51 protein-coding genes, 2 tRNA genes and 2 pseudogenes (1 of these 55 running past the window's edge) are annotated in these 57,671 nt (G+C 52.0%); 16 read left to right on the forward strand and 39 right to left on the reverse strand.

Annotated elements, in window-relative coordinates; genetic code table 11:
- Positions 1-694: 694 nt before the first annotated feature.
- From lepB to AKG43_RS03695, 3 genes are all read right to left on the reverse strand, one after another.
- On the reverse strand, positions 695-1,708 hold the full coding sequence (lepB, locus tag AKG43_RS03685) for a signal peptidase I (RefSeq protein ID WP_054599231.1): 1,014 nt from the start codon (positions 1,706-1,708) through the stop codon (positions 695-697).
- Positions 1,708-3,501 (reverse strand): translation elongation factor 4, encoded by a 1,794-nt coding sequence (lepA, locus tag AKG43_RS03690; protein WP_054599232.1) that lies wholly within the window; start codon positions 3,499-3,501, stop codon positions 1,708-1,710. The genes lepB and lepA overlap by 1 nt, the downstream gene beginning before the upstream one ends.
- Before the next feature lie 270 nt (positions 3,502-3,771).
- Positions 3,772-4,731, reverse strand: a complete 960-nt coding sequence (locus AKG43_RS03695) for an acetyl-CoA carboxylase carboxyltransferase subunit alpha (protein WP_054599233.1) — start codon at positions 4,729-4,731, stop codon at positions 3,772-3,774.
- Between the two features lie 228 nt (positions 4,732-4,959).
- Here AKG43_RS03695 and AKG43_RS03700 point away from each other — a divergent pair, with 228 nt between their 5' ends.
- Together AKG43_RS03700 and AKG43_RS03705 are read left to right on the forward strand one after the other, a co-directional pair.
- Positions 4,960-5,361 (forward strand): RNA-binding S4 domain-containing protein, encoded by a 402-nt coding sequence (locus tag AKG43_RS03700; protein WP_054599234.1) that lies wholly within the window; start codon positions 4,960-4,962, stop codon positions 5,359-5,361.
- A 164-nt stretch (positions 5,362-5,525) separates the two neighbouring features.
- Positions 5,526-6,788, forward strand: coding sequence for an RsmB/NOP family class I SAM-dependent RNA methyltransferase (locus AKG43_RS03705; RefSeq protein WP_054599293.1), 1,263 nt, complete (start codon positions 5,526-5,528; stop codon positions 6,786-6,788).
- A gap of 137 nt (positions 6,789-6,925) precedes the next feature.
- Here AKG43_RS03705 and AKG43_RS03710 read toward each other — a convergent pair whose 3' ends face one another.
- The 6 genes from AKG43_RS03710 to AKG43_RS03735 all read right to left on the reverse strand — a co-directional run bounded on the left by AKG43_RS03710 (position 6,926) and on the right by AKG43_RS03735 (position 13,409).
- Complete coding sequence (locus AKG43_RS03710; protein WP_054599235.1) at positions 6,926-7,270, reverse strand: cupin domain-containing protein; 345 nt, start codon at positions 7,268-7,270, stop codon at positions 6,926-6,928.
- Between the two features lie 84 nt (positions 7,271-7,354).
- The gene (locus AKG43_RS03715) at positions 7,355-11,032 is read right to left on the reverse strand and encodes a nitrate reductase subunit alpha (RefSeq protein WP_054599236.1); all 3,678 of its coding nucleotides are present in this window, start codon (positions 11,030-11,032) and stop codon (positions 7,355-7,357) included.
- Positions 11,033-11,280: 248 nt separating this feature from the next.
- Positions 11,281-11,466, reverse strand: a complete 186-nt coding sequence (locus AKG43_RS03720; protein WP_054599237.1) for a hypothetical protein — start codon at positions 11,464-11,466, stop codon at positions 11,281-11,283.
- 219 nt (positions 11,467-11,685) lie between these two features.
- Positions 11,686-11,760 (reverse strand) — tRNA-Glu (locus AKG43_RS03725).
- 17 nt (positions 11,761-11,777) lie between these two features.
- Positions 11,778-11,854 (reverse strand) — tRNA-Arg (locus AKG43_RS03730).
- A gap of 364 nt (positions 11,855-12,218) precedes the next feature.
- Complete coding sequence (locus AKG43_RS03735) at positions 12,219-13,409, reverse strand: D-alanyl-D-alanine carboxypeptidase family protein (RefSeq protein WP_054599238.1); 1,191 nt, start codon at positions 13,407-13,409, stop codon at positions 12,219-12,221.
- A 390-nt stretch (positions 13,410-13,799) separates the two neighbouring features.
- Here AKG43_RS03735 and ilvA point away from each other — a divergent pair, with 390 nt between their 5' ends.
- Together ilvA and azu are read left to right on the forward strand one after the other, a co-directional pair.
- The gene (gene ilvA, locus AKG43_RS03740) at positions 13,800-15,323 is read left to right on the forward strand and encodes a threonine ammonia-lyase, biosynthetic (protein WP_054599239.1); all 1,524 of its coding nucleotides are present in this window, start codon (positions 13,800-13,802) and stop codon (positions 15,321-15,323) included.
- Between the two features lie 183 nt (positions 15,324-15,506).
- Positions 15,507-16,076, forward strand: coding sequence for an azurin (azu, locus tag AKG43_RS03745; RefSeq protein WP_054599240.1), 570 nt, complete (start codon positions 15,507-15,509; stop codon positions 16,074-16,076).
- A gap of 166 nt (positions 16,077-16,242) precedes the next feature.
- On the opposite strand, the gene AKG43_RS03750 is transcribed toward azu, so the two are convergent.
- From AKG43_RS03750 to hisH, 19 genes are all read right to left on the reverse strand, one after another.
- On the reverse strand, positions 16,243-17,460 hold the full coding sequence (locus AKG43_RS03750) for an aspartate kinase (RefSeq protein WP_054599241.1): 1,218 nt from the start codon (positions 17,458-17,460) through the stop codon (positions 16,243-16,245).
- Positions 17,461-17,903: 443 nt separating this feature from the next.
- Positions 17,904-19,703 (reverse strand): assimilatory sulfite reductase (NADPH) flavoprotein subunit, encoded by a 1,800-nt coding sequence (locus tag AKG43_RS03755; RefSeq protein ID WP_054599242.1) that lies wholly within the window; start codon positions 19,701-19,703, stop codon positions 17,904-17,906.
- A 322-nt stretch (positions 19,704-20,025) separates the two neighbouring features.
- Positions 20,026-20,994, reverse strand: a complete 969-nt coding sequence (gene speB, locus AKG43_RS03760) for an agmatinase (protein WP_054599243.1) — start codon at positions 20,992-20,994, stop codon at positions 20,026-20,028.
- 97 nt (positions 20,995-21,091) lie between these two features.
- Positions 21,092-21,775 (reverse strand): DedA family protein, encoded by a 684-nt coding sequence (locus AKG43_RS03765; protein WP_054599244.1) that lies wholly within the window; start codon positions 21,773-21,775, stop codon positions 21,092-21,094.
- A 174-nt stretch (positions 21,776-21,949) separates the two neighbouring features.
- Positions 21,950-23,308: a phosphoglucosamine mutase gene (gene glmM, locus AKG43_RS03770; protein ID WP_054599245.1), complete on the reverse strand. Its 1,359-nt coding sequence runs from the start codon at positions 23,306-23,308 to the stop codon at positions 21,950-21,952.
- Positions 23,309-23,453: 145 nt separating this feature from the next.
- Positions 23,454-24,308: a dihydropteroate synthase gene (gene folP, locus AKG43_RS03775; RefSeq protein WP_054599246.1), complete on the reverse strand. Its 855-nt coding sequence runs from the start codon at positions 24,306-24,308 to the stop codon at positions 23,454-23,456.
- 84 nt (positions 24,309-24,392) lie between these two features.
- The gene (locus tag AKG43_RS03780) at positions 24,393-24,599 is read right to left on the reverse strand and encodes a DUF2788 domain-containing protein (protein ID WP_054599247.1); all 207 of its coding nucleotides are present in this window, start codon (positions 24,597-24,599) and stop codon (positions 24,393-24,395) included.
- A 67-nt stretch (positions 24,600-24,666) separates the two neighbouring features.
- A complete protein-coding gene (gene metZ, locus AKG43_RS03785; protein ID WP_054599248.1) occupies positions 24,667-25,836 on the reverse strand; it encodes an O-succinylhomoserine sulfhydrylase in 1,170 nt (389 codons plus the stop codon).
- Between the two features lie 193 nt (positions 25,837-26,029).
- Positions 26,030-26,461, reverse strand: coding sequence for an energy transducer TonB (locus AKG43_RS03790; protein WP_197273111.1), 432 nt, complete (start codon positions 26,459-26,461; stop codon positions 26,030-26,032).
- Positions 26,462-26,798: 337 nt separating this feature from the next.
- Positions 26,799-27,206 carry an energy transducer TonB gene (locus tag AKG43_RS03795; RefSeq protein WP_054599250.1) on the reverse strand — a complete coding sequence of 136 codons (408 nt, stop codon included), beginning with the start codon at positions 27,204-27,206 and terminating at the stop codon, positions 26,799-26,801.
- Positions 27,207-27,320: 114 nt separating this feature from the next.
- The gene (gene hisI / locus AKG43_RS03800; protein ID WP_004283878.1) at positions 27,321-27,719 is read right to left on the reverse strand and encodes a phosphoribosyl-AMP cyclohydrolase; all 399 of its coding nucleotides are present in this window, start codon (positions 27,717-27,719) and stop codon (positions 27,321-27,323) included.
- Positions 27,720-27,790: 71 nt separating this feature from the next.
- Positions 27,791-29,326, reverse strand: coding sequence for an amidase (locus AKG43_RS03805; RefSeq protein ID WP_369799562.1), 1,536 nt, complete (start codon positions 29,324-29,326; stop codon positions 27,791-27,793).
- 26 nt (positions 29,327-29,352) lie between these two features.
- A complete protein-coding gene (locus tag AKG43_RS03810) occupies positions 29,353-29,817 on the reverse strand; it encodes a copper resistance protein NlpE N-terminal domain-containing protein (RefSeq protein ID WP_054599251.1) in 465 nt (154 codons plus the stop codon).
- 40 nt (positions 29,818-29,857) lie between these two features.
- On the reverse strand, positions 29,858-30,616 hold the full coding sequence (locus AKG43_RS03815; protein ID WP_054599252.1) for a sulfite exporter TauE/SafE family protein: 759 nt from the start codon (positions 30,614-30,616) through the stop codon (positions 29,858-29,860).
- 201 nt (positions 30,617-30,817) lie between these two features.
- A complete protein-coding gene (locus AKG43_RS03820) occupies positions 30,818-31,366 on the reverse strand; it encodes a CreA family protein (protein WP_054599253.1) in 549 nt (182 codons plus the stop codon).
- A gap of 58 nt (positions 31,367-31,424) precedes the next feature.
- A complete protein-coding gene (gene hisF, locus AKG43_RS03825) occupies positions 31,425-32,192 on the reverse strand; it encodes an imidazole glycerol phosphate synthase subunit HisF (RefSeq protein ID WP_054599254.1) in 768 nt (255 codons plus the stop codon).
- Positions 32,193-32,253: 61 nt separating this feature from the next.
- Positions 32,254-32,571, reverse strand: coding sequence for a hypothetical protein (locus AKG43_RS03830; RefSeq protein WP_054599255.1), 318 nt, complete (start codon positions 32,569-32,571; stop codon positions 32,254-32,256).
- Between the two features lie 122 nt (positions 32,572-32,693).
- Positions 32,694-33,431: a 1-(5-phosphoribosyl)-5-[(5-phosphoribosylamino)methylideneamino]imidazole-4-carboxamide isomerase gene (hisA, locus tag AKG43_RS03835; protein WP_054599256.1), complete on the reverse strand. Its 738-nt coding sequence runs from the start codon at positions 33,429-33,431 to the stop codon at positions 32,694-32,696.
- Positions 33,432-33,630: 199 nt separating this feature from the next.
- Positions 33,631-34,275, reverse strand: a complete 645-nt coding sequence (hisH, locus tag AKG43_RS03840) for an imidazole glycerol phosphate synthase subunit HisH (RefSeq protein ID WP_054599257.1) — start codon at positions 34,273-34,275, stop codon at positions 33,631-33,633.
- Positions 34,276-34,466: 191 nt separating this feature from the next.
- Between hisH and dapC the strand changes: the two genes are divergently transcribed.
- Positions 34,467-35,654: a succinyldiaminopimelate transaminase gene (dapC, locus tag AKG43_RS03845; RefSeq protein ID WP_054599258.1), complete on the forward strand. Its 1,188-nt coding sequence runs from the start codon at positions 34,467-34,469 to the stop codon at positions 35,652-35,654.
- Positions 35,655-35,676: 22 nt separating this feature from the next.
- Here the strand turns inward: dapC and AKG43_RS13160 are convergent.
- The 3 genes and pseudogenes from AKG43_RS13160 to AKG43_RS03855 all read right to left on the reverse strand — a co-directional run.
- Positions 35,677-35,814: pseudogene (locus AKG43_RS13160) on the reverse strand (lipoprotein signal peptidase); the annotation flags it as partial.
- A gap of 138 nt (positions 35,815-35,952) precedes the next feature.
- A complete protein-coding gene (locus tag AKG43_RS03850) occupies positions 35,953-37,299 on the reverse strand; it encodes a DEAD/DEAH box helicase (protein WP_054599259.1) in 1,347 nt (448 codons plus the stop codon).
- A gap of 421 nt (positions 37,300-37,720) precedes the next feature.
- Positions 37,721-38,500: an FKBP-type peptidyl-prolyl cis-trans isomerase gene (locus AKG43_RS03855; protein ID WP_054599260.1), complete on the reverse strand. Its 780-nt coding sequence runs from the start codon at positions 38,498-38,500 to the stop codon at positions 37,721-37,723.
- Between the two features lie 383 nt (positions 38,501-38,883).
- Here AKG43_RS03855 and AKG43_RS03865 point away from each other — a divergent pair, with 383 nt between their 5' ends.
- The 4 genes from AKG43_RS03865 (at position 38,884) to nusB (ending at position 41,260) form a co-directional block, all read left to right on the forward strand.
- On the forward strand, positions 38,884-39,792 hold the full coding sequence (locus AKG43_RS03865) for a DMT family transporter (RefSeq protein WP_369799563.1): 909 nt from the start codon (positions 38,884-38,886) through the stop codon (positions 39,790-39,792).
- A gap of 38 nt (positions 39,793-39,830) precedes the next feature.
- On the forward strand, positions 39,831-40,154 hold the full coding sequence (locus AKG43_RS03870; RefSeq protein WP_054599263.1) for a DUF2185 domain-containing protein: 324 nt from the start codon (positions 39,831-39,833) through the stop codon (positions 40,152-40,154).
- A 113-nt stretch (positions 40,155-40,267) separates the two neighbouring features.
- Positions 40,268-40,765: a 6,7-dimethyl-8-ribityllumazine synthase gene (ribH, locus tag AKG43_RS03875; RefSeq protein ID WP_054599264.1), complete on the forward strand. Its 498-nt coding sequence runs from the start codon at positions 40,268-40,270 to the stop codon at positions 40,763-40,765.
- Positions 40,766-40,834: 69 nt separating this feature from the next.
- Positions 40,835-41,260 carry a transcription antitermination factor NusB gene (nusB, locus tag AKG43_RS03880; RefSeq protein ID WP_054599265.1) on the forward strand — a complete coding sequence of 142 codons (426 nt, stop codon included), beginning with the start codon at positions 40,835-40,837 and terminating at the stop codon, positions 41,258-41,260.
- Positions 41,261-41,364: 104 nt separating this feature from the next.
- On the opposite strand, the gene hemA is transcribed toward nusB, so the two are convergent.
- A complete protein-coding gene (gene hemA, locus AKG43_RS03885; RefSeq protein WP_054599266.1) occupies positions 41,365-42,624 on the reverse strand; it encodes a glutamyl-tRNA reductase in 1,260 nt (419 codons plus the stop codon).
- Between the two features lie 239 nt (positions 42,625-42,863).
- Positions 42,864-43,901 (reverse strand): sensor histidine kinase, encoded by a 1,038-nt coding sequence (locus AKG43_RS03890; protein WP_054599267.1) that lies wholly within the window; start codon positions 43,899-43,901, stop codon positions 42,864-42,866.
- Positions 43,902-43,947: 46 nt separating this feature from the next.
- On the opposite strand from AKG43_RS03890, the gene argH reads away from it, so the two are divergent.
- A complete protein-coding gene (argH, locus tag AKG43_RS03895; protein ID WP_096777442.1) occupies positions 43,948-45,330 on the forward strand; it encodes an argininosuccinate lyase in 1,383 nt (460 codons plus the stop codon).
- Positions 45,331-45,361: 31 nt separating this feature from the next.
- On the opposite strand, the pseudogene AKG43_RS13165 reads toward argH, so the two are convergent.
- The 4 genes and pseudogenes from AKG43_RS13165 to lptF form a co-directional block, all read right to left on the reverse strand.
- Positions 45,362-45,504: pseudogene (locus AKG43_RS13165) on the reverse strand (lipoprotein signal peptidase); the annotation flags it as partial.
- Positions 45,505-45,688: 184 nt separating this feature from the next.
- Positions 45,689-46,528, reverse strand: coding sequence for a sugar nucleotide-binding protein (locus AKG43_RS03905; RefSeq protein ID WP_054599270.1), 840 nt, complete (start codon positions 46,526-46,528; stop codon positions 45,689-45,691).
- Between the two features lie 104 nt (positions 46,529-46,632).
- Positions 46,633-47,700: an LPS export ABC transporter permease LptG gene (gene lptG / locus AKG43_RS03910; protein WP_054599271.1), complete on the reverse strand. Its 1,068-nt coding sequence runs from the start codon at positions 47,698-47,700 to the stop codon at positions 46,633-46,635.
- A complete protein-coding gene (gene lptF, locus AKG43_RS03915) occupies positions 47,697-48,809 on the reverse strand; it encodes an LPS export ABC transporter permease LptF (RefSeq protein ID WP_054599295.1) in 1,113 nt (370 codons plus the stop codon). Before lptF ends, lptG begins: the two co-directional genes overlap by 4 nt.
- Before the next feature lie 173 nt (positions 48,810-48,982).
- On the opposite strand from lptF, the gene AKG43_RS03920 reads away from it, so the two are divergent.
- A complete protein-coding gene (locus tag AKG43_RS03920) occupies positions 48,983-50,407 on the forward strand; it encodes a leucyl aminopeptidase (RefSeq protein ID WP_054599272.1) in 1,425 nt (474 codons plus the stop codon).
- Here the strand turns inward: AKG43_RS03920 and AKG43_RS12705 are convergent.
- Positions 50,386-50,544, reverse strand: a complete 159-nt coding sequence (locus tag AKG43_RS12705; protein WP_156300613.1) for a hypothetical protein — start codon at positions 50,542-50,544, stop codon at positions 50,386-50,388. The two genes, AKG43_RS03920 and AKG43_RS12705, sit on opposite strands and share 22 nt — an antisense overlap.
- A gap of 32 nt (positions 50,545-50,576) precedes the next feature.
- On the opposite strand from AKG43_RS12705, the gene mltB reads away from it, so the two are divergent.
- The 5 genes from mltB to AKG43_RS03950 all read left to right on the forward strand — a co-directional run bounded on the left by mltB (position 50,577) and on the right by AKG43_RS03950 (position 56,867).
- Complete coding sequence (mltB, locus tag AKG43_RS03925) at positions 50,577-51,644, forward strand: lytic murein transglycosylase B (RefSeq protein ID WP_054599273.1); 1,068 nt, start codon at positions 50,577-50,579, stop codon at positions 51,642-51,644.
- A gap of 213 nt (positions 51,645-51,857) precedes the next feature.
- The gene (dnaX, locus tag AKG43_RS03930; RefSeq protein ID WP_054599274.1) at positions 51,858-54,305 is read left to right on the forward strand and encodes a DNA polymerase III subunit gamma/tau; all 2,448 of its coding nucleotides are present in this window, start codon (positions 51,858-51,860) and stop codon (positions 54,303-54,305) included.
- A 180-nt stretch (positions 54,306-54,485) separates the two neighbouring features.
- On the forward strand, positions 54,486-54,821 hold the full coding sequence (locus AKG43_RS03935) for a YbaB/EbfC family nucleoid-associated protein (protein ID WP_004284292.1): 336 nt from the start codon (positions 54,486-54,488) through the stop codon (positions 54,819-54,821).
- Between the two features lie 269 nt (positions 54,822-55,090).
- Complete coding sequence (locus AKG43_RS03945; protein WP_054599276.1) at positions 55,091-56,029, forward strand: iron ABC transporter permease; 939 nt, start codon at positions 55,091-55,093, stop codon at positions 56,027-56,029.
- Positions 56,030-56,117: 88 nt separating this feature from the next.
- Positions 56,118-56,867 (forward strand): ABC transporter ATP-binding protein, encoded by a 750-nt coding sequence (locus AKG43_RS03950; RefSeq protein ID WP_054599277.1) that lies wholly within the window; start codon positions 56,118-56,120, stop codon positions 56,865-56,867.
- Positions 56,868-57,065: 198 nt separating this feature from the next.
- Here AKG43_RS03950 and AKG43_RS03955 read toward each other — a convergent pair whose 3' ends face one another.
- A protein-coding gene (locus AKG43_RS03955) for a zinc-dependent alcohol dehydrogenase family protein (RefSeq protein ID WP_054599278.1) crosses the window boundary here: on the reverse strand, positions 57,066-57,671 show its 3' portion. The gene runs 435 nt beyond the window's last position; the window shows 606 of its 1,041 coding nt (coding positions 436-1,041); the start codon falls outside the window, past its right edge; it ends in the stop codon at positions 57,066-57,068.

A 57,671-nucleotide genomic window follows, 5' to 3' on the forward strand; every position in this document is an offset into this window, starting at 1 on the left:
AATTTAATAATAAATTTAGATGAAACTCGCAATTTCATTATACAAACATGTATTCATTAAGCATAATTATGCTTTTGAAGTAATTCAAACGCATAAAAATGATAAATATTGAGATAGATTCTTGAGTTACACATTTATAATGAACAAACGCTTACCGAAACAAATTTTTATTTCAAAAAAAAACATAAAAATAAAATTTTATTATCATTAATTAGCAATTTGTAAAAGTTTTTATCAATATATTTGAAATTTATTTATTTTTATCAGATTTAGTTATATTATGTTTATATATGTTATTTTATTGATTAATAATAATTAACTTAAAAACTATCATATAGTATCCAATTCTTTAATGAAACATGTTATAGTCAATCAACTTTTACTACGATGTTGCTGGTCCTTAGCTCAACAGAGAACGATTGTATAAGCCGCTGAAGCGGTAACGGAGTAGGTTTCGTATTACTTGTATTGTCTACGGCTTGCTGCTTTGTATTAAAAATAAGCTGATTAACTATAAATCTGCCTAATTAAATCAATAAGCAAACACCTTATTCAGATTGGACACAAATGTCTCAAATTTTAGATATCTCGAATGCTGCTTGCATTAAATACTAAAAGCCTTCAAAAGCCGTGCACTAAAAAAGCCGAATTCTCGATCAACTCGAATTCGGCTTTTCCAAACAAAAAGAGATGATTAACGGATAGTCGTTCCTATACGGCTCATATCGCGGAAGTTCATCCAAATAAAAAAGGCTTTTCCGACAATATATTTATCACTCACAAAACCCCAATAACGCGAATCGGAGCTTCCGTCCCGATTATCGCCCAGTGCAAAGTAATGACCTTCAGGCACTTTGCACGCAAAGCCGCTTCCGTCTGCCGCATATTGGCAGTTTTCAATCAGGCCGCTTTGCAAGCCGGCTTCGGCCATTCTGTGCTGTACAAAATTCACCGCATTCAAATCTACCGCCGGAACATCATCCATTTTTAACACATCGAAATCATGATCGAATACGGAAGCCTGATAAATTTTAGCTTCTCTATTTAATGAAGGATCTTGATCATCTTGATAAGAATATGTGCCTTTGAGTATGTCTTTTTCCCTCACGCCGTTGATCGTCAATACCTTATCTTGATATTCGACAACATCGCCGGGCAGGGCGACAATCCGCTTTATGTAATTGATTTTAGGGTCTTCCGGATAATTAAATACCGCAACATCACCGCGCTGTATTTGTCCGGTGGGAATTAATACATTATTGATGATCGGGGTTCGGATACCGTAGGCAAATTTATTCACCAAAATAAAATCACCTACTACCAACCCAGGCCTCATCGAGCTTGAGGGAATTTGAAAAGGCTCTGCAACAAATGTACGCAGCACAAATACCACTAAAATAATGGGAAAAAAGCCGCCCAAATAATCGGTAAAGTGGTTGTTGCTGCCATGATGTTCAGGTTGTTTTTTCAGACGGCCTTTATGCACAAACCAGATTACGCCTGTAATCAATACGAAAATCAGCAAAACAGCGGTAAAACTCATGAATGCCGACAGCACGCCGAATATGCCGACCATCATCAGCAAATAGCCCCATTGCAGCGAATTGCTCCACTCACCGTTTTCTTCACGCTGTTTGCTGCTTCTGGCAAACAGCACGAAACCGATGACCAAAGCGGCAATTGCGCCCAGTATCAATGTTTTACTCATTATTTATCCCCAACCTGCAAAATAGCCAAGAACGCGCTCTGCGGAATTTCCACATTGCCGACCTGCTTCATACGGCGTTTACCGGCTTTCTGTTTTTCAAGAAGTTTTTTCTTACGCGTAATATCGCCGCCGTAACATTTGGCCAGTACGTTTTTACGCAGGGCTTTTACGGTTTCGCGGGCGATAATCTGGCTGCCGATTGCCGCTTGTACGGCAATATCGAACATCTGACGCGGAATCAGTTCGCGCATTTTCGCCGCCAGTTCGCGGCCGCGGAACACGGCATTGGAGCGGTGGACAATCAGGCTCAAAGCATCGACTTTTTCGCCGTTCACCATAATATCCAGCTTAATCAGATCGGCCGCTTGGAATTCTTTAAACTCATAATCCAACGAAGCATAGCCGCGTGAAGTGGATTTGAGCTTGTCGAAGAAATCCATCACCACTTCGTTCATCGGCAGATCGTAAGTGAGCATCACTTGGCGGCCCATGTATTGCATGTTTTTTTGTACGCCGCGTTTTTGGTTGCACAAGGTCATCACCGCACCCACATATTCCTGCGGCACCAAAATCGTAGCCGTGATAATCGGCTCGAATATCGTGTCGATACTGCCGACATCGGGCAGTTTGGACGGGTTCTCCACTTCGATTTTTTCGCCGTTTTTCAACAAGACTTCATATACCACCGTCGGCGCGGTGGTAATCAAATCCATATCGAATTCGCGCTCCAAGCGTTCCTGCACGATTTCCAAATGCAACAGCCCCAAGAAGCCGCAGCGGAAACCGAAACCCAAGGCTTGGGAAACTTCCGGCTCGAATTTCAGCGAAGCGTCGTTTAATTGCAGTTTTTCCAAGGCATCGCGCAAAGCTTCGTAATCGTGGCTTTCCACCGGATACAAACCGGCAAATACCTGTGATTGAACCTCTTGGAAACCGGGCAAAGCTTTTTCAGCAGGATTGGCTGCCAAGGTAATGGTGTCGCCAACTTTGGCAGCATTCAATTCTTTGATGCCGGTAATCAGGAAGCCTACTTCGCCGGCTTTTAATTCTTGTTTTTGCACCGACTTCGGCGTGAACACACCAAGTTGTTCCGCCTGCGTTTCGGCTTTGGTGCTCATAAACAGCAGCTTGTCTTTCAGTTTCAGACGGCCTTCTTTAACGCGGATAAGCATCACCACGCCGACATAATTATCAAACCAAGAGTCGATGATCATGGCTTGCAAGGGTGCATCTTCATCGCCTTCGGGAGCAGGAATTTTAGCAACGATTTCTTCCAACACGTCTTCCACGCCCAAGCCGCTTTTGGCAGAGCAGGTTACTGCACCGACGGCATCGATACCGATGATGTCTTCGATTTCCTGCGCCACGCGGTCGGGGTCGGCGGCGGGTAAATCGATTTTATTCAGCACGGGCACCACTTCCACACCCAAATCAATCGCGGTATAGCAGTTGGCCACGGTTTGCGCTTCCACGCCTTGCGAAGCGTCCACAACCAAGAGCGCGCCTTCGCAAGCAGATAACGAGCGGGAAACTTCGTAGGAAAAATCGACGTGTCCGGGGGTGTCGATCAGGTTGAGCTGATAGGTTTGCCCGTCGCGCGCCTTATAATTCAGGGCGGCGGTTTGCGCTTTGATGGTAATGCCGCGCTCTTTTTCAATATCCATCGAGTCCAGCACCTGCGTGCTCATTTCGCGCATTTCCAAGCCGCCGCAATATTGGATAAAGCGGTCGGCCAGTGTGGATTTGCCGTGGTCGATATGGGCGATAATGGAAAAGTTTCTAATGTTTTTCATTGAGTTAGACATGCTGCTCGTTATTCTGTGAGAGGCCGTCTGAAAAACAAGAACATACCGTTTCAGACGGCCTGATAAATCGGGATCAAATAGCCGCTTATTTTAGCTGAAAAAAGCGGTTTGGGCTAATTCAGACGGCCTTAAACCGTTACCGTCGTTTAAATAGGCAGCGCAGCCGCAAAGCTTCACGCTTGCGGCACGAACGGGCATTTCAATATAAAAAACAGCAGGTTTTAACGCCTGCTGTTTTTTTATATTGAAATGCCCGGTTTATTTCTCTACAAATTGGCCGTAAGACATAATCCGGTCGAAACGGCGGGTAAGCAGGTCGGACATAGGCATATCTTGCGCCATACGCAGTTGCTCGGCCAACACATCCTTAACGCGTTTTGCCATTTCGGCATGATCACGGTGGGCACCGCCCAAAGGTTCTTCAATCACGCGGTCGATCAATTTTAATTCGGCCAAACGCTTGGCGGTAATACCCAACGCTTGCGCAGCATCGGATGCTTTTTCTGCGGTTTTCCACAAAATAGAGGCGCAACCTTCGGGTGAGATCACCGAATAGGTGGAATATTGAAGCATATTGACATAATCACCCACGGCAATCGCCAATGCGCCGCCGGAACCGCCCTCGCCGATAATCGTACACAACACCGGCACATGCAGTTTGGTTAATTCGTAAAGGTTGCGGCCGATGGCTTCCGATTGGTTACGTTCTTCTGCGCCGATACCGGGATAAGCGCCCGGCGTGTCGATAAATGTCATCACAGGCAGATGGAATTTTTCGGCCAGCTGCATCAAACGCAATGCTTTACGGTAGCCTTCGGGACGCGGCATGCCGAAATTACGGCGGATTTTTTCTTTGGTATCACGGCCTTTCTGATGCCCGATCACCACTACGCTTTGGCCGTTGAAGCGCGCCAATCCGCCGATAATGGCATGGTCGTCGGCATAGTGGCGGTCGCCGTGCAACTCTTCGAAATCGGTAAAAATGGTGTTGATATAGTCTAATGTGTAAGGGCGTTGGGGATGACGCGATACTTGGGATACTTGGGCAGGAGTGAGTTTGCTGAAAATCGATTTGGTTAAATCGGCACTTTTTTTCTGCAGGCGGACGATTTCTTCTGAAATATCTACGGCCGACTCACCTTGCACAAAGCGCAACTCATCGATTTTTTTCGTTAATTCCGCAATAGGTTGTTCAAAATCCAAGAAAACGGGTTTCATAATTAATGCTCTTATCAATAGGATTCGGACGTAATCATACGCTAATCAAAGCAGTTTCGGCAGTATTTTGTCGTGTTTCATCACGCCGCCCGTCTGATTAATGTGTATTGTGCCGTTGCATATAACGGCTGTATCTCTATTTCCCGGGTTTTAGTGCAAATACTCGCACTGCACCCAATCCCGTATCTTATGCTAAACTCGCCAACACTTCAATCACACGGCAATAACATGAAAAGCGATCACGATAATACTGCGATGCGGCTCGATAAATGGCTGTGGGCTGCGCGTTTTTTCAAAACCCGTGCCTTGGCTCAAAAGCATATCGAATTGGGACGCGTACAGGTTAACGGCTCCAAAGTGAAAAACAGCAAAAACATTTCTGCCGGCGACGTTATCGATTTAACTTTAAATTCGCTTCCCTACAAGCTGACCGTTTTGGCACTCAACCACCAACGCCGCCCCGCTCCCGAAGCGCGGATGCTGTATGAAGAAGACAAGCAGACGGCCGAAAAACGCGAAGCGCAGAAACTGCTCGACCAAGCCAGCCGCGTAAGCGCCGCGTACCCCGACGGACGGCCTACCAAGCGCGACCGACGCCAAATCGATAAAATCAAACGCGGCGATTGGTAGCCATACCGCATGTCATCTGCCCGTGTTAAGTTACCCCGCTGCACCTGACTGCTTATTTTCGGGCAGGCCGTCTGAAAAACTCCGACCGCCCACCATCAACCACATGCAATGTTATCCGGCCTGCTAAGGATAATCCGCGCCGATACCTATTTCATACCGCTATGATAAATTCAACCCAACTTGACCATACCGCCGCCGTGCTTTCATCAATGCTGACGTTCCAACAGCCTGCCGACGCCGTGCTTTCCGCCTATTTCCGCGACCACAAAAAACTCGGCCGCCAAGACCGTCACGAAATCGCCGAAACCGCATTTGCCGCGCTGCGCCATTACCAAAAAATTTCAGCAGCGCTGCGCCGGCCGCACGCCCAAGCCAAACAAGCCGCACTGGCTGCTTTGGTTGTCGGCCGCGGCATCAACATCAGCCAAATCAGCGAATTGATCAATGAAGAAGAACGCGAATTTTTAAGCCGTCTGAAAAGCCGCAAAGCCGAGTTTTCAGACGGCCTCAACACGGCGGCGGAACTGCCCGAATGGCTGATCAGGCACTTGCAGGCGCATTACGACGACGAAGCCATACTCGCATTCGGACGCAGCATCAGCCGCCCTGCCCCGCTCGATCTGCGGGTCAACACCGTCAAAGCCAAACGCGACAAAGTATTGGAAGCCCTGCAAAGCGAAGGTTTGGCCGCCGAAGCCACGCCGTATTCGCCTTGGGGCATACGCCTGCAAGACAAAGCCGCGCTCAACAAACATCCCCTTTTCTTAGACGGCACGTTGGAAGTTCAAGACGAAGGCAGCCAGCTGCTTGCCTTGTTAACCGGCGCCAAGCGCGGAGAAATCATTGTTGATTTTTGCGCAGGCGCAGGCGGCAAAACGCTGGCCATCGGTGCGATGACAGCCAATAAAGGGCGGATTTATGCTTTTGACGTTGCCGAAAAACGCCTTGCCAATCTCAAGCCGCGCATGGTTCGCGCCGGTTTAACCAATATCCACCCTGAACGCATCAGCAGCGAACACGATCCGCGTATAGGCCGTCTGAACGGCAAAGCCGACCGCGTGTTGGTTGACGCCCCCTGCTCCGGCTTGGGCACTTTGCGCCGCAACCCCGATTTGAAATACCGCCAATCGCCCGAAACCGTATCCAAACTGCTTGAGCAGCAACACAGTATCCTGAGCGCGGCCTCGGCATTGGTTAAAGAGCAAGGCCGTTTGGTGTATGCCACATGCAGCATTCTGCCCGAAGAAAACGAACGGCAGGTAGAACGCTTTTTAAGCGAACATCCGCAATTCGAACTGTTGGACTGTGCCGCTTTGCTCGAATCAGCCAAAGTTAACGGTTTGGATACCGGAAAATATCTCCGTTTGAATACGGCCGAACACCATACCGACGGCTTTTTTGCCGCAGTTATGCAACGTAAAGCCTAGCTTTACCGCTTTAACCGCATGAGGCCGTCTGAACAGCATTTAACGCTTTTCAGACAGCCTATAATCAATCAGCTTAACTTTTACTGCAACGTTACTGCCCATATTCAAATGTTGATTGAATAGTGTTTTTTTCGGTTTCAAGCCGTTTCAAATCCGGCCTGCGGCCTAAGCACGGAAAGCAAAACACAATCTTGTTCACCCGTGTTGCGCAAACCATGGCGGCAACCGGTATCGATAACCACACTATCGCCCGCCGCTACCGCCTGCCGGCTGTTATCGTCGCCCCATATTTCGGCACATCCTTTCAGCACCACCCAAATATCTTCCCCGTTCGGATGGCGGTGGGGCGGCAAGATACCCCCGGGCGGAAGCTGCCACAGCACCAGATTCATATCACTTCCCTGATGAAGCACAGTTCGGATGGATTCTGCGGGATTATCCGTTAAATGTTCTGCAATATGCAGAATATCGAGCCGGTTCATTTTGATTCGCCTTTCTCGTATGGATCGTAAAAACGCCTGCCTGAAACGGTTTTCGGGCAGGCATTGTTCAGACGGCCTGATGAGTTACACAGGCGTATCCATCCAATCTACTTTGTTCATCTTGCGCACAATCACCCATTCGTCGCGGTTGGAGCCTACCGTGCCGTAGTAGTTGAAACCGTAGGCCAATTGGGCGTAGCCGCCGATCATGTGGGTGGGTTTCAGAATGGCGCGGGTTACGGAGTTGTGGATACCGCCGCGTTTTTTGGAAACCTCGCCCGCCGGAGTGTGGACGATTTTTTCCTGTGCGTGGTACATCAGGATCATGGTTTCGGGAATACGCTGGCTGACAACGGCGCGGCAGGCAATCGTGCCGTTGGCGTTGAACACTTCCACCCAGTCGTTATCGACGATACCGGCTTTTTTGGCATCCATTTCGGAAATCCACACATGCGGGCCGCCGCGCGAAAGGGTGAGCATACGCAGGTTTTCCGAATAGGTGCTGTGGATGCCCCATTTTTGGTGCGGCGTGAGGAAGTTAAGGGTGATTTCCTTATTGCCGTTGGGGTATTTGCCCAAAAGTTTCTTGGTGGTTTTAAAGTCCACGGCAGGTTTGTACACGCACAGGTGTTCGCCGAAATCGCGCATCCATTTGTGGTCTTGGTAGAACTGCTGGCGGCCGGTGATGGTGCGCCACGGGATGAGTTCGTGCACGTTGGTGTAGCCGGCGTTGTAGCACACTTCTTCGCTTTCCACGCCCGACCAAATCGGTGAGGTTACGATTTTGCGCGGCTGGGCGACAATGTCGCGGAAGCGGATGGCGGTGTGCTCGCTCGATTTAATCAGGTGCGAGTGGTCGCGGCCGGTAGCTTTGCTCAACGCTTCCCATGCTTTAACGGCAACGTGGCCGTTGGTTTCGGGCGCGAGGGTCAGCACCATTTCGCAGGCATCAATGGCGGTTTCGATTTTCGGCTGGCCTTTGCCCACGCCGGTTGCTTGTACGCCGTTGAGTTTGCGCAGGAATTCGACTTCGTGCTTAGTGTCCCAAGCCATGCCTTTGCCGTTGTTGTTCACTTTTTCCAACAAGGGGCCGACGGAGGTGAATTTTTCGTAAATCGCGCCGTAGTCGCGTTCCACCACGGTCATGGCGGGCATGGTTTTGCCGGGGATCGGGTCGCATTCGCCGTGTTTCCAGTCTTTCGGGTCGAACGGCTGGCCGAGTTCCTGCGGGCTGTCGTGCATCAGCGGGGTGAGCACGATGTCTTTGCGCACGCCGATATAGTCTTTGGCGATTTCGCTGAATTTTTTGGCAACGCCTTTGTAGATTTCCCAGTCGGTTTTGCTTTGCCACAGCGGTTGTACGGCCTCGGTGAGCGGGTGGATAAACGGATGCATGTCGGAAGTGTTGAGGTCGTCTTTTTCATACCATGTGGCGGTAGGCAGCACGATGTCGCCGTATAGGCAGGTGGTGGACATGCGGAAATCGAGCACCACGAGCAAATCGAGTTTGCCCTCTGCTGCGGGGCGAACCTTGATTTCAGACGGCTTGATGCACTCTTCGTCGTTTTCGTCGCTCAACACGGCGTTTTGCGTGCCCAGCAGGTATTTGAGGAAATACTCGTGCCCTTTGCCCGAAGAACCAAGCAGGTTGGAACGCCACACAAACAGGTTGCGCGGGAAGTTTTGCGGGTTGTCCGGGTCGTTACACGCCATATCCAGCGTACCGTCTTTCAGACGGCCTGCCACATATTGGGCAGGATCGACACCGGCAGCTTCGGCCTGATCGACAATATCCAAGGGATTTGCGCCCAATTGCGGCGCGCTCGGCAGCCAGCCCATGCGTTCGGCTTTGGCGTTGTAATCGATCATCGAGAGCTTGCCCATGCTGCCGTCGGCGTTAGGCGCGAGAATTTCATCTACGGCTACTTTTTCATGCCGCCATTGGCTGGTATGGGCGTAGAAGAATGAGGTGCTGTTCATTTGACGCGGCGGACGGTGCCAGTCGGTCGCGAAGGTCAGCGGAATCCAGCCGCTTTGCGGGCGCAACTTTTCTTGGCCGACATAGTGGCACCAGCCGCCGCCGGATTTACCGATAGATCCGCACATCATCAGCATATTGATGATGCCGCGGTAAGCCATATCCATGTGGTACCAGTGGTTCAAACCGGCACCGACAATCACCATGCTGCGGCCTTCGGTATCGTGGGCGTTTTGGGCGAACTCGCGGGCTACCTGAATCACCAATTCCGGTTTCACGCCGGTGTGTTTTTCCTGCCATGCAGGGGTATAAGGCTTGTCGTCGAAATAATCTTTGGCAACATTTTCGCAACCCAAGCCGTTGTCCACGCCGTAGTTGGCTACCATCAGATCGAACACGGTTGCTACCAACGCGGTTTCGCCGTTGGCCAGCGGAATGCGTTTGGCGGGCACTTTGCGGTAAATCACTTCGTCGTGCTCGCCGCCGAAATAGGTGAAGCCGACTTCCACCACTTCGTCCGAACGGTTTTTCAGCGACAGCGCGGCACGCACTTCATTGCCTTGCGCTTGCGTTTCCAAGTTCCATTTACCGCTGCCGTCCCAACGGAAACCGATAGAGCCGTTGGGCACCATCAGGCCGTCTGAAAGTTCGTCCCAAGCCAGCGTTTTCCAATCGGGATTGTCGTTTTCGCCGAAGTTGCCGTCCAATTCGGACGCACGCAGGAAATATTTGGGCGCATAACCGCTGCCTTCCTGCTCAAGGTGTACCAAAATCGGCATATCGGTTAAACGGCGGATATAGTCGGTAAAGTAAGGAGACGGGTTCTCGACATGAAATTCTTTAAGGATAACGTGCCCCATCGCCATTGCCAAAGCCGCATCGGTGCCTTGTTTCGGCGCCAACCAAATATCGCCGAATTTCGCCATCTCGCCGAAATCGGAAGAAACCGCCACGGTTTTGGTGCCTTTGTAGCGTACTTCGGTGTAGAAGTGGGCATCGGGCGTGCGCGTCATCGGCACGTTGGAACCCCATACCATCAGATAATTCGAGTTGTACCAGTCGGCAGACTCGGCCACGTCGGTTTGCTCGCCCCAAATTTGCGGGCTGGCCGGCGGTAAGTCGCAATACCAATCGTAGAAAGACATTGCCACACCGCCCATCAGGCTGAGATAACGTACACCGGCGGCATAGCTCACCATCGACATGGCAGGAATCGGCGAGAAGCCGATTACCCGGTCGGGGCCGTAGTTTTTCACGGTGTAAGCATTGGCCGCCGCCACCATCTCATTGGCCTCGTCCCAAGACGCACGCACAAAGCCGCCCAAGCCGCGTTGGGTTTTATACGACTTGGCCCGGTTTTCGTCTTCCACGATCCACGCCCAAGCCTCAACCGGCGACATGGTTTTGCGCGCTTCACGCCACATTTCCGCCAACACGCCGCGTATCATCGGGTATTTCACACGCTGGGCGGAATATACATACCAGCTGTACGAAGCCCCGCGCGGACACCCCCGCGGTTCGTGGTTCGGCAAATCGGGGCGGGTGCGCGGATAGTCGGTCTGCTGGGTTTCCCAAGTAATCAGGCCGTTTTTCACATACACTTTCCAGCTGCACGAGCCGGTACAGTTTACACCGTGGGTGGAACGCACCACCTTGTCGTGCTGCCAGCGGCTGCGGTAGGCATTTTCCCACTTGCGGTCTTCTTCGGTTACCACCCCGTGCCCGTTGGCAAACGGTTCGTGTTTTTGGCTGAAAAATTTCAGACGGTCTAAAAAGTGGCTCATGGCGGGTTCCTTTTGTTTATCGCACCGACAGGGCAATGCCTGTCTGAAAATAGTTTTCTACAATTGGAATATAGAACAGCCACCCGCAAGAAAATATGCATCGAAAGGGTTTAAGCCGAAAGAAAAAGGCGGAGAAAAAAAACGCTTTTTAAGTAGATGCCTAGTTCTTTGGAAGTAATCAAAGAACCGGCATAAAAAGAAACACATCAGCAACCGGCACGATTTTAAACACGGCCTTTCGCCTTACTTCAAAGCTGCGTTGATGAAACCGGAACAGAAATCCGATTCTCAAGTGTGTTGTCAAAGAGCTTGCTAAGCGGTTTTCTGGCTTCGAAAATCCGCTGCGCTACCGAAGCAAAAGCTACAGATGCAAAGCAAAGAGTAGAGCCAAATTGGATGAGGTCTTTATTCACATACGCGGTGGATTTCTGCATTGTGCGCCGTTCACTTGCATATCATGCGATATAGCAAATCAACTTGTTTTGATACAAGGCGGCAAAGCGCGGCTACGCCAAAACAGAGATAAGTTTATTCACGATATGTCCGCACCCGCTCTACTGCTTCAGATTGAACTATATCCACATCTGTTCTTTTGCAAAAGTCTCAATAAAAACAAACCTCTTAAGAAAATATTCTTAAGAGGTTTGAAAATTTGGCACGCCCACGGGGAATCGAACCCCGGTTACCGCCGTGAAAGGGCGATGTCCTAACCGCTAGACGATGGGCGCGGATTGATTTTGATTCTTGGCGCACCCGGAGCGATTCGAACGCCCGACCCTCTGGTTCGTAGCCAGATACTCTATCCAACTGAGCTACGGGTGCTTATTTCACTACGCTTCGTTAGTGCTGTGAATCAAGAAACCGAATAATAATAGGGTTTGCCCTGCCTGTCTACACCTCAATGGTAAAAAATATATAAACATATGAATCTATATTAATTTATTTTTTACAAGCATGTTTATTTATATGCCCCAAGACCTTTGCGAAACTCTCAGATGCGGATACAGTTAATTTGAAGCAGCACAGCGAGTGCAGACATATCATATAGACAGGCAAACGAGCGAGCAGCGCACAACGCAGAAATGCGCCGCAGATAGGGGTTTTGCAAAGGTCTCGTCCCGTTTTCCGAATGGCTTTTTGCCCCATAAAAAAGCCGCTTTTTATCAAGCGGCTTCGGCAAATCGGTTTATGCTTCGGCAAACAGGCTCTTAAACCAAAGCACAATACTGTCGTAAGTTCGACCGAACCAACCGGCTTCTTCCACAGCGTTTAAAGCAACCACGTTTTTTTCTGCCAACACGGTGTTGCCGTTCATCACTTTGAGCTTACCCAAAACCTGACCTTTTTGAATGGGAGCCAATACGGGTTGAACGGTTTCCAGTATCGGTTTGATGTTTTGGCCTTCACCGTGGGGGATCGTAACGTAAGAAGCATTCAGAAAACCTACGTTAACGGCATTAGAGCTGCCTTTATACACCTTAACCTGAGAGATGGTTTGGTTAGCATCATACAGCTTGGGCGTATCGTAAGCCTGCAAGGCCCAATTCAATAATTTACTGCTTTCGGAAGCCCGGGCTTCGGTGCTTTCGGTACCGACGACCACAGAGATTACGCGGCGGCCGTTGCGTTTGCTTGAGGCAACCAAATTATAGCCTGCGCTGCTGGTATGGCCGGTTTTCAAACCGTCTACGCTGGAATCGCGATAAAGCAGCAAGTTGCGGTTGGGTTGTTCGATATTGTTGTATTTAAACGATTTCATGGCGTAAATCGGGTAATACTTGGGGAAATCCCGAATGATGGCTCCCGCCAAAATCACCAAGTCGTTTACGCTGGTTAAATGGCCTTCTCCGGGCAAGCCGGTGCTGTTGGTATAAAAAGTATTGGTCATACCTAAGCGCTTAGCTTCAGTATTCATCATAGAAGCAAATCCTTCTTCGCTGCCGCCGATGGCTTCTGCCAATGTGATCGCGGCATCATTACCCGACTGCACGATCAACCCTTTGATTAAATCGCTGACACTAGCCGGCTTTTTGGGATCAAGAAACATGCGTGATCCTTCTGCCCGCCAACCTTTATCGGATACGGTTAGCATTTGTTCCGGTTTCAAGGTGCCGTTATCCAAGGCTTTGAAAGCGAGATAAGCAGTCATTAATTTGGTAAGGGATGCCGGTTCGACTTGGGCATTGAGATTTTTTTCGGCGAGAATTTGGCCGCTTTGCGCATCTTTCACAATATAAGCGGTGGCGGAAATTTCAGGCAGTGCGATAGCCGCCGGCGTGGCAGTTTGGGCAGGTGCATCGGCTTTTGGTGCGGTTGCGGCAGAGGCGTTGCAAATCAGTGCGGCGGTTATCATCAAGCCGAGTAAGGTTTTCTTCATGTAGGTGGCTTCTTTAAATGTTTATGAACGATACAGCCGTCTGTATTTTCAGACGGCCTTGTAGGAATAAGGACATGCCTTAACGCAAGTATTGCAAATTATTAAAGGAATGTTTATATCGCTCCGGCAGCACGATATCCGCCGGAAACAAGCCTTGTTTAAGTGGCGCATTATACCGATTAATGTATTCATTTGCTAAGATTTTTCTTGCTTTCAGACGGCCTGCGGAGTATGGTTTCGGGTTTATTCAAATATTATTTAACCTGTTTGTTTCAGCGATGGCGCGGTTAGCCGAATGAAGCGCAATCTTGCGTTTGCGCTTTTCATTGCTCCATGTTTGCCTCTGCTGCGGAAAAACAGATACCTTTTTGATTAGAATAAATAAATATTATGGCCACTCCTTCTTATTCCGACTATCTTATCCGCATTCTGAATGCTTCTGTGTATGACGTAGCAGTAGAAACCCCTCTCGAACAGGCACGCAGTCTTTCCCACCGTGCAGGCAACCATATTTTGCTGAAACGCGAAGACTTGCAGCCCGTGTTTTCTTTTAAGATTCGCGGCGCGTACAACAAAATGTCGAAGCTTTCCAAAGAAGCTTTGGCACGCGGCATTATTGCGGCCAGTGCGGGCAACCATGCTCAAGGCGTGGCTTTGTCGGCACAGCGTTTGGGGTGTCGCGCTGTGATTGTGATGCCCGAAACCACTCCGCAAATCAAAGTGGATGCCGTCAGAAACCGCGGCGGCGAGGTGGTATTGAAAGGCGTATCTTATAACGATGCCTATGATTATGCGGTCGAACTCGCCGAAAAAGAAGGTTTAACTTATATCGCCCCTTTTGACGACCCCGATGTAATCGCAGGCCAAGGCACGGTAGGTATGGAAATCCTGCGCCAGACTTCCGGCAAAATCAATGCCATTTTCGTGCCCATCGGCGGCGGCGGTTTGGCCGCAGGCATTGCCGCTTTTATCAAACAGGTTCGCCCCGAAATTAAAATTATCGGCGTGCAAACCCATGATTCTTGCTGCATGAAAGTGTCGATCGAAGAAGGAAAGCGGATTGAACTGAAAGATGTGGGGCTGTTTTCAGACGGCACGGCAGTCAAACTTGTAGGCGAAGAAACCTTCCGTATCTGCCGCGACCTGCTCGACGACATTATTACGGTGGATACCGATGCAGTATGCGGTGCCATTAAAGATATTTTCGACGACACCCGCAGTATTATGGAACCTGCCGGAGCCTTGGCATTGGCCGGACTCAAAGCCTATGTAAACCGCACCCAAGCACAAGACGAAACGCTGATTGCCGTTACCAGCGGTGCGAACATCAACTTCCACCGCCTGCGCCACGTATCGGAACGCAGTGAATTGGGTGAAGGCAACGAAGGCATTTTTGCCGTATCCATTCCTGAAAAACCGGGCAGCTTTTTAAAGTTCGTCAACATCATCGGCCGCCGCAATATCACGGAATTCAACTACCGCTACGGCGACGATCAAATCGCGCATATCTTCGTCGGTATTCAGACGGCCGGTGTACAAGACTTAGCCAAAATCAGCGCGGAACTCACCGCCGCCGGATTGCCAAACACCGATCTGACCGATAATGAAGTTGCCAAAATCCACACACGCTATATGGTGGGCGGCCGCACGCATAAAGTAGCCAACGAACGGGTGGTCAGCTTCGAGTTTCCCGAACGCCCCGGTGCTTTGGCAAAATTCTTAAGCAATATGCAAACCGATTGGAACATCACACTCTTCCATTACCGCAACCACGGTGCCGACTACGGCAGAGTGCTCGTGGGTGTAGATGTGCCCCAACAAGATTGTGAAGCATTTGCCGAATTTCTCGACGGACTCGGTTATGTTTACGAAGACGAAACCGATAATGCGGCGTATAAACTCTTTTTGGGCTGAATATCATCCGGGCATGCCGTCAGCAGGCCGTCTGAACAGCAAACTTGACATAACGCAACCAAGATTGAAATAAAATATCCGAAAACCTGATTTTTCAGCTTTTTTCATGAATAATATGGTTTAAATCAAATTATTCAAAACTGCTAACCCAAACAACTCAATACACATAAGGAGTGTTTTCACATGAAACTTTATTTAGCTTTCATTTCCGCAGCCGTATTAGGTTTGACCGCATGTTCTCAAGAGCCTGCACAACAAGCTCCGGCAACCGAAGCCCCTGCCGCTGCCACCGCACCTGCATCAGCACCTGCCGCCGAACCTGCCGCCGCCGTTTCTGAAGCGGCTCCTGCCGCAGCAGCCGATGCCGCTTGCAGCACCGTTGTAGAATCGGACGATGCAATGAAATACAATGTTTCCGAAATCAACATCAGCAAAGCATGTAAAGAATTTACCATCAACCTGAAACATGTCGGCAAAATGCCTAAAGCGGCAATGGGTCATAACATTGTTATTTCCAAAACCGAAGATGTGGACGGCATTGCAAGAGACGGTGCTGCTGCCGGAGTGGAAGGCGAATATCTTAAAGCCGGCGATGAGCGCGTTATCGCTTCAACCAAGCTGATCGGCGGCGGTGAAGAAACTGCCATTACGGTTGATACCGGTAAGTTTGCCGCCGGAAACCAATACGAATTTTTCTGCTCTTTCCCCGGACATGTGGGGCTGATGCGCGGCAAAGTTAATTTGGTAGATTAAAACTCTCTTCCGGCCATTTGCCAGTCAATCAACTCAACTTTTACTACGGCGTTGCTGCCTTGTATGAAAAACAAGTTGATTGACTATATTTCATACCGGAGCATAAAAAATACTCACAAGCCCAACACTTGTGAGTATTTTTTATTCGATATGCAGGCCGCAGCAATTATGCCAGTTCAAATGCTTTGTGCAACACGCGCGTGGCCAGTTCCATATATTTTTCGTCAATCAATACCGATACTTTAATTTCGGAAGTCGAAATCATTTGAATATTGATGCCTTCTTCTGCCAAGGTGCGGAACATTTTAGAAGCAACACCCACATGCGAACGCATACCCAAACCAACGATAGACACTTTGCACACGGTATCGTCACCATCGATTTCAGCAGCGCCGATGCTTTCTTTTAAGCCGTTCAACAGCTCCAACACGGGCTTGTATTCGCCGCGCGGCACGGTAAATGAAAAATCGGTTGTGCCTTCTGCGCCTACATTTTGGATAATCATGTCCACTTCGATGTTGGCATTGGCTACCGCACCGAGAATCTGATAAGCCACACCGGGTTTGTCCGGCACGCCGCGCACGTTGATACGGGCTTGGTTTTTGTCGAATGCAATACCGGATACGGTTGCTCTTTCCATGTTGTTGTCCTCTTCAAAGGTAATTAATGTACCGTTGCCGCCTTCTTGCAGGCTGCTTAACACGCGCAGGCGTACTTTGTATTTACCGGCGAATTCCACCGAACGGATCTGTAAAACTTTAGAACCCAAGCTGGCCAGCTCCAGCATTTCTTCGAATGTTACCGTATCCAATCGGCGGGCTTCGGGCACCACGCGCGGGTCGGTGGTATAGACGCCGTCCACATCGGTATAAATCTGGCATTCGTCGGCTTTTAATGCGGCCGCCAATGCCACCGCCGAAGTGTCGGAACCTCCGCGCCCCAAAGTAGAAATATCACCGTTGGCGTTTACTCCTTGGAAACCGGCCACGATAACCACTTTGCCCGCTTTCAAATCGGCACGCATGGCTTGGTCGTCGATGTCTTCGATGCGGGCTTTGGTATGGGCGTTATCGGTTTTAACCGCAACCTGCCAACCGGTATAACTTTTGGCATCTACGCCGATATCTTTCAGCGCCATGGCCAGCAGGCCGATGGTTACTTGTTCGCCGGTAGACAAAACAACGTCCAGTTCGCGGGGGTCGGGGAAATCTTGCATTTCGTGTGCCAGTGCCACCAAACGGTTGGTTTCGCCGCTCATTGCAGATACCACCACGACCACATCGTGGCCTTCGGCGCGGGTTTTGGCAACACGTTTGGCTACGTTTTTGATACGCTCGGCGGAGCCTACTGAAGTACCGCCGTATTTTTGTACGATTAACGCCATGTTTCGTGCTTTCTTGATTGGGTTGACGGGTGCAACGGAATATCGGTTGCATTTGTAAAAATGTGCAACATTATTACTATTTTTGCCGAGTAATACAAGGTGCTACGCGGTTTTGTGTGTATGAAATGCTTTGACGGAGCGCTTGTTGCTTTTTGCCGCTGCATACTTAGCTGTGCATCTGCCGATATTGGCTTATGAAAACAAATGCTTACATGCAATCAGTCAATTTTATTTTGACTACGGCGTTGCTGTGCTTTAGCTCAAAGGGAACGATTGTGTAAGCCGCTAATGCGGTACAGAATCGGTTCCGTGCTACCTGTACTGTCTGCGGTTTGCTGCCTTGTATGAAAAATTAAGTGGATTAACTACATGTATAGATCGAGGCCGTCTGAAAACCATTTTTCAGACGGCCTCACGCCTCTAAGTTCAAACGATTCAAAGCGTTAATAAACATCGCGCTGGTAACGCCTGTCTTCGCGCAAACCGTTCAAATATTCTTCGGCATCGTCGCGGCTGAGTTTGCCCTGTTCGGCGATAATGTCCAACAAAGTATTGTCCACATCTCGCGCCATGCGGGTTGCGTCGCCACACACATATATATGTGCGCCCTGTTGCAGCCATGCCCAAACTTCGGCGGCGTTTTCGGCCAATTTGTGCTGTACATACACTTTTTCTTTGCCTTGCCTGCTCCAAGCCAAGTCGGCACGGGTCAACAGGCCGTTTTTGCGGTATTGCAGCCATTCGGCCTGATACAGAAAGTCGTCGGTAAACCGTTGGTTGCCAAACACCAGCCAGTTTTTGCCCGCGTCGCCGTTGGCTTCGCGCTGCTGCATAAAGGCGCGGAAAGGTGCTATGCCGGTGCCTGCGCCGATCATGATTACCGGCGTATCACCGTTTTCGGGCAGGCAGAAATGCGGATTGGGTTCGACAAACACGCGCACGCTGCCGCCCTCTTCCAAAGTGCTGCCGACAAAACCCGAAGCCGCGCCGGTGTAGGTGTGGCCGTGGTGTTCGTAACGCACCATGCCCACGGTTAAATGCACTTCATCGCCCACTTCGTCTTGCGCGGAAGCAATCGAATACAGCCGCGGCGTTTGGGCGCGGAACAGCCCGAACAGGGTTTGTGCATCCAACGGATGCGGAAAATCGGCCAGCACGCCCACCGGCGGGGTAACGGCAAGATAAGTATCCAATGCTTCGGCATTTTCTACGGTGCGCTGCAAGTCTTCGCTACCCGATAAAGCGGCATATTGCTGCACAAAAGCAGGCGTGTTTTGAGTGATGTCGGCATGTTCGGTTAAGGCCGTCTGAATATCGGTTTCGCTGCCGTCGGCAAGGCGCACGGTTTCGCTGCCGTTTAAGTTGTTCAAGGCCAGAATTTCCGCCACCAAGTCGGGGGCGTTCAGCGGCCAGATGCCTAACGAATCGCCGGCTTGATAGCGGATGCCGGAGCCGCTCAAGTCGATTTCGATATGTTGTACATCTTTTTCGGCATTGCGGGCGGTAATTTTCTGGCGGACGGCAAGGGAGGCGGTAAACGGCTGCTCTTTCGTGTAAACCTGTGCGGCAGATGACGGTGTTTGAACAGGCTTGAGGCCGTCTGAAACCGACGTTGCGGCTTGCGCACACAGTTCCGCCACTTTAGCGGCAACCGTTTCCACCCAAGCATTGGCGGCCGTCTGAAAATCCAAATCGCACTCACCCAACGCGCTTAAACGGGTTGCACCCAATTCGGCAAGTTTGGCATCGAAATCTTTACCGGCCTGACAAAACTTGGGATAAGAAGAATCGCCCAAGCCGAGCACGGCAAAGCTCAGTTTGCTCAAATCGGGGGCTTTTTTGCCGAACAGCAGTTTATACAGCGGCACCGCTTCTTCCGGCGGCTCGCCCTCGCCCTGCGTGGACGTTACCAACAGCACAATGTCTTCTTCGGGCAGCGTTTTGCTTTTGAAATCGGCCGCCGCCACCAAACGCGCATTGATACCCGCAGACTCCAGTTTCACCAGCAAATCGGCGGCTACCCGGCGGGCGTTGCCGGTTTGCGAGGCCGAAAGCACGGTTACGCGGCGCGGTTCGGCAGCGGGAGCCGCGGCTTCGGGCGCAGCAAAGGCCGTCTGAACGGAAGCGGTTTCTCCCAGCTGGCTCTGCGCCCAACAATAGCCCGACAACCAAGCCAGTTGGGTGGGCGAAAGCGCGGTTAATTGAGCGGGCAGTTCAGGTGGTAGCGGATTGGCTTGGCTCATGCGGGTTTCCTTTTTTATTGTTAACACCGCCGTTGCCGCTGTGCGGTAAAACGGCTGTTTGACTTTGCCGAACTTTAAACAGGCCGTCTGAAAAAAGGAAAGAATGGTTGGTTTTAACAAAATTCATTTTTGTTATATCCAGCCGCTATCGTTAATCCCCCGCTTAATAACCAAAACGTCATACTCGGGCTTAGCCCGAGTATGACCAATATGCTATTTTTAAATTGATTCACTATATTTTTAAATCGCTTCCCCGTATAAAAAAACGGGTCTGAAAAGATTCAGACCCGTTTTTTTATACGGCAGCGCAGCAAGTTTGCACTTACAACTTACCCGCCACTTTTTTATTGCGCATCAAACACAGCATATCGGCGGCCACATGCGCAGCGGCAATGGCGGTAATCTCTGCATTATCGTAGGCCGGAGACACCTCCACCACGTCCATGCCGACAATATTCAAATCGCCCAGCGCGCGGACAATACCCAGAGCGGTATGCGAATTCAAACCGCCGGGAACAGGGGTGCCGGTACCCGGAGCAAACGCAGGGTCGAGGCAGTCGATATCGAACGTGATGTAAACGGGGTTGTCGCCGATAATCTCGTAAATGCGTTTTACCGTCGCCTCAACGCCGTTTTCATTAATCCACGGCGCGAACAGCATATTCATGCCCATAAAATCGCTGTTCCAAGTGCGGATGCCGACTTGGGCCGAAGTTTTCGGCTCGATCAACCCTTCTTTGATGGCTTTGTAAAACATGGTGCCGTGGTTCAAAGATTCGGGCGCATCGTCCGGCCAAGTGTCGCAATGGGCATCGAAATGCAGCAGGCTCAAAGGTTTGCCGTATTTTTCGGCATGTGCCTGCAACAGCGGATAAGTGATGAAATGGTCGCCGCCGAAAGTGAGCATTTTGGCGTTGCTGTTGTTGATGATGTCGCGCGCGTGTTGAACGATGGTTTCACGAATTGTCCACGGCTGATGCGCATCAAACCAGCAGTCGCCGTAATCGATTACGGCCAAATCGTCAAACGGGTCGAAGCCCCACGGAAACAGGTTCAATTCGGCCAACTGCACGCTGGCGGCACGGATAGCCGCAGGCCCTAAACGCGCACCCGGGCGGAAAGTCGTGGCCAAATCCAGCGGCACGCCCGAAACCACTACATCGGCCTCGCTCAAATCGCGCGTGTAGCGGCGGCGCATAAACGACAATGCGCCGGAATAAGTGTTTTCAATGGTTGAACCTTTGAGTGATTCGCGACGGAATGCACCGTCGCCGTAAATTTTACCGCTCATGTCTGTCTTTCATACTTTATTGCTTAAAGGCCGTCTGAATCAATAAACCAAAGGCTTTCAGACGGCCTGAAAGCCTTTTGCCGGAGAGCAACCTTGCTTAATCCGCCGTATGGTTGGCTTTGGCTGCGGCTTGACGCTCTTTGCGTTTTAAACGCAGCTCGCGGATGTGCTGGCGGAAAAAACGTTGGCGTTGGCGTTTTTTCCAAAAGAAATACAGCAGCACCGCCGCACCGATGCCGATTACGATAAACAAGCCGTATTGGAACTGATGGATTTTTTCCATCAGCCATGTACGGTTTTCCGCACCGTAAGAACCCAGATACACCCACACCGGCACCGAAATCAGGGCGGCAAGGCCGTCCATCATCAAAAAGCGCATATACGATACTTTGCGGCTGATACCGGCGGTGATGAAAATGGGCGTACGCAAGCCGGGCAGGAAACGTGCCGCAAACAGCACGCGGTTGCCGTATTTATCGAATTTTTCCTGAACTTGTGCGTAGCGTTGCGGCGTCATCACGCGGGCAATCAGGCGTACTTTCAATATTTTATGGCCGAACACCCGTCCGGCGGCGAACATCAGGCCGTCGCCCACCAACACGCCGAGCATGCCTACAACAACCATAATATGCACGTTGGTGTAGCCCAAACCCGAAATCACGCCGCCTGCCACCAGCGTAACGTCTTCGGGAATCGGCACACCGAATCCGCATGCCAACAGCACCAAAAATACTGCGGCATAACCGTATTGAATGAAGAAAGCTTCTAAAATAGCAAGCATAACGCTTGTCCCTTATTGGTTTGATTGTGAAATATCGCTTAAGTTGATAAAGCCGCAAAAACTATGCTCAAAGATAGGTATAAAGCCGGTTGGGCTGCGGCATAGCCTTTGCCTTGCAATCCGGCTTCACAGCTGTATGAAGGCCGTCTGAACATACTGTCCGACAGATGCCTGTCATTTCTTGGTTTGAGCGGCGTCGGAAGCGTTTTGAATCGCCTCGGCAATCCGTTCCGCACCTTTCTTCGCCCAATCGGCCTGACGTGCTTCTACCATCACGCGCACCACAGGCTCGGTGCCGGAAGCGCGCAGCACGACGCGGCCTTTGCCTTCCAACTCTTTTTCCACTTCGGCCAACACATCTTTCGATGCGCCCTGCCAATCTTGGCCTTTTTGAATGCGCACATTGATCATGGTTTGCGGGAAAGCCTGCCAGTCGGCGCAAACGGTAGCCAAATCCTGATTCAGCGTGCGCAGGGCGGCCAGCACTTGCAGGGCGGAAATAATGCCGTCGCCGGTGTTGTGCTTGTCCATGCACAAAATATGGCCGCTGGCTTCGCCGCCAATCAGCCAACCGCGCTGCTGCAACTGCTCTAGCACATAGCGGTCGCCGACTTTGGCACGGCAAAAGGCCACGCCCTGTTCTTGCAAAGCCAATTCCATCGCCATATTGGTCATTACCGTGCCGACTACGCCGCCGATGGCCGAACCTTCTGCGGCACGGGCTTTGGCAATCACATAAATCAAGCTGTCGCCGTCGTACACTTTGCCGTGGCGGTCAACCATAATCAGGCGGTCGCCGTCGCCGTCGAGCGAAATGCCGTAATCGGCTTCGTTTTGCAGCACGGCGGCCTGCAAAGCTTTCGGATGGGTGGCACCGCATTTTTCGTTGATGTTGTAGCCGTTCGGTTCGTCGCTGATGGCCACTACATGTGCGCCCAGTTCGTGAAACACTTTCGGTGCCACATGATAGCCCGCTCCGTTGGCGGTATCGACGACGAGTTTCAAGCCGCGCAGGTCGTAATTGGCGGGGAAAGTGGATTTGCAGAATTCGATATAGCGGTCGTCGGCACCGCTGACACGGCGCGCCCTGCCCAAACGGTCGGACGGGCGGGTTTTGATTTCTTCGTCCAGCTTGGCTTCGATTTCCAACTCGATTTCGTCGCTCAACTTCACGCCGCCTTCGGCAAAAAACTTGATGCCGTTGTCGGAATAAACGTTGTGCGAAGCGGAAATCATCACGCCGGCGGAAAGGCGCAACGCACGGGTAAGATAGGCGATGCCGGGCGTCGGCAGCGGGCCGGTTTGAATCACGTTAACGCCTGCGGCGGTAAAACCTGCCACCAGAGCGGCTTCGAGCATATAGCCGGAAATACGGGTGTCTTTACCGATGATCACGGTCGGCTTTTGGCCGCTGTCGTGCTGCACCAGCACCTGTCCGGCCGCATAACCGAGTTTCAATACAAAATCGGGCGTAATCGGAAACTGGCCTACTTCGCCGCGCACACCATCGGTTCCAAAATATTTTTTTACCATATAAAAACACTCCGTTCAGACTTGAACCCGTATTGTAAAGCAGCCCAGCAGCGGTATCCAGCGGTTTACAAGGTTTTTCGGTTGGTATTCGGCACAATAAACGATGCCGTCTGAAAGTTTCAGACGGCATCGGTAAGCGCGGTATTTAATTTGCGTTTATTCCCAACGCATTCCACACTTTCAAAGCATCGGCCGTGGCTTTGACATCGTGCACGCGCACTATTTGCGCGCCGCGGGCAACGGCAGCCAATGCCGCCGCCACGCTGCCGTGCACGCGTTCGGCCGCGTTTTCTTCGCCGGTGAGCGCACCGATCATGCGTTTGCGCGAAACGCCGATTAACAGCGGCAGGCCGGACTGTTTGGCCAATTCGTTTAAATGCCGCATCAATAAGATATTGTGTTGCAAGGTTTTTCCGAAGCCGAAGCCGGGGTCGAGCACGATGCGGTTTTTCGCGATACCCGCCTGCACACACGCTGCCGTCCGCTCATTCAAATAATCGGCCACTTCCCGCACAACATCTTGATATTGCGGATTTTCCTGCATGGTTTCAGGCATACCCTGCATGTGTATCAGGCAGATGCCGGTTTGCGCCTGCTGCGCCAATAAATCTGCTGCACCTTCATCGCTTAATGCCGACACATCGTTGATGATATCCACACCGCCCTGCTCCAAAGCCTGCTTCATCACCACAGTGCGGCGTGTGTCCAAGCTAACCGGCACGCCCCACGTTGCCAACTCTTTCAACACCGGCGACACCCTCGCCCATTCTTCTTCGGGCGGCACATAATCCGAACCCGGGCGGGTGGATTCTCCGCCGATATCCAGTATATCCGCGCCTTCTTTCAGCAGCTGCCCGGCGTGTTTCAAGGCCGTTTGAACGGTTTGCGAATAGACGCCGCCGTCTGAAAACGAATCGGGCGTGAGGTTCACAATGCCCATTATTTTCGGCGCACTTAAATCAATAGTAAAACGCCCTGCCTGCCAAACAAGAGAAGTCATCGGTTTTCTTTCGGGAAATACAGCTTAAACACGGAGAGGCCGTCTGAAATCATGCAAAACTGTTCAGACGGCCTGCCTTGATATTTATTTCGACAATACGAAAAATTCGATCAATACGTTTTTGAAGATAAAGCCGAACACGCCCAGCCCCAACACCAAAAACAAAACAAACATGCCGAATTTGCCTGCTTTCGATTCTTTACCGAGATTCCACACGATAAAGCCCAAAAACACAATCAGCACGGTTAAGCAGATTTTCAATGCCCAATCGGCAAATACTGCCTCATCCATATTCCTACTCCTCAACTGTTTTCTTTCAGACGGCCTCTGTATAAAACAGCAAGAGGCCGCATGAAACTTATGCCAGAGCCTGCTGCAAATCGGCAATCAAGTCCTGCACGTTTTCCAAACCTACCGACAAGCGCAGCAAACCCGCTTCAATACCTGCCTGCTGTTTCGCTTCCGGTGCCATTCTGCCGTGGGTGGTCGTCCACGGGTGCGTAATGGTGGAGCGCACATCGCCGAGATTGGCGGTTTTCGAGAAAATGTTTACCGAATCAATCACTTTCCACGCCGCTTCTTGGCCGCCTTCCACCTCGAAAGCCACCACGATGCCGCCGGAAACCTGCTGCTTTTGCATCAACTCTGCCTGCGGGTGATCATCCAAACCGGCATAATAAACGGCTTTCACTTTGGCCTGACCGCGCAGCCATCGGGCAATCTGCAAAGCATTGGCCGCCTGCTTTTCCATGCGCACAAACAGCGTTTCCACTCCGCTGAGCAGCACCCACGCACTAAACGGTGACAAAGCCAAACCTGCCGAATTGCTGTACATCGCGATTTCTTTAATCAAAGCGGTTTTGCCGCAAATCACACCGCCCAACACCCTGCCCTGACCATCGATACCTTTGGTTGCCGACTGCACCGACAAATCCGCACCGAATTTCAAAGGCTGCTGAATAGCCGGCGTACAAAAACTGTTGTCCACCACCAAAAGCGCGCCCGTATCATGCGCCACGGCGGCCAATGCTTCGATATCGGCGATTTCGTTCAAAGGATTGGAAGGCGTTTCCAAAAACAGCATCTTGGTGTTTTCTTTCACCGCCGCCCGCCATTCGGACACATCGGTTTGCGACACCAGCGTGATTTCGATACCGAATTTCGACACGATACCGTTGATAAACCCCGCCGTAGTGCCGAACAGGCTGCGGCTGGCAATCAGATGGTCGCCCGTTTTCAAAAACGTCAGCATGGCCGCCTGAATCGCCGACATGCCCGTAGAGGTTGCCACACCGCTCTCGCCCGCTTCCAAACAGGCCACCCGTTTTTCAAACGCCGCCACGGTAGGATTGGCCGTGCGCGAGTAAGTGTAACCTTCGATTTCTTTTGCAAACAAGGCTGCACCTTGCGCGGCATCGTCAAACATAAAGCTGCTGGTTAAAAACAGCGCCTGATTGTGCTCGTTATATTCGGTTTGGCTTTTCGCACCGCGTATCGCCAGCGTTTCGGGGTGGAGTGTATCGCTCATGATTCTTTCTCGTTATCAACAGGCCGTCTGAAAAGGCACGGCAAAAATTGCCCACATTTTGCGCTTATTTGAACGGGGTTTCAACCTTAAAAACCCCATACCGCTTGTTGGAAAAGCTTGGTTTGGCGCAAAGATTGGGGGACAGTTCAGATTTTCAGACGGCCTCGGCTTTACTCAACGCTTCGGCTGCCGTTTATGTTGAGCCTGCCTGCTCCGATGACTGCGGCTGTTCTTTTTGGATAGCATTTTCTTTCAGATCGTTGTCTAAATCGAATCTCACTATGGTTCTAAAATCAGTCCATTCCTGTGTGTCGAATTTACTTTTCCATGCCGCGTGGATTGCCGCTTTGTCCAACCTTTCATATCCGCTGGATTCAATTAACTTTACTTCGGTGACACGGCCTCCCGGCGCTACCAGTATAGACAGCACCACTTTTCCTTCTTCGCCTTTTTCAACAGACATAACGGGATAAACAGGACGGGGGATTTGCCCGGTTTTCTTAATCGGCATTTCCGCCGACGACGTTGCAGGCAGCGTTTTTGAAGGAGCCATCGGTGCGGCAACCGCAGTTCCCCCACAAAAAGCAGCGAGCAATACGGCAAAAATATCATTATGCTTTTTCATTGTTGACCCTTTGGTGATTCTCTTTTCTGTGGCGCCCATGCTCGATTGGACGGATACGCACTATCGTTACCTTACCCGCCAATTAAGCCGACTTTTCAGACGGCCTCAATAAAGACAGATAATCCGCCGCGGGAAGTTTTTATTTATCGGAACAAAAGCTTATCTGGCTGTATATCTTATCCGTTGTTTCGTGTCGGCAAACTTTACTTTCCACGCTTATTTTGGCGTCTCATTATCCCTATTATGAATTTCATTAGGGTTAATCAATTTGATTTTATAGACTTTATTGTTTACCGAGACCAATAAAAACTGCTCTATATGCGCTTCTTTTTCCTGCTCAGCAGATGCTTTTTGCACATTGCCGTTTGCCCCCGTCCAAACGGAAGCGCAAGGGAATACGGAACGCTGTCCACCCGTGCGGCTTGAATGTGGCTTGCGCTATTGTTTTTTTAGCCGCTTCATCCAATACTTTATATCCGCTTGATTGGATTACCTCTACGTTTTGAATACTCGCATCGGGCGCAACCAGAACGGAAACGACCACATCGCCTTCCCAGCCTTTCATTTCCGCTTCTTCAGGATAGTGAAGCATCGGCACAGGTATCCAGCCCGAATGCGGGTTTGTATCAGCCTTTTTAATCTCGTTAAAAGTCAAAGGCGTTGTTAATGCGGCAGGTTCGGCAAACGCTTTCGTGCTTACGCCCGCTGCCATCATTACCCATAAAATGCACAGATGTTTTTTCATTTTTTCCGTGTTGTATTCAAAATATATTTTAGAAAAACCCGTTAAGCGATTTTAATGAAGCGAGTAAAGCCCGTTTTGGCTTCTCAGAAGCCTACGGCTTTCAGACGGCCTCTATCAACCGTGCGTATGCCCGTAAATCTCTTTTTCGTCTTTCAATACCGCATCTACAATATGCCATTCGCCATCGCGCCACACGCGGTAGAAGCAGCTTTCGCGGCCGGTATGGCAAGCAATGCCGCCGGCTTGGTCTATCAGCATAATCACCGCATCGCCGTCGCAATCCAAACGCAGCTCGTGCACTTTTTGCGTATGCCCCGACTCTTCGCCTTTCATCCATTGCTTTTGGCGCGAACGGCTGTAATAGTGGGCATAACCCGTTTCGGCGGTTTTTTGCAGCGCTTCGGCGTTCATCCAAGCCACCATCAGCACGCGCAGGGTTTTCGCGTCTTGTGCGATGGCGCAGACCAAGCCTTTTTCATCGAATTTAACGGCATCCAGCAGTGGGTTCGGCATGTTTGTTGACTCCTTTTTCAGACGGCCTTTTATACCGGCTTTCTTGTACGATATTTTTAAGGTTGATGATTTTATCTTATATCTATCGGTGGTTGTTTCTCTGCCCACGGTTGAATCTGTTCTAATTGCGCCGCCAAACGCAGCAGTAAATCTTCCCGCCCGTGTGCTGCGGCAAACTGTGTACCTATCGGCAGCCCGTTGTGCCAAAACAGCGGCACACTCATGGCGGGATTGCCGCTCATATTAAATGGTGCGGCGTAGCCAATGTATTGCAACGTGCGCTCGGCTTCTTTTTCAATCAAGGGGTTTTGTTTCATCAGCCAGCCTAATTTCAACGTGCCGAACAGCAAACGAATGATCTTTTGCTCGGTTTCAGACGGCATGAGTTCGCCGATTTTCGGTGTGGTACGCGGGCAAATCGGTGTCATTAAGACATCGTAGCGTGTAAAAAACGCTTCGGCGGCGCGCCCCTGTGTCAGCATCACGTCACGCGCCCACGCCATTTCGCCTGCACTGATTTGCTGTCCTTGTGAAATCAACGCCCAAGTTGTCGGTTCCAACTGGCTGTGATGCAGTTTTTGCCCCGTTGCCTGTTGATGAAGATAAAGCAGTTTGGCTGTTTCACCCATCACCAAGACCCTTGCTGCACGGTTGAGTATTTTAGGCGAGGAAAAATCGGGAGAGGCTTCTTCTAAATCATGCCCTGCATCTGACAACAATTTCAGACTGTGGCCAAATGCCGCTTGCGTGTCTGCATCATTTTCTCCGCCAAACCACGGCTTCCGCCAAAAAGCGATTTTCAGACGGCCTGTGTCGTGTTTGAGGCCGTCTGAAAACGATTCGGCAGGTCGGGGGCAGGCATACAGGGCGTGTGTTTGGGTTTGAGCTGCAATATCGAGAAACAGGGCGCTGTCGCGCACGCTGCGGGTCAGCACATGTTCGTTGACCAAGCCTTGCCATGCTTCGCTTTGTAACGGTTCAAAGCTGCTGCGGCCACGGCTCGGTTTCAAGCCGAAGATGCCGCAATTATGGGCGGGCACACGTATCGAACCGCCGCCGTCGCCGCCATGCGCTGCCGGCACAACACCTGCGGCAACGGCTGCCGCCGAACCGCCGCTGCTGCCGCCCGGTGTATAGCTTAAGTTCCACGGATTGCGGGTAATGCCATAGATTTCTGTTTCAGTAACAGGATACGCGCCCCATTCCGGCGTGGTGGTTTTACCGAAAATGCGCAACCCCGCATTTAGATAAGCCTGAGTTAAAGCGCTGTTTTGTTTGGCTACATAATTTTTCATCATGCGCGAACCCGACCATGTGGGCGTGCCTTCCCAATCGGCGATTAAATCTTTCAATAGAAACGGCACGCCAACCAAAGGCGCATGGGGATTTTCAGACGGCCTCTGCCATGAAAAAGCCCGTTCGCGCAAATCATGGGCCAATAAATTGAGCTTGGGATTTACCGCGTCTAAACGGTTTAAGGCCGTCTGAAGCACTTCATCGGCAGATACTTCGCCTTTGCGGATCAACTCTGCCAAGCCGACGGCATCATATTTTCTGTATTCCTCAAACTGCATGGTTTCTCCTTGTTGTACAGCAGAGCAGGCCATCGCAAGAATGCCTGTCTGAAAACCGCTCACTGCCCGGGCACAAAACTGCCGGTTTTCGCCAAACCGCAGATTTTTCCTTTGCTGTTGGGATAAGCTTTACCGTCGTTGCCGCGCATTTGCAGGCCTTTTTCGTGGGCGAAAAACACCATATTGTCGCCCGCGGCATCCAATTGCAGCAGGCCGTCGTCGCGCCAATGGAAGGTGCCGCGTTTTTCAGACGGCAATACGCCGGCCACTCTGCCGACGTGTCGGGTAGTTAAGCTGTAATGCAGATTGTCGCGCAAAACGATGGTGGCTTCGATGTAATCGCAGTCGGCGCAAGGCAGTTCGCCGCGATAGATGCCGACCCAAGAAGCCGAATCTTTGGCGGCAACTGCGGATAAAACTTCGCGTTCGGCTTTGGGCTGGCTGCTGCTTTCGAGCGTGCAGGCCGTCTGAAATAAGGCTAAGGCAAGCAGAATGAAGCGGTAGGATTTTGCAGGCATGTTCATGAATTTACCTTTTGAAATCTGTGTTTTCAGACGGCCTCTTCTACTTCAAAAACGCCGCGGCTACGGCCACAACCGTCATCACAAACAAAATCGTACGCAAGGTGTTGGGCGAGAGTTTCAACGCAATTTTCACACCGATCATCGAACCGAGTATATTGCCGGCCGCCAGCACGAGGCCGACATCCCACCAAATCTGCCCCTGCACGATAAACACGGCCAAAGCCACGACGGTAAACGCCAGCGTGCACACCAGTTTTAAGGCATTGGCGCGCAGCAGGTTGTATTGCAGCACGCCCGCCAGTACGGGCAGCAGAATAAACGCGGTGCTGGCCTGCACAAAACCGCCGTAAATACCGACGGCAAACAGCAAAACCGCCGCCCCGCGCGTGTCGGACACTTTGCGTTCCTGCACGTTTTGCGGCGGCAATAAAAGCTGCGGTTTGAGAAAAGTGAGCGTGGCCACACCGAGAATGCAGACGAGCAAAGCGGGTTTCAGAATCTGATTGGGCAATACCGAAGCCAGCACGGAGCCGACCAAACCGCCGAATACCATCGGCAGCAAAATGCCGCGCAAATCGTGTGTAGGCAACGCACCGGCGTTTCTAAACCCTCTGATGCCGGTGAGCGACTGGAAAAAAATGCCGACGCGGTTGCTGGCGTTGGCAATATCGGGCGGCACGCCGAAAGCCATCAACAGCGGCAGAATCAGATTGGAACCTCCGCCCGCCAAAATATTGATGATGCTGGCCAAAATGCCCAGCACGGCAATCGCCGCATAATGCCAAAGGGTTAAATCCATGCTGCTCCGATCTGTTTGTAGCTTGGTAGAAGCCTACGGCTTTCAGACGGCCTGAAGTTTATAAAATAAACTTTTTCATAGCTCCGTCACACTCGCATACTCGGGCTTGACCCGAGTATCTTCGATTCCAGTAATCTTATCAAAGATGCTCGGGTCCAGCCCGAGCATGACGAACGTACTCTTTTAAAGTTTATTTGCTGTTTATTTCTGAGCAAGCGTAACGATGCACGAGCCGTGAATCTGCTGGTTGGGCTGCACGCTCACTTTGGCAGCGTCCAGCGGTGCGCCGGTGTAGCAGGAAAAAGCGTCCATCGAGTTTTTCGGCGAACCTTGAATCACTTTGTCGCTGTACACCATGTATGAAAACACTTTGCGCGCGGGGTCGTAATAGCGCATCACTTGTAGGGTTTTGAAAATAAAGCTGGAGCCTTTTTTGAAAATTTTCTGCGGCTTGGCGATTTCGGCCTCGTTAAAGCTGATTTGCGGCGCGGTCTGCACGCAGGATACGGAAGCGTCGGAAGCATCTTCTTCCAAGTTCACTGTTTCTTTCAGGCCGCCTTTTTTGGCGTAGGAAATATAGCAGGTAACGCCTTGAATCTGCGGGTCGTCGAACGCATGGATTTCAATACGGTCGTTTTTGCCGAGCATGTTGAACACGGTGCTGGCTTCGCCGATTTTATCGGTATCCCCACCGCCGCCGCACGCGGCCAGCAGGACAGACATCAATACAATTGGAATGAACTTTTTCATATCGGTTTCTTTCTTTTCAGACGGCCTCAACGGTTGAAAGGCCGTCTGAAAGTGAATATTACAAACGCATTTCGATACCCGCCGCACGCATGGCTTCTTTGGCTTCGCGTATGCTCACTTCGCCGAAGTGGAAAATGCTGGCGGCCAGCACGGCATCGGCCTTGCCTTCTTTTACGCCCTCAATCAGATGCTGCACGTTGCCCACGCCGCCGGAGGCGATAACGGGAATATCCACCGCTTCGCTGATGGCGCGGGTAAGCGGCAGGTTAAAGCCGATTTTGGTGCCGTCCCTGTCCATACTGGTGAGCAGAATCTCGCCCGCTCCGCGCGCCTGCATGTTTTTCGCCCATTCGACCGCATCAATGCCGGTGGCTTTGCGTCCGCCGTGGGTAAACACTTCCCAGCGGGTGTTTTCGGGGTTGACGGCTTTGGCATCAATCGCCACCACAATCGCTTGCGAGCCGAAAAAGCCGCTGGCTTCGTTCACCAAATCGGGATTGGTTACGGCGGCGGTGTTGATGCTGGCTTTGTCGGCACCCGCGTTGAGCAGGCGGCGCACATCGGCTACGGAGCGCACGCCGCCGCCGACGGTGAGCGGTATAAACACTTGCGAGGCGACTTCTTCAATCACATGCAGAATGGTGTCGCGGTTGTCGGAAGAAGCGGTGATGTCGAGAAAGGTCAGCTCGTCGGCACCTTCGTCGTTATAGCGTTTGGCTACGTCAACCGGATTGCCGGCATCGCGCAGGCCGACGAAGTTGACACCTTTGACAACGCGGCCGTTGTCCACGTCCAAACAGGGGATAATGCGTTTTGCTAATGCCATGAATCATTCCTGAAAAACAAATCCGTAAAATAAATTCAGGCTGCACCAAGCAGCCTGCCGTTTATACTATCCACGAAGCCACCCAGCCGGGCAACCGTTCGGAGAGCTGATAAAAGCCCACAGCAGAAATACAAGCAATCAGCATAGTGGTTACAAAGCTGTTGGAATAACGGTTAACCACCGTTAATACGCCGGCTACATACATCCACAAAATGGCCATAATCAGCGCCCATTCCCCGTTAATCATCGGCATGGCAAAATTCACACCCATGCTGATCAGCACGGCAATAATCATGAAAGTCAAACTTTCGCTGATGGCGTGAACATCGCGATCATAAGACCATATTGCCCAAAAACCGAGCAAAAAAGCCTGAAACATATTTTTACCTTATAAATTCAATAAGTAAGACGAAATTTGATGAATAGTGTGTTCGGGCAGACAAACCGGGCTGCGCTGCAAACCCTTTCAGACGGCCCGAGCATATTATTTTTATGTAAGCGTTATGCCAACGAATCGGCCAACTGCTGCGCTTCGGCAAAATCGATGCTGCCTTCGTAAATCGCCCGGCCGGTAATCGCACCCGCCACACCGCTTTTTGCTACCGCACACAAGGCGCGGATGTCGTTTAAATCGGTCAGGCCGCCTGAAGCGATAACGGGAATATTCACGGCTTCGGCCAGCTTAACGGTGGCTTCGATGTTGACACCGCTCATCATGCCGTCGCGGCCGATATCGGTATAGATGATGCCGTTCACGCCGTCGTCTTCAAACCGTTTGCTCAAATCGATAACGTGATGGTCGGTTACGGTTGCCCAGCCGTCGATGGCCACCATCCCGTCTTTGGCATCCAAGCCAACGATAATGTGGCCGGCAAATTCTTTGCAGGCTTCGCGCACAAATTCGGGATTTTTGACTGCGGCCGTGCCGATAATCACATCGGTCAAACCTAAAGCCAGATATTTTTCAATGGTTTCCAAATTGCGGATGCCGCCGCCGAGCTGAACGGGGATGTCTTTAGACACTTCCTGCAAAATCGCCGCAATCGCATCGAGGTTTTTCGGCTTGCCTGCGAATGCGCCGTCCAAATCCACCAAATGCAGGCGGCGCGCGCCTTGTTTCAGCCAATGCACGGCGGTTTCGGCGGGGTTGTCGGAAAACACGGTGGCTTGATCCATCAAGCCCTGTTTCAGGCGCACGCAGCGGCCTTCTTTCAAATCTATGGCAGGAATCAGTAACATATTGATTTATTTTGTTTTAAAGTAAAGTTTCAGACGGCATCAAGAAATAAAGGCCGTCTGAAAGCCGGAATCACAGCATAAAACTTTGCTCCGCAGCTGCGGATGCCGTTCAATCAAATAAATAGGTTGGCAACTTCTGGTACGGAAATGCGCCGCAGACGGCGGTTTTGCAAAATTTTCAGCATTTATTTTACACAACTTATCCGTTCCAGCGTAAAAAATTACGCAAGAGCAGTAAGCCGCCGTCATGGCTTTTTTCGGTGTGGAATTGGGTGGCGAATACATTGTCTTTGCCGACGATACACGCAAATTCGTTAGGGTAGCTGCTGGTGCCGAGTATGATGTCGTTATCGGCGGGCGCAAAATAGTAGCTGTGCACAAAATAAAAACGGGTGTCTTGGGCAATATCTTGAAACAGCGGGTGCGCCTGCGTTTGGTGTACGGTATTCCAACCCATATGCGGCACTTTCAGCTTGCAGCCCTCTCCGTCGTGAAGATTGGCGGCAAAGCGTTTGACCTCGCCTTTAAACCAACCTAAACCGGCGGTATCGCCCTCTTCGCTGTGCTCGAACAAAAGCTGTGCGCCCACGCAGATGCCGAAAAACGGTTTGTTTTTGAGGCCGTCTGAAACGGCTTCGCCAAGTCCGCTTTTTTGCAACGCGCCCATGCAGTCCGGCATAGCCCCCTGCCCCGGAAAAATGATTTTATCGGCGGCAAATACTTCTTCGGGGCGGTCGGTGAGTTTGATTTCGGCATCAACTCCGGCAAGTTTTTGCGCGGCCTGCACGGATTTGAGCACGGAATGCAGATTACCCATGCCGTAATCTACGATGGCAATATTCATAGTGGAATCATCCTTTTCAGACGGCCCGAAACCTTCGGGTAAACTTAACTGAGGTTTCGGATTTTTTAGTTTGCCGCATCATATCAGAATCATGATATGCCCGAAATATGCGCCGCCGAAAGAAGCGGAATAATGCTAAGATACGCGTTCTTTGACCTTATTTAACCAATCCAGCCGAACTCTTCCGCACCATGAATCCATTGCTCGACCTCCTCAAACCTTATCCTTTCGCCCGCCTGCGCGAAGCCATGAACGGAATCGACGCCCCGCACGGCCTGCAACCTGTTCCCCTGCATATCGGCGAGCCCAAACACCCTGCGCCCAAAGTCGTTACCGACGCATTAACCGCCGCTTTGCCCGAATTGGAAAAATATCCGCTGTCTGCCGGCTTGCCCGAACTCCGCCAAGCTTGCGCCGATTGGGTGTTCCGCCGCTACGACGGCTTGAAGCTCAACCCCGAAACCGAAATCCTGCCCGTGCTCGGCAGCCGCGAAGCCTTGTTTTCCTTCACCCAAACCGTGCTGAATCCCGTTTCAGACGGCCTCAAACCCGTGGTGGTCAGCCCCAATCCTTTTTATCAGATATACGAAGGGGCAGCCCTGCTCGGCGGCGGCGAAATCTATTTTGCCAACAGCCGTGCGCCGCGCTTTCTGCCCGACTGGTCGGAAGTGCCCGAATCCATTTGGCAACGCACCCGCATCGTGTTTGTCTGCTCGCCCGACAACCCCAGCGGTAGTGTAATGCAGTTGGAAGACTGGCAAAAACTGTTTGATTTGCAAGACCGTTACGGCTTTGTGATTGCCTCCGACGAATGTTATTCGGAAATTTATTTCGACGGCAAAAAACCGTTGGGCGGCCTGCAAGCGGCACAGCAGCTGGGCAGAAGCAACAAAGGCATCGTGATGTTTACCAGCCTGTCGAAACGCTCCAACGTGCCGGGGATGCGTTCGGGCTTTGTAGCGGGCGACGCAGAGATTCTCAAAGCTTTCCTGCTATACCGCACTTATCACGGCAGCGCCATGAGCATTCCCGTTCAGCGCGCCAGCATTGCCGCTTGGAACGACGAAGCCCATGTTGCCGAAAACCGCCGTCTGTATCAGGAAAAGTTCGACAAAGTGCTGCCTGTGTTACGGCAGGTATTCGACGTACGCCTGCCCGAAGCCTCGTTTTATATTTGGCTGAAAGTGCCGGACGGCGACGATTTGGCGTTTGCGCGCAAACTCTGGCAGGAAGCAGCGATTCAAGTGCTGCCCGGCCGCTTTCTCGCACGCGATACCGACAACGGCAACCCGGGCACAGGTTATGTGCGCATTGCATTGGTGGCCGATGTAGATACCTGCGTAAAAGCGGCGGAAACCATTGTTTCGCTTTACCGCTGAAACGACGTTTTGCCGAATCAGGCCGAGACCTTTGCAAAACCTCTGATGTGGATGCCGTTCAAGGCGCAGCAGCACAGCGAGTGCAGACATATCATATAGATAGGCTAAGCAAGCGGGCAGCACATAACGCAGAAATGCGCCGCAGATGGAGATGTTGCAAAGGTCTCAGGCCGTCTGAAATTCTGAATAACATACAGATAAAAAAATCCCGCATCAGAAATCGTGCTTGCAGGCAGTTTTCCGAATGCGGGCATTTTATTGCGTGTGTGTTTAAGTATCATCAGGCTGGAAACCTGTTTTATTTTTTGGCGAATCCGCCCGATGGTTTTTTCTTGCCGCCGAAACCTTCGCTCTTGGGCTTCACACCGGGTTTCTTGCCGGAGAATTTTTTGGCACCCGGTTTCTTATCGCCAAATTTTTTGTCGCCGAATTTTTTATCGCCGAACTTACGGTCGCCCCAACCACCCTTACCTTTCGGCTTGGCCGCTTTAGATGCGCGTTTGCGGGTAGGCTCCATGCCCTCGATGGTCATTTCGGGCAGCTTGCGGTTAATGTATTTTTCGATTTTGTGTACTTTAACGTATTCGTTAACCTCGGCAAAAGAAATGGCCAAACCGGTACGGCCCGCACGGCCGGTTCGGCCGATACGGTGTACATAATCTTCAGCCTGTTTGGGCAGGTCGTAGTTGATCACATGGGTGATGGTGGGCACGTCGATACCGCGGGCGGCAACGTCGGTGGCCACCAGAATTTTGCAGCGTCCTTTGCGTAAATCCATCAAAGTGCGGTTACGCCAGCCTTGCGGCATATCGCCGTGCAGGCAGTTGGCGGCAAAGCCTTTTTCATACAAATCATCGGCCAGTTGCTCGGTCATGGCTTTGGTGGATGTGAAAATCACGCACTGATTAATGTTGGCGTCGCGCAAAATGTGGTCGAGCAGGCGGTTTTTGTGGCGCATATCGTCGCAATACAGAAGCTGCTCTTCGATTTTGCCTTGGTCATCCACGCGCTCCACTTCAACCACTTCGGGTTTTTTGGTGAGTTTGCGCGCCAGCTTGCCGACTGCGCCGTCCCAAGTGGCCGAGAACAGCAGGGTTTGGCGGTCTTCGGGGGTGGCGGCAACAATGGTTTCGATATCGTCGATAAAGCCCATATCGAGCATGCGGTCGGCTTCGTCCAAAATCAGCACTTCGAGGCGGTTGAAATCGACTTTACCGCTGTCCATCAAGTCCATCAAACGGCCGGGCGTGGCCACAATCAGGTCAATCGGTTTGCTTAAGGCTCTGATTTGGTAGCCGAAAGAAGACCCGCCGACGATGCTGACGGTGCGGAACCATTTCATGTTTTGGGCGTAGGTGAGTGCGTTTTTTTCTACTTGGGCAGCCAATTCGCGCGTGGGCGTCAGCACCAGCGCGCGCGGGCCTTTGCCGGATTTTTCGCTGCGCTTGCCCAAGCGTTGCAGCGTCGGCAAAAGGAAGGCGGCGGTTTTGCCCGAGCCGGTTTGCGCCGAAGCCATGATGTCGCGCCCGTCGAGCGCGTGGGGAATGGATTGTGCCTGAATCGGTGTGGGCGAATCGTAACCGGCTTGGGTTAAGGCGGATAACAGGTTTTTATCGAGATTTAAATCGCTGAATTTTACAGACATGGGTTTCCTGAACGGAACAACAACACTTTTTCCGCCTGAGTTTTTCAGACGGCCCTGAAGCAAAGAAGGCGTAATCGGATCATGAAATGACGTACGCAGGGTTGTCGCAGGTATTTTTCAACCTGTGGTTAACATCGGCGACAACCTGCAAGCAGCCCGGCTACGGTAAAGAAAACATGTTTTGGCGGCATTCGGGCCGATGTTTCTTGATTGTGCCGAACAAATCAGAAAAGCTCCGCTGCTGCGGGCTTGAATAATGTGAAGTTGGCTGAAGACGATGGCTTCAAAAAGACAAGGTTGCGGATAGTATAGGCTTTAACCGGCACGGTCAAGGGAAATTGCCGTTTCCGATGTGCGGCGGTGTGTAAAAAAGCCGTCTGAAAACAGATATTCAGACGGCTCGGCATGGGGCGTTTGCGTATTATCGCTTGGCCGGTGCGGCCTCTTTTTCGATTTTGAGTAGCTTCACATCGAATACCAAAACTGAGTTCGGGCCGATTTTTTCGCTGGGGCTGTTGGGGCCGTATGCCATTTCGGCAGGCACGAACAAGGTGTATTCGGCACCCTCTTTCATCAGCTGCAAACCTTCCGTCCAACCTTTGATCACTTGGTTCAAGGGGAAGGTAACCGGTTTGTCGCCGTGCTGCTTGCTGCTGTCGAATACAGTTCCATCAATCAGACGGCCTTCATATTCTACGGTTACGACATCGGTGGCTTTCGGCTGTGCGCCCGTGCCTTCGGTTTTCACTTTATATTGCAGGCCGGATGCTGTGGTTTTCACGCCTTCTTTGGCGGCATTTTCTTTCAGGAAGGCTTGGCCTTTTTCAAGATTGGTTTTGGCGTCGGCTTCCATTTTTGCCTGTGCTTTTTGCTGCTGCTCATTCAGAAACGCCATCATCACTTCTTGAGCCTGCTGGTCGCTCATTTTCGGCTCTTTGCCGTCCAGCACGGTTTGCAGGGCTTCGTTAAACACTTTCAGGTCGACTTCGGTGCCCTGATCTTTCATTTGTTTGAGCGAACGGCCGATGTCCATACCCATGGCGTAGCTGGCTTGCTGGGTAGGCGAACCGATGCTTGATGCGGCTGCCGAAGCGGCTTTTTCTCCGGAGGCGGCGGGTGCGTTTTCGGTGTTTTGTTTGCACGCTGCCAACGCCAATGCAGCGGTAACTGCCAATGCGCTCATTTTGAAAGTTTTCGTCATTGTTTTGATTCCTGAGTAACGGGATAAGGAAGCGTGGATTATAACCAAGTTTGCGTTAATTGAAATTAAGGCCGTCTGAAAAAAGCCAATTTTGAAACGGCCTTGTGTTAGGGCGTGTTATCGGAAAGCATTGCGGCGGTATTTTTTGGCCACCATCCGCATCTGCGGCGTTAATGCTGCAAAGGGCCAACGAAATAAGCGCAAAATGTTTAATCTTGCCGTGCTTGTGCTTTGCATTGCGGGCTTTGCCTCACACAAACCGCTTCGCAAGCTTTCGGGCGATAGGCCTAAAACCGCGTGTTCACGCATTTGTTTTACCGCTCCTTCTCTTTTCAGACGGCCTGACCTACAATTCAGGCCGTCTGAAACTTTACCTGCCGACCATGATGACCACATCCCAAACCAACCGCCATGCCGCACCGCTGTTGATTACGGGCTGTGTGATTTTCGGGCTGGGCAGCCTGATTGTGAAAGTAGTGCCGGTTGGCGCTTATGCCATTGCTTTTTGGCGGTTGTGCATTGCGGCATTTGTGTTTTGGGGGCTTTCGCGCTTTTTCGGCCACAAGCTCCCCCGCAACGGCAAGGCTTTGCGCTTCGCCCTGCTGGCGGGCGCGTTTCTGGGGGTGGATTTGGCCTTGTGGCACGAAAGCATTTATGCGGTCGGGCCGGGTATTTCTACCTTGCTCAACAGCCTGCAAATTTTCTTTCTCACTGCCGTCGGTTTCTTCTTTTTCGGCGAGCGTTTGGGGAAAATCCAACTCTTGAGCCTTCTGATGGCAGTGGCCGGCGTGGTTTTGATAGCCAGCCCGGAATTCGGCCGCAATGAAGCGGCGGGCTGGGGCTTTGCCAGCGGAATCGTTTCGGGCGCAATGCTGGCTTTGTCGATGGTATTTGTGCGTAAAACCCATCACATCGAACCGACACCGCTGTTTCCGATGATGCTGTTGGTCAGCTTGGGCGGCATGGCGGCTTTGCTGCTGCCGGTTTTGCTGTTGGATACGCATCATATTTTCCCGACAACCTTACGCGATGCGGGGCTGGTTTTGATTTACGGGGTGGTAATGCAGTGTTTTGCTTGGGGTTTGATTGCTTATTCGATACCGCTGCTGCCGCTGTCGCTAACCGGCCTGCTGCTGTTGAGCGAGCCTGTGGCTGCGCTGGCGATTGATTATTTTCTGCTCGACAAACCTATCGGCGCGTTGCAATGGAGCGGCGCGGCACTTACCCTGTTTGCCATCTACCTCGGCTCGCCCGCACCGAAAACCGCCATGCGTAAACCGGCGGAATCGTGATAAAATCCTGCCCTTACTTCTCCACAGGCTGTCTGAACATGAATACCTTTGCCAATGCCCTGTCAACCGCTCTAGGCCGCTGTATTGCCGCCAAAACCGTGAGCGAAGAAGGCCGCCCCATCGGCTTTATGTACCGCGAAGAACCGGTGTTCGAGCAAGACAGCGGCTGGCGTTTTTTCAGCGGCGACGAAACCGACGAATACACCGCCGATCCCGAAAATTTCGGCGTGTACAGCATCAGCGAGATTACCCGAAACCACCCCGCCGTATCCGAATTTCTCAACCTTCCCGCCGGCTCCGCATGGGAAGCCGATGAAGAAGGCGTGTTCCAAAGCGTGAGCGATTGGCAGCCGAAAGACTGATTACGCAACACCTGTTTTCAGACGGCCTCACAACAACACCCGCAACGGCACATACATTAAGCCGCTGCTTGCAAACCCTTTATTTTCTAACTTCTCTCTATGGAAACCGAATCATGAACATCATCGAACCTGACCACGAAGGCACAAACTTACGCATCGGTATCGTACAAGCCCGCTTCAGCAACGAAATCGGCAGCGCAATGCTCAAAGTCTGCACCGACAAACTCATCAGCTTGGGCGTGCATACCGACAACATTACCGTTGCCACCGTTCCCGGCGCATTGGAAGTGCCGTTGATCCTGCAAGAGATGGCACAATCCATGCAATACGACGCGCTGATTGCCATCGGTGCGGTTATCCGCGGCGAAACCTACCACTTCGAGCTGGTGGCGAACGAATCGGGAGCCGCCATTACCCGAGTCGGCCTCGATTACCACATGCCGATTGCCAACGCCATCCTCACCACCGAAAACGATGAACAGGCACATGCGCGCATCGAAGAAAAAGCCACCGATGCCGCCGTTGTGGCCGTTGAGTGCGCCAACTTGCTCAACCGCTTGTGGAGCGAGCAGGCCATCGACGACTTTGAAGAATTTGAAGAAGACGAATAAAGCCCGCCCGTTTTCAGACGGCCTCACCCGCCGCAGGCCGTCTGAACAGTTAGACCATAAGGATTCACCATGAAAACTCCCCGCCGCCGCGCCCGCGAATTTACCGTTCAGGCACTCTACCAATCCGCCCTTACCGGCGCACCCGCTGCCGAAACCGCCAAAAACATCCGCGAAAGCAGCGACTTCAAAAAAGCCGACGACGAACTGTTTTCCGCCCTCTTCTTCGGTACCCAAGCCAAGCAACGCGAATATATGCAGCAAATCCGCCCCCTGCTCGACCGCGACGAAAACGAACTCAGCCCCATCGAGCGTGCGGTATTGCTGATGGCATGCCACGAACTGAATGCCATGCCCGAAACCCCCTACCCCGTTATCATCAACGAAGCCATCGAAGTAACCAAAACCTTCGGCGGCACCGACGGGCACAAATTCGTTAACGGCATTCTCGACAAACTCGCCCTGCAACTGCGCCCGAACGATCCCAAGCGCAACTAAAAGCAAAAAACTTTCTAAATCAGTTTCACAGATTTAAAACATAAAAAAACCGATGCTATTTCTGAGCATCGGTTTTTTAATCATATTTTTCAGACGGCCTCAATTCAGCCCTGCTTCAAATGTTCCAAATCATAAATCTGCGCCACGGCATCCACCAAATCGCTGCTTTGCGAACCGGCTTTATTCAAGGTGCGCGACGGCGAATGCAGCAGCTTGTTGGTCAACTGCACCGACAACCTTTCCAACACCTCTTCGGGCGGCGTACCTTTGGCCAGCTGCTTCATGGCATTTTCCAAAACCTGACGGCGCGCCCGTTCGCCTTCGTCGCGCAAAGCACGGATCATCGGCACATTCTGGCGGCCTTTTTGCCACTCGACAAACTCGCCCACTTTCTGATCGACCATCGCCTCGGCAGCCTCCGCAGCTTGGCGGCGGGCCTGCTGGCCGGTTTGCACAATATTGGCAATATCGTCCACCGTATAAAGATAAGCATCGCCCAAATCGCCTACTTCGGCCTCGATATCACGCGGCACGGCCAAATCAAGCATAAACACAGGCATATTCTGACGCTGCTTCAACGCGCGCTCCACCATGCCTTTACCCACAATCGGCAATTGGCTGGCCGTAGAAGACACGATCACATCGTATTCATACAAAATTTCCGGCAATTCGGATAACAAGCGCGGCTCGGCATTGACACTGAGTTTTTCGCACAATTCCTGAGCACGGGGCAAAGTGCGGTTGGCTACCGTAATCAGGCGCGGGCTTTTGGCGGCAAAATAAGTGGCCACCAACTCAATCATCTCGCCCGCACCGATAAACAATACGTTCAAATCGGCAATATCGGGAAAAATCTGCTCGACCATTTTCACGGAAGCAGCCGCCATCGAAACCGAATTTTCGCCCACCGCCGTGCCGGTACGCACTTCTTTGGCAACGGCAAATGTTTTCTGAAACAGCGCATTGAGCCAAGTATCGACAGTATGCTGCTCTTGAGCCACCCGCACCGCATCTTTGATTTGGCCGAGAATTTGAGGCTCGCCCAACACCATAGAATCCAAACCGCAGGCCACACGGAAAGCATGGCGTATGGTTTCGTCGTTATCCAAAGTGTAAAGATAAGGCCGGATTTCATCGGCACTGATACCGTGATAAGCCGAAAGCCATTTTACGATGTATTCTTCATCGCCCACACAATAAAGCTCCGTGCGGTTGCAGGTAGAGAGAATAACGGCTTCCTGCGCGCCCCCGCCCGCAGTCAACGCGCGCACCGCTTCGGGCAGGCTTTCGGCAGTGAAAGCCAGCTTTTCGCGGATACTGAGAGGTGCGGTTTGATGATTGAGACCGACAGCGGTGAGTTGCATGAACAATAACAAAATGAATGTGCTAACACGTTATTATAGCTTAAGTTGAAGCTGAAAAGAATCCGGAGGCAATAGCCGTATTTGATGAACGAGCTATGTTAAAGGCTATGATTGTATTGCTGTTTTCCCTAAACCCAAGCAACCGGCAAATCATAAAAAAAGGCCGTCTGAAAAAACAGTTTCAGACGGCCTGAGAACCTTTTGCAGCATCAAACATGCAGGCAATGATTAACCATTAACTAACCGAACAGTTTTTTCAAATCAGACGATTTCTTGCGGTAGGGCAAGCGGATATCGACACGGAAAATGCCGTCAAGCTGGCGGCTTTTAATCACCGCATCGTTGTCGTACATCAATGCCAAACGCTCTTTCAAATTACGCAAAGCCATCGAATTGCCTTTATGCGGTTTGGCGTTTTCTTCACTCTCGGTCGGCACATAAGGATTTTCGATGCGGATATAAATCCAATGCTTCTGGCGCGTGGTCAACACCGAAATACAGCCCGGACGGTGGGTTGATTCAATACCGTGGAATACCGCATTTTCCAGCAGCGGCTGCAACAAAAGATGGGGGGTTTCCGCATCGTCGGGCGCGTGATGCTGCCACATTACCTGAACGCGCGTATGCCCCATACGGATCTGCTCGATGGCAATGTATTCCTGCGCCCATTCGATTTCCTGCCCTAACGTGCTGTTTTGGCTGCCGTCGCGCAATTGGGCGCGGAACAAATTGGCCAGATTTTCCAGCAGCGTTTCGGCATCATAAGGGCGCAACCTGATCAAACTGATGGCCGCATTCAAACTGTTAAACAAAAAATGCGGGCGGATACGCGCGGTCAGCGCACTCAGGCGCGCCTCCGAAAGCGAGGGAACCAAACTGTGGCGGCGCGAAGCTTCGGTGTACATAAAACCCAAAGCAAAAAAATTAAACAGAAAGAAATGCTGCCAAAAATACATACGTTCGCCGAGCACCACATAATCCACAACCGTAAAAATAATCAGATTGCTGATATGCACGATCAATACGGCGAATTTCGATTCGGTAATACGCGGCAAAGAGTTGGCAAGCAGATAACCTTTAATCAAAATCGCCAGCAACGTAGGTGCCGCCCATGCCGCATTATGGTAAAGCTGGTCGATATAGCTCGCATTGGAGAGACTGATCAACGGAAAGGCCATCAGACCCAATATGCTCGACAAAATCAAACGCGAGATGGTACCGAAATTCCGTAAATCAGGAAGTGCAAACCAAGATTGTATTTGGCGTATAATAGGCATCTTTACAACAAACTCTCTAAATGCGACAACTGAGTGGATGAATTTTATGAACGATAATAAAACCTGGTCGGGGCGTTTTAATGAACCCGTAGCCGAGCTGGTGAAAAAATACACCGGCTCTATCGACTTCGATAAACGCTTGGCAAAGTGGGATATACAAGGCTCTTTAGCCCATGCTCAGATGCTTGAACAAGCAGGCGTATTGAGTAGAGAAGACTTAACTGCCATCCGTCAGGGAATGGCCGATATTATAGCAGAAATCGAATCCGGCCGAATGGAGTGGTCGCTTGATCTCGAAGATGTGCACATGAATATCGAGCGCCATTTAACCGATAAAATCGGCGATGCCGGCAAACGTCTCCACACCGGCCGCAGCCGCAACGATCAAGTGGCCACCGATATCCGCTTGTGGTTGCGCGACCAAATTTCCGACATCCAAACCCTTATCCGCGATCTGCAATCGGCACTGGTTGATTTGGCCGAACGCCATGCCGGAGTCGTGATGCCCGGATTTACCCATCTCCAAGTTGCCCAACCCGTGAGCTTCGGCCACCACATGCTCGCTTATGTGGAAATGCTGGGGCGCGACTTCGAGCGTATGGCCGACTGCCGCAAGCGCGTAAACCGCATGCCTTTGGGTGCCGCAGCCCTGGCCGGTACCACCTACCCCATCCGCCGCGAAACCACCGCCGAACTGCTCGGCTTCGAACAAATCTGCCAAAACTCGCTCGATGCCGTTTCCGACCGCGATTTTGCGATTGAGTTTACTGCTGCCGCCAGCCTGATTATGGTGCATTTGAGCCGCTTGAGCGAAGAGTTGATTTTGTGGATGAGCCCGCGCTTCGGCTTTATCGACATTGCCGACCGCTTCTGCACCGGCTCTTCGATCATGCCGCAAAAGAAAAACCCCGACGTGCCCGAATTGGTGCGCGGTAAATCCGGCCGCGTTATCGGCCACCTTACCGGCCTGATTATGCTGATGAAGTCGCAACCTTTGGCCTACAACAAAGACAATCAGGAAGACAAAGAACCGCTTTTCGATACTGCCGACACCCTGATTGATACTTTGCGTATTTATGCCGACATGATGCGCGGCGTAACCGTTAAGCCCGAAAACATGCGTGCCGCCGTGATGCAGGGTTTTGCCACGGCAACCGATTTGGCCGATTATCTGGTGAAAAAAGGAATGCCTTTCCGCGACAGCCACGAAGTCGTTGCCCTTGCCGTGCGCCATGCCGATTCGCAGGGCGTGGATTTGAGCGAACTGCCTCTGAATGTTTTACAGGGTTTCAGCAACCTGATAACCGAAGATGTTTACAGCGTGCTCACGCCCGAAGGCAGCTTGAATGCCCGTAACCACTTGGGCGGCACCGCGCCTGAGCAAGTGCGCTTGCAGGTAGAACGCTGGCGCGGTTTATTGGCAGACTGATTCTCAAACCAGTTCTCGAACAAGTTTGAATAGGCCGAGACCTTTGCAAAACCTTCAGATGTGGATGCCGTTCAAGGCGTAGCAGCACAGCGGGTGCAGACATATCATATTTATATAGACAAACGGGCGTTCAGCGCACAACGCAGAAATGCGCCGCAGATGGGGGTTTTGCAAAGGTCTCAGACCGTCTGAAAATACACTCAAAGCTATACTTAACCTGCTCAATTTTAACAACCGTTGCATCATACTCGGGCTTAACCCGAGTATGATGCAACGGTTGCTTTTTAAGCTGATTCACCACAATATCAACAGGTTTGAAAAGCTTCAGGCCGTCTGAAAACATGTTCGGCAGATTATGTTAGGGCGTATCGGCAAACTCTTCCGGCGATAGCGGCTCCCGCCCCAACAGCGAAGCAAACGCTCCGTTATCCGCACACGAACCCTGCTCCAACAATGCGATACTTCCCGGGCTGAGTACGCCGTTGCTGACGATATTCGCCAACGGCAACAGCGGCTTAATCCAAGACAACGGCAGCGCAATCATTTTTTGCGGCGGCTTTTTGTGTAGGGTTGCACGCAATGTGTTGAAATAATCCGCCAAAGTCAGCGCGCGGCCGCCGGTCATGTTGACCACCGTGCCGTGTTCCGCCGGATTTTCCGCAAGATTAGCCAAACTCTCGGCCACGTCCGCCACATGCACGGGCTGCAAATCGAAACGCCCACCCGCAGGCATCGCCAACAGCGGCAGTTTGGCCAACAGAATAAACAGCTCGCAACTCTCTCCGCCGCGCCCGTACACCACCGACGGACGCGCAATCGACACCTGCAGGCCCGAAGCATAAACCGCGCGGTCGCCCCGCCCTTTGCTGCCGACAAAGGCAATGCCGCTCTGCGCGTCCGCGCCCAACGCAGAAAGCTGCACCCAGCGCGACACGCCTTCCTGCTCCGCCCACTGCGCCAGCTGCTCCGGTGCGCGGTGATGCACCTGCTCCAATATATCTGCATGACGGCTCATCACGCCCACAGCGTTAATCACCACATCTTTTCCGCGCAGCAACGCTCTGACCGCTGTTTCATCAAGACGAAGATAATTGCACTCTTTGCGCCCCGCCGCCGTAACTTCATGACCGCGCTCACGCAGGATCGCCGCTGCACGCCTGCCGATAAAGCCGTTGCCGCCTAAGATTAAAATATTCATGCTGTTCTCCTGCTATCTCTAGTCAATCAACACGTTTTTAATACAAGGCCGTCTGAAAATTTTCAGACGGCCCCTTGCTTATTGTTCTGATTACATTGCATCGCTTAACGCTTTTCCTGCTTGCGGATCAAATAAACGCCTAAAACCCCGAAAAGCAACGTCGGTAAAACTGCCGCAATAAAAGGCGGCACGCCGTAGAGTTCGCCGGTAAAACCGAACAGGCGGCCGGCAAAGTGGAAGGCCAAGCCCAAGCAGATGCCGCCGAACAACCTCAAACCCATGTTGCCGTGGCGGGTGTTTTGCGGCGTAAAGGCCAATGCCACCAGCGCCATCACCATAGCGGCAACCGGATACATCAGTTTGCGCCACCATGCGATTTCATAAGTTTTGGTTTGCTGGCTGTTGTTTTTCAGATGGCCTATATAGGTGCCCAGCGCAGATACCGACATTTGCTCGGGTTTGACCAGCAGCACGTCGAGCAAACTGCTGTTCAAATTAACCTGCCACGGCTGTACGGCTTGGGTTTCGGTGCGCACTTGCCCGTTTTCCAGCAAGCTGCGGCGCACGTTTTTCAGCTGCCAGCTGTGGTTTTCGACCACGGCGGAATCCGCTTCAACGGCTTCGGCAAGCTGAAAGTCGTTGTTGTGCCGCCAGATTTTAACGCCCAGCAAAGTATGGTCGGGCAGCATTTCGCGCACGTTGATAACATTATTCTGCTCTTTCAGCCATAAGCCTTGGCTGCCGGTGCTGATTTTGCCGCTAACGGCGGTGGCTTTCATGTTTTCGGCGTGTCTGCTGAGCGAAGGGGCAACCCATTCGCCCAAAAGTGCGGTCAATACGGCAAAAATCAGGCCGAACTGCAGCAGCACGGCAATCAGCTTTTTGGTACTCATACCGCTGGTTTTCATTACGGTAAGCTCGCTGCCGGAAGCCAACTGACTGAGTGCCACCAAACCGCCGATCAATACGGCCAGCGGCATTAAATCATAGGCATGGGCAGGCATCTGCATAAACACATACTGCATCATTTTGGCACCGTTGTAGCTGCCTTTGCCGATGTCGCCCACTTCGTTGATGATGTCGAAAAAACTGTATAAGGCGAGAAATGCCAACAGCGCGTAAAGCGAAGTGACGCTGAGGCGGCTGATGAGGTAACGGGTAAGCAGTTTCATTTCGCACCGCCTTTCAGGCTGAGTTTGACCGCCTGCCAAAACGGTTGGGCGGGCATACTGCGCACACGCAGCAGGATAAAGGCGATAAACGCAATCAGTATGTGCATCGGCAACATGCCGAGCCAGAAATTGAGTTTGCCGTCTTCAACGGCGTTGCGCAGAAAGGTAAGCCCGTTTTGGTAAATCAGATAAAGGCCGATGGCAAAGAGAATATTATAAGTATGGCCGGTGCGCGGGTTGAAATAGGAAAGCGGCACAGCCAATATGCTCAACAGCAATACGCTGATGGGCAGCGACAAACGCCACATCAGTTCGGCCTGATACTGCGGATTGCTGCTGCCGAATAATTTTTCGGTGGGAATGGTACGGCGGTGGGAAATGGGGTCGATGATTTTCGGCGTGGTGCTGATAATCAGGCTTAAATGTTGGAATGAAACTTGGTTGTAGTCGGCCTTGCCCGGTGTGCCGCTGTAACGGTAGCCGTTGCTCAGTTCCAGCGTGCGCTTGTTGTCTTTTAAAGAAAACGTGCCTTCTTTGGCAAACACGATATTGTCGTTGCCTTTATCGTCTTGCTCGCGCAAAAACAGGTTTTTCATGATGCCCGAATCCACGTCGAAAGTTTCGACAAAATACACCCGCCCGTTGCGCTTGCCGAGCGTGCGGAACTCACCCGCCTCTACCAACGATAACTCTTGTTTCTGCTTGAGGATTTCGGCAAATTCGCGGCTTCTCAGTTCCGCCCACGGCATCACGAAAAGCTGCATCACGGCAATCAACACGGCAAAGGGCACTGCAAACTGCAAAACGGGGCGTATCCATTGTTTCAATGCCAGACCGCATGAAAGCCAAACCGACATTTCGCTATCGCGCCAATATCTCGTCAGCACGGTCAAAATACTGATGTAGGCCGTTAATACCAGCAGCAGCGGGGTCATGCCGATTACCCAAAAACCCACCAGTGCGGCCACGGCATCAATCGCCACGCGGCCGTCGGCAGCACGCCCCAGCAGGTTGACGGCCTGCGTCGATACCAGCACCGCCAGCAGCACCACGAAGATGCCGACGGCCGTGAAGGAAAGTTCTTTAATAAAATTGCGTTGGTAAATCATAAAATTTTGCAGCTTTCGGTGCAGAAGCGGGTGTTCGTGCCGTCTGAAAAGTTTCAGACGGCCGGACATATAGAGTACAATCAGGCCGAAATGTTCAGACGGCCTGCTGTTGCTTTGCTTGAGGCCGTCTGAAAAATATATTGCGAACCACCGTTCAGTTCAGGAGAATAAACATGGAATTTAGCACAAAAGCCGAAAAATTGCAGCCAAGCCAAGAAGGTGCGCTGCTCTACATCTGCGAAGATGCCTGCCCGTGCAGCAAAAACAGCGACAATGAAACCGCCGCCCTGCTCTGCGGCACCTTGGAAGAAAACCAATCGCTTGCAGAAACCCAAATTGTCGAAAACGGCAGCCTCAAAGCCATCGCCGTTGTGCGCTTGAACAATCTGAGCCGCGAAACCGTTGCCAAAGCCGCCGCCGAAGCCGCTTCATGGGCGCAAAAACAAGAGCATATCCACATCTGCACCGCACCGTTCAGCAAAAAGAACGCCGCTTTGGTTGCCGAAGTGTTCGCCACCGCATTCGGCAATGCCGCCTACCGTTTCGACCGCTACAAAAAAGAAGCCAAACCCGCCAAGCTGGCCGGCGTAACTTTCTACTGCCCCGGCCAAGAAGCCGGCATCAAAACCGCGTTGGAAACCGCCGAAGCGCAAATATACGGCATGACCTTGTGCAAAGACCTCGGCAACGCCGCTCCCAACGAATGCACGCCGAAATTCTTGGCGCAAACCGCTAAAAAAGAAGCCGAAAAGATCGGCGCATCGGTGAAAATCCTCGAAAAAGACTACATCAAGAAAAACATGGGGTCTTTCTGGTCGGTGGCTAAAGGCAGCAAACAGAAACCCTATTTGATCGAACTTTCCTATTCCGGCGCTAAAAACAAAGACGACGCCCCCATCGTATTGGTAGGTAAAGGCATTACCTTCGACACCGGCGGTATTTCGCTCAAACCCGGCCTCAACATGGACGAAATGAAATACGACATGTGCGGTGCCGCCAGCGTAATCGGCACATTCTGCGCCGCCGTCAAACTGAAACTGCCCATCAACCTGATTGCCATCGTACCCACCTGCGAAAACATGCCTTCCGGCGAAGCCAACAAACCCGGCGACATCGTAACCAGCATGAAAGGCTTAACCATCGAAGTATTGAATACCGATGCCGAAGGCCGTCTGATTTTGTGCGACGCACTCACTTACGCCGAGCAATTCAAACCCAAAGCCGTGATCGACGTTGCCACACTCACCGGCGCCTGCATCATCGCATTGGGCAACGACGTAAGCGGCATAATGGGCAACGATCAGAAACTCGTCGACCAACTGCTCGCAGCCTCCCGCGAAACAGACGACAAAGCATGGCAGCTGCCGCTGTTCGACACTTATAAAGAACAGCTCAAATCCAATTTTGCCGACATACCCAATATCGGCACACCCGGCGCAGGCACGATTACTGCCGCCACGTTCTTGTCTTATTTCACCGAAGACTACCCGTGGGCGCATCTCGATATTGCCGGCACGGCTTGGAAATCGGGCAAAGAGAAAGGCGCTACCGGCCGCCCCGTACCGCTGCTGCTCAACTACCTGCGCAACGTGAAATAACCCAAGCAGCCGAAGCGTAAGCAAAGGCCGTCTGAACAATCAAGCTGCCCCATCACACCGACGGCAAATGCCGGACGGCATGCAGCCTGATTGTTCAGACGGCCTTTAAGCACCCACCTAAATTTGATAAACTGCATCTCCCGCAACCGCCTCAAGAAAACATACCGCCATGAAAAAAACCGCACTCACCGTTCTTGCCGCCCTCACCTTACTTTCCTGCAGCACCACCCCCGACCACAAAGCGAAAGAAACGCCCGTCGCCCCCGTCGGCAAACGCCCCGTGTTCGACCATGCTGCCGACTCGGTAGCCATCAGCGGCTTTAACGGCAACACCAACGTGCAGCGTTTCATCGCACATGAAACGGTAAGCGGCAAATTCAGCAGCGGCGAGTTGCAAAGCTTTTTCGACGGCGTGGTATACAAAGGCAACATCATCAACATCATGAACCGCCCCGGCACGTCGCGCCCGTGGTACGAATTCCGCACCGGCAATTCCGGCACGGCAAAAATCAGCAACGGCAAACGTTTCTACGCGCAGCACAAAACCACCATCGATGCCGTGGCGCGCAGCTACGGCGTACCGGCCGAGCTGATCGTGGCCATCATCGGCATCGAAACCAACTACGGCAACAATATGGGCAGCTTCCGTTTGGCGGATTCTTTGAGTACGCTGGCATTCGACTATCCTCGCCGTGCCGAGTTTTTCCAAAAAGAACTGCATGAATTTCTGCTGATGGCCAAAGAAGAAAAGCGCGACGTATTCGGCTTTAAAGGCAGCTATGCCGGCGCAATGGGCATGCCGCAGTTTATACCTTCGAGCTTTCGTAAATATGCGGTCGATTACGACGGCGACGGCTTGCGCGATATTTGGAACAACGTCGGCGACGTGGCAGCTTCGGTGGCGAACTACATGAAAGCACACGGCTGGCAAACCAACGGCAAAATAGTGGTGCCGGTTACGCTCACCATCACGCAAGAACTGCAAAACATCATCGACGAAAAAACCGCGCTCACCCGTACAGTGGGTGAACTCAAACGTTTGGGCGTGATGCCGCAGGAAGTGGTGGCCGACAATGAAAAAGCCGTGCTCTACCGACTTGAAACCGCGCCGGGCGTGTATGAATACTATATCGGCCTGAATAACTTCTACACCGTATGGCAATACAACCACAGCCGCATGTATGTAACCGCCGTGCGCGATATTGCCAACGGCGTAGGCGGCAACTACCGTTTGTAACGGTTCGATATTGCCGCCGTGCATAAAAAAACCGCTGCCCGTGCGATAACGGCGGCGGTTTTCATGTGTTTGGCGGCAGGTAAAAAATGTTAGAATACCGAATCTTCAAGGCATGAAACCGACGGCCCGATTATAAAAACAGCGCGTGCATCCTTGCCTGCCGTGCGGCCGCATACCTGCCTTCCTTCAGCGAATTCAAACAAAAGATAATCTATGGCTTACCAAGTTCTCGCCCGTAAGTGGCGGCCTAAAACCTTTGCCGATTTGGTCGGACAGGAACACGTTGTCAAAGCCCTGCGCAATGCGCTCGACGAAGGCCGCCTGCACCATGCCTATCTGCTTACCGGCACGCGCGGGGTGGGCAAAACTACCATCGCCCGCATTCTGGCAAAAAGTCTCAACTGCGAAAACGCCAACCACGGCGAGCCTTGCGGCGTGTGCCAAAGCTGCACCCAAATCGACGCGGGGCGTTACGTCGACTTGCTCGAAATCGACGCGGCTTCCAACACCGGCATCGACAACATCCGCGAAGTGCTCGAAAACGCCCAATACGCGCCCACCGCCGGCAAATACAAAGTCTATATCATCGACGAAGTGCACATGCTTTCCAAAAGCGCGTTCAATGCCATGCTGAAAACGCTGGAAGAGCCGCCCGAGCATGTGAAATTCATTCTCGCCACCACCGACCCGCACAAAGTGCCGATTACCGTATTGAGCCGCTGCCTGCAATTCGTGCTGCGCAACATGACCACGCAGCAAGTGGCCGACCATTTGGCGCATGTGCTGACGGCGGAGCAGATTCCGTTCGAGCCGCCCGCGCTGCAACTGCTCGGTCGCGCCGCCATGGGTTCGATGCGCGATGCCTTGAGCCTGCTCGACCAAGCGATTGCGATGGGTTCGGGCAGCGTTACCGAGCATGATGTCCGCCAGATGATCGGCGCAGTAGACAAACGCTATCTTTACGAACTGCTGCAAGGCATCGTGAACCAAGACGGCGAAGAATTGCTGCGTAAAGCACAGGAAATGGCCGCCCGCGCCATCGGTTTCGACAACGCCCTGAGCGAGTTGGCCATGCTGCTGCAACGGCTGGCCTTGGCGAAAACCGTTCCCGCCGCCATTGCCGACGACCCCGAACATGAAACCCTGCTGCGCTTATCGCAATATTTAAGCGGCGAACAAATCCAGCTTTACTACCAATGCGCCATCCACGGCAAACAGGATTTGAGTCTCGCGCCCGACGAATACGCCGGTTTCGTGATGACGCTGTTGCGTATGCTCGCGTTCGCCCCGATTGCCGCCAAAGCGCACGACCCCGACGGCGTGATTGAAGGCACGCAACTGCACAACCCCGAAGCGGCGGAACCTGCCGCAAAAAAGCCGCTGATTCTGCCTGAAACACAAACCGCACCGCCTGCCGCCCCAACACCGCCCGCACCCGCCGTGAGGCCGTCTGAAAAGCCTGATGCGGTTGTTCAGGCAGAAGACACCCCGCCGTGGGAAGATGCGCCGCAAACACCTGAAACGGCAGAGAACGGCTTTCAGACGGCCTCCGAAGAGATCAGGCCGTCTGAAAAAATTGAAACGCAAACAGCGGCTCAGGCGGCAGAAGCGTCTTTGCACAATCACACGCAGGAAACGCCTGCCGTGGCAACAGAGCATTTTCAGACGGCCTCCGAACCCATAAGGCCGTCTGAAAAAGTTGAGACGCAAACAGCGGCTCAGGCGGCAGAAGCGTCTTTGCACAATCACGCGCAGGAAACACCTGCTGTAGCAACAGAGCATTTTCAGACGGCCTCAATGCCAACAACAAAGCCGTCTGAAACAGCAGGCAAACAAATTGCCGCACAAGAACCAACCGCACCTGAAACGCCTCAAACCGGACAACCCGAAGCCGCCATGCCGTCTGAACGCATAGAAAACCTTGAGGCCGAAGCGGCAACACCGGCGGCAAGCACGGCCAATATTCAGACGGCCTCTCCGTTAAGCGAAGTGCAAAACCCGCAAACCATGCCGTCTGAAACCTACGAAACCGCTTTTCAGACGGCATCGGATTATCCGCCCGAATATGCCGATGCGCCGCCTTATCCCGATGCAGACGAGCCGCCGTATTTTCCCGAAGAATACGGCTATCCCGAATACGATATGCCGGTGATGCCGTCTGAACACCACGAAAAAACGGATAATTCACAAACGGAGCAGGACGAAACGCCGCCCGACGATGAAGACGAAGCAGGCTTCGCCCCGCTGCCCGAGTTCGCCCCCGAAAACTGGGCGGCCATTGCCAAACGCTTTGCCGCCAAACTCGGCGCAGCGCAAATGCTGACCCAACACGCCGCCTGGACCGGCTACGATGCCGAAAAAGGCTTGATGCTCTTGTCACTATCGGGCGAAGCCCGCGCCGTTACCAATAAAGAGCGTCTCGACAAAATCCAAAACACCCTTGCCGATGCCTACGGTTTGCAACTGAAGCTGCAAACCGAGCCGTGGCGCGACGATGCCGGTTGGGAAACCCCCGCCATGCGCAGCAAACGCCTGCAACTCGAAGGCCGCCAAAAAGCGCAAGACCTGCTCGAAGCTGACCAAACCGCACGGCAGATTCTCGACCTTTTTGAAGCCGAGTGGCTGCCAGACACACTCAAACTGGCCGAGTCGCAGGAATAAAGCATTGAGGCCGTCTGAAAACAGTTTCGTTAACCATATATCGGCAAAACCATACCCGTCATACTCGGGCTTGACCCGAGTATGACAAACCGTGAATAAACCCTTCTGAAAAGCCGCGCCGTATTGCCGTCTTCCCATTCAAAAGGTATCATCAAACCCTTTTTAACCAGGAGTAAAACCATGTTCGGAAAAGCCGGATTAGGCGGCCTGATGAAGCAGGCGCAACAAATGCAGGAAAACATGAAAAAAGCACAAGCCAAGCTGGCTGAAACCGAAGTGAACGGCGAAGCAGGCAACGGCTTGGTTAAAGTAACCATGACCTGCAACCATGTTGTCCGCAAAATCGACATCAGCGAAGATTTGATCAAAGAAGCGGCCGACGATAAAGAAATGCTCGAAGATTTGGTGCTGGCCGCCATCAACGACGCAGGCAACAAAGCGGAAGAAACCACCAACAAAACCATGGGCGCGTTCACCCAAGGCCTGCCTGCCGGAATGGGCGACTTTTTCCGTTAAGCCTTAATCACAAAGCAGCTGTCTGAACATTCAGACGGCTGTTTTAACAAAAAAATTACAAAAATAGCCAAACACAATCTGCCGGAACAAACAAACCCCATCAACATTTCACCCAACCGGCCCACACCAAAATCTACTCCCGACGGCAAAGCACATAATATTTGTTCCCACACAGGCAGACGTTTGCCGTGCTGCGCGCGGTTGAAACGACAACGTTTGTCATCCTCGAATTTAACAGCTTTTTTAAAAAACAGTTTCGCGATCAAGCCATGAAACCTTTCCCCCTTATTCTCTCCCTCACAGTTACCGCCGCCCTCATCTGGTTTTGTGCCGGCGTCGGCTTCGGCGAATGGCAGCCGCCGCACCAAATGGACGAAACCATACAGGCCATCCGCCTGCCGCGCGTGTTCACTTCTTTACTGGTCGGCGCGGCTTTAGCGGCGGCCGGAGCAGCGTTGCAGGCACTGTTTGAAAACCCGCTGGCCGACCCGAGCTTGATCGGCACTTCCGGCGGCGCGGCATTGGGCGTGATTATCGTACTGGCTTTCGGCATCGGAGCGGTGGGCGTACCGCTGGCGGCCTTTGCCGGAGCTTTGGCGGTTTGTCTGCTGATATTGGGCATTCACCGTTTTATCGGCGGCGGCACATTGGGGTTGCTCGTGCTGGGCTTTGTGTTGAGCGCATTTTCCGCTGCCATCGTAAGCCTGATTCTGTTTTTATCCGACGATATGGTTTTGCGCAGCGCAACCATTTGGCTGTCGGGCAGCTTGGCCGAAGCAGGATTTACTTCACCGTTGTATGCTGCAACCGTGATGCTGGCGGGGTTGATATTGCTGGTTATCGTCGGCAAAAAGCTCGACATTCTGATGCTTGGCGAAGATACCGCCGTGAGCATGGGGATTTCGGTGCAGGCGGTGCGGATACAAACCGTGGTCGGTGCCGCTTTGCTTACCGGAGCCGCCGTATCGCTTTCAGGCATCATCGGCTTTCTCGGCATGATGGTGCCGAATGTCGTGGCTCAGGCAGTAGGCGGCAGACGCAGCAAACTGATTGTTCTTTCGGCTTGGCTCGGTGCCGTGTTTCTGCTGGCTGTCGACAGCGCGGCACGTTGGTTTACTTATCCGGTAGATGTTCCGGTAGGCATCGTTATCGCCCTGCTCGGCGGGCCTTTCTTTATGTGGCTGTTTTTAAAACCTTTACGCAAATAAAGTTAATCAACCGAACTGTTGCTGCGGCCGTTGCTTTGCTTTCCACGCCGCCTTTGCCACCGCCCAAACTTATGGTCTCTTAAAAGATATGACGAATTATTCTTTTACCATCAAACAATTGAAAGTAACAGCCAAAACCAAGGTGCTGCTGGAAATCGAAGAATTGAACCTGCCGCACGGCTGCCACACAGCCATTATCGGCCCCAACGGTGCAGGCAAATCGACTCTGCTCAAAAGCCTGATCCGCCAAACGGGGCAAGGCACGGTAAATCTGTTCGGCAAGGCCGTAGCACCGCAACTGAAACAAGGCAGCGTCGCTTGGGTAGCGCAGCACGGCCAATACCAAATGCCGCTAACCGTACGCGAATATATCGAACTCGGGCGCGGAAGCGACAGTGCCTGGCCTTTTCAGACGGCCGCCAAGCCGTCTGAACAAGCTGAAACATTATTGGCTTATTTCGATTTGCAGGAACTCGCCGAAAAACGCATCCAAACCCTTTCCGGCGGCGAACAACAACGCGCCAACATCATCCGCGCCCTGCTCCAAAACGCCCCGATACTGCTGCTCGACGAACCGTGCAACCATCTCGACATCCGCCACCAACACAGCTTGATGAACTATCTGGGCGGCAACCGCCAACATTTCAGCGCGGTTATGGTGTTGCACGATTTAAATCTGGCCGCCCGTTACGCCCAACATGTGATATTGATGAATCAGGGCAAAGTGGTTGCCGCCGGAGCGCCCGAACAAGTGATGCAGCCCGAATTGCTGGCAGAAGTCTATCAGTGGCCGATCGAGCGGGTATGTGATGAAAAAGGTGTTTATTTCAGGGTTTAACAGAGCAGATGCTTTTTAAACACGCATAAGCTTCTGCACTGTGGTAAAAGTTAAGTTGATTGACTATGTATCAAACCTAAAAATACCTGATTTAAAAAAGAAAACCGCACTCCAGTTAAGCTGTAAACTTAATCTGAATGCGGTTATATTTTTTCAGACGGCCTCTGCGGTTCAGTTACCGACAGAGGCAAAACAAACTTAATCGGCTTCCAAAACCACTTTCATCGCGCCGTTTTCGGCAGCGTGTTTAAATACATCGTATGCTTTTTCCAGTTCGCTGAATTTAAAGCGGTGGGTCAGCATTTTAGTGTAGTCGACCGAGCTGGTGGAAATGGCTTTCATCAGCATCTCTGTGGTGTTGGCATTGACCAAACCGGTGGTGATGGTCAGGTTTTTAATCCACAGTTTTTCCAGTTTGAAATCAACGGGCACACCGTGTACACCGACTACGGCCACATTGCCGCCGGGTTTGACGATGTCTTGACACATATCCCAAGTAGCGGGAATACCCACGGCTTCAATGGCTACATCTACGCCGTCTTCGCCCACGATATCGAATACCTGTTTGGCCACGTCGCCGGATGCGGGGTTGACGGTATGGGTTGCGCCCAATTCTTTGGCCATTTTCAGGCGGTTTTCATCCATATCGCACATAATCAATACAGACGGGCTGTACAGTTGTGCGGTCAGCAAAGCCGACATACCCACAGGCCCTGCGCCTGCGATAAATACTGTGTCGCCGGGGCGCACATCGCCGTATTGCACACCGATTTCGTGTGCGGTCGGCAATGCGTCGCTCAACAG

This window comes from Neisseria sp. 74A18 (genome assembly GCF_001308005.1).
GTDB lineage: Bacteria > Pseudomonadota > Gammaproteobacteria > Burkholderiales > Neisseriaceae > Neisseria > Neisseria dumasiana.

Coding starts and splice junctions, on each gene's coding strand:
- lepB (WP_054599231.1), bottom strand. CDS start 1,708: ATGAGTAAAACATTGATACTGGGCGCAATTGCCGCTTTGGTCATCGGT.
- lepA (WP_054599232.1), bottom strand. CDS start 3,501: ATGAAAAACATTAGAAACTTTTCCATTATCGCCCATATCGACCACGGC.
- AKG43_RS03695 (WP_054599233.1), bottom strand. CDS start 4,731: ATGAAACCCGTTTTCTTGGATTTTGAACAACCTATTGCGGAATTAACG.
- AKG43_RS03700 (WP_054599234.1), top strand. CDS start 4,960: ATGAAAAGCGATCACGATAATACTGCGATGCGGCTCGATAAATGGCTG.
- AKG43_RS03710 (WP_054599235.1), bottom strand. CDS start 7,270: ATGAACCGGCTCGATATTCTGCATATTGCAGAACATTTAACGGATAAT.
- AKG43_RS03715 (WP_054599236.1), bottom strand. CDS start 11,032: ATGAGCCACTTTTTAGACCGTCTGAAATTTTTCAGCCAAAAACACGAA.
- AKG43_RS03720 (WP_054599237.1), bottom strand. CDS start 11,466: ATGCAGAAATCCACCGCGTATGTGAATAAAGACCTCATCCAATTTGGC.
- AKG43_RS03735 (WP_054599238.1), bottom strand. CDS start 13,409: ATGAAGAAAACCTTACTCGGCTTGATGATAACCGCCGCACTGATTTGC.
- ilvA (WP_054599239.1), top strand. CDS start 13,800: ATGGCCACTCCTTCTTATTCCGACTATCTTATCCGCATTCTGAATGCT.
- azu (WP_054599240.1), top strand. CDS start 15,507: ATGAAACTTTATTTAGCTTTCATTTCCGCAGCCGTATTAGGTTTGACC.
- AKG43_RS03750 (WP_054599241.1), bottom strand. CDS start 17,460: ATGGCGTTAATCGTACAAAAATACGGCGGTACTTCAGTAGGCTCCGCC.
- AKG43_RS03755 (WP_054599242.1), bottom strand. CDS start 19,703: ATGAGCCAAGCCAATCCGCTACCACCTGAACTGCCCGCTCAATTAACC.
- speB (WP_054599243.1), bottom strand. CDS start 20,994: ATGAGCGGTAAAATTTACGGCGACGGTGCATTCCGTCGCGAATCACTC.
- AKG43_RS03765 (WP_054599244.1), bottom strand. CDS start 21,775: ATGCTTGCTATTTTAGAAGCTTTCTTCATTCAATACGGTTATGCCGCA.
- glmM (WP_054599245.1), bottom strand. CDS start 23,308: ATGGTAAAAAAATATTTTGGAACCGATGGTGTGCGCGGCGAAGTAGGC.
- folP (WP_054599246.1), bottom strand. CDS start 24,308: ATGACTTCTCTTGTTTGGCAGGCAGGGCGTTTTACTATTGATTTAAGT.
- AKG43_RS03780 (WP_054599247.1), bottom strand. CDS start 24,599: ATGGATGAGGCAGTATTTGCCGATTGGGCATTGAAAATCTGCTTAACC.
- metZ (WP_054599248.1), bottom strand. CDS start 25,836: ATGAGCGATACACTCCACCCCGAAACGCTGGCGATACGCGGTGCGAAA.
- AKG43_RS03790 (WP_197273111.1), bottom strand. CDS start 26,461: ATGAAAAAGCATAATGATATTTTTGCCGTATTGCTCGCTGCTTTTTGT.
- AKG43_RS03795 (WP_054599250.1), bottom strand. CDS start 27,206: ATGAAAAAACATCTGTGCATTTTATGGGTAATGATGGCAGCGGGCGTA.
- hisI (WP_004283878.1), bottom strand. CDS start 27,719: ATGCCGAACCCACTGCTGGATGCCGTTAAATTCGATGAAAAAGGCTTG.
- AKG43_RS03805 (WP_369799562.1), bottom strand. CDS start 29,326: ATGGCCTGCTCTGCTGTACAACAAGGAGAAACCATGCAGTTTGAGGAA.
- AKG43_RS03810 (WP_054599251.1), bottom strand. CDS start 29,817: ATGAACATGCCTGCAAAATCCTACCGCTTCATTCTGCTTGCCTTAGCC.
- AKG43_RS03815 (WP_054599252.1), bottom strand. CDS start 30,616: ATGGATTTAACCCTTTGGCATTATGCGGCGATTGCCGTGCTGGGCATT.
- AKG43_RS03820 (WP_054599253.1), bottom strand. CDS start 31,366: ATGAAAAAGTTCATTCCAATTGTATTGATGTCTGTCCTGCTGGCCGCG.
- hisF (WP_054599254.1), bottom strand. CDS start 32,192: ATGGCATTAGCAAAACGCATTATCCCCTGTTTGGACGTGGACAACGGC.
- AKG43_RS03830 (WP_054599255.1), bottom strand. CDS start 32,571: ATGTTTCAGGCTTTTTTGCTCGGTTTTTGGGCAATATGGTCTTATGAT.
- hisA (WP_054599256.1), bottom strand. CDS start 33,431: ATGTTACTGATTCCTGCCATAGATTTGAAAGAAGGCCGCTGCGTGCGC.
- hisH (WP_054599257.1), bottom strand. CDS start 34,275: ATGAATATTGCCATCGTAGATTACGGCATGGGTAATCTGCATTCCGTG.
- dapC (WP_054599258.1), top strand. CDS start 34,467: ATGAATCCATTGCTCGACCTCCTCAAACCTTATCCTTTCGCCCGCCTG.
- AKG43_RS03850 (WP_054599259.1), bottom strand. CDS start 37,299: ATGTCTGTAAAATTCAGCGATTTAAATCTCGATAAAAACCTGTTATCC.
- AKG43_RS03855 (WP_054599260.1), bottom strand. CDS start 38,500: ATGACGAAAACTTTCAAAATGAGCGCATTGGCAGTTACCGCTGCATTG.
- AKG43_RS03865 (WP_369799563.1), top strand. CDS start 38,884: ATGATGACCACATCCCAAACCAACCGCCATGCCGCACCGCTGTTGATT.
- AKG43_RS03870 (WP_054599263.1), top strand. CDS start 39,831: ATGAATACCTTTGCCAATGCCCTGTCAACCGCTCTAGGCCGCTGTATT.
- ribH (WP_054599264.1), top strand. CDS start 40,268: ATGAACATCATCGAACCTGACCACGAAGGCACAAACTTACGCATCGGT.
- nusB (WP_054599265.1), top strand. CDS start 40,835: ATGAAAACTCCCCGCCGCCGCGCCCGCGAATTTACCGTTCAGGCACTC.
- hemA (WP_054599266.1), bottom strand. CDS start 42,624: ATGCAACTCACCGCTGTCGGTCTCAATCATCAAACCGCACCTCTCAGT.
- AKG43_RS03890 (WP_054599267.1), bottom strand. CDS start 43,901: ATGCCTATTATACGCCAAATACAATCTTGGTTTGCACTTCCTGATTTA.
- argH (WP_096777442.1), top strand. CDS start 43,948: ATGAACGATAATAAAACCTGGTCGGGGCGTTTTAATGAACCCGTAGCC.
- AKG43_RS03905 (WP_054599270.1), bottom strand. CDS start 46,528: ATGAATATTTTAATCTTAGGCGGCAACGGCTTTATCGGCAGGCGTGCA.
- lptG (WP_054599271.1), bottom strand. CDS start 47,700: ATGAAACTGCTTACCCGTTACCTCATCAGCCGCCTCAGCGTCACTTCG.
- lptF (WP_054599295.1), bottom strand. CDS start 48,809: ATGATTTACCAACGCAATTTTATTAAAGAACTTTCCTTCACGGCCGTC.
- AKG43_RS03920 (WP_054599272.1), top strand. CDS start 48,983: ATGGAATTTAGCACAAAAGCCGAAAAATTGCAGCCAAGCCAAGAAGGT.
- AKG43_RS12705 (WP_156300613.1), bottom strand. CDS start 50,544: ATGCAGTTTATCAAATTTAGGTGGGTGCTTAAAGGCCGTCTGAACAAT.
- mltB (WP_054599273.1), top strand. CDS start 50,577: ATGAAAAAAACCGCACTCACCGTTCTTGCCGCCCTCACCTTACTTTCC.
- dnaX (WP_054599274.1), top strand. CDS start 51,858: ATGGCTTACCAAGTTCTCGCCCGTAAGTGGCGGCCTAAAACCTTTGCC.
- AKG43_RS03935 (WP_004284292.1), top strand. CDS start 54,486: ATGTTCGGAAAAGCCGGATTAGGCGGCCTGATGAAGCAGGCGCAACAA.
- AKG43_RS03945 (WP_054599276.1), top strand. CDS start 55,091: ATGAAACCTTTCCCCCTTATTCTCTCCCTCACAGTTACCGCCGCCCTC.
- AKG43_RS03950 (WP_054599277.1), top strand. CDS start 56,118: ATGACGAATTATTCTTTTACCATCAAACAATTGAAAGTAACAGCCAAA.